Raw genomic sequence first — 57,671 nt, 5'->3', positions numbered from 1 at the left:
CTAGCCTTTCTTTTGAAATTTCTGCATTAAGTTCTACATTTTCTAAAGATTTCACTTAAACATCTCCCTTGCCATTATTCAACTGTTAAATTCTATTTCATACAGATAATCCCCTTCTAATGTAAAAAATACATTAAAAAAACAATCTGGGATGAGGAAATTATTGATAGATATAGAATATATATCAGGTGGAATACAAATAGGAGGAATAATATGCGAAAACCAAATGCACTGAAAATAGGAGATACAGTAATGATTATTGCCCCATCGAGTCCGGCAAATATTGAAAATGTGATGAAGATGAAATTAACATTAGAACAAGCAGGTCTGAATGTCCTTATCGGTAATAGCGTAACAGAAAAGCGAGGATATCTTGCAGGAAGCGATGAAACCAGAGTGTCAGACTTACATAAAGCCTTCTTAGACCCTGAAGTAAAGGCTGTGTTGTGTGCAACCGGAGGATATGGAAGCGGAAGATTGCTCCAAGACATTGACTTTGAGCACATCAAAAACCATCCGAAAATCTTTTGGGGATACAGTGACATAACAGCTTTGCATATTGCTTTACAACAAAAAGCAAACGTGGTTACGTTCCATGGGCCCATGATGTCAGAGTGCGGAGCAGATGATGTTCCAGCAGAGACAATTGGTTCTTTCAAGCAATTATTTGAACCGCTAAGTTTCACCTTTACCGCTTCAGAAGTAGACACATACCCTGCATTTTCATATTCTGTTATTGCCCCGATAACCGGTGGGAATCTAACCGTTATAACAAGCACGATTGGTACACCATATGAGGTGAATACAAAAGGGAAGATTTTATTTATTGAAGACATTCAAGAAGAACCTTACCGTATCGATCGCATGATCAATCAATTGCGATTGGCAAATAAGCTTAATGATTGTATAGGGATTATCTTAGGAGATTTTAACGAATGTGGACCGCAAAAGCGCAAAGCCTCCCTTTCTATACCAGAAATAGTGCATGATCATATCGTCCCATTGGGATTACCCGTTCTAAGCGGATTTCCTATTGGCCATTGTTCACCAAATTACGGAGTCCCTTTAGGAGTCCCTGTTACAATGAATGGGGCAGACAAAACGATATCATTTGAACCTGGAATACAACTATAGTGATAGTAAAAATATAAAAGGTGAATTTATCCTCATTTCATTACGATGTAAAAACCTCTAGTAGAATAGAAATATTGGATTCCCAAAGCATTAAGCGCCGGATATTAAACAACAAATCCTTATTTATTTCTTTATTGTTATTGGTTTAAGAAATAAGTAAAATTTGTATCAACTTATAAAAAGGTCAAGTCCTAATTGGATAATTTTACAGATCCTTATTACTAAATATAAAAAACCGGAAACACTAATCTGTTTCCGGTTCGGCAATAATTTTGACCCTATTTTATTAAAATAGAAATCTCTGAATATCCTTTATTTGTTTTATGAACTTCAATAACTGCAGGCATTGCATCCTTTACATCTTGCACATGAGAAATAACGCCAATTAAACGGCCTGTTTTTTGAAGCTGAATAAGCGTATCAATTGCTTTTGATAATAAATCCTCATCTAGCGATCCAAATCCCTCATCTATAAACAACGTATCAATTGATACGCCACCTTTATGTGCTTGAATAATGTCTGCCATACCTAGTGCTAAACAAAGTGATGCATTAAACTGCTCTCCACCAGATAATGTTTTTACATCTCTAGCCAGACCTGTATAGGAATCATATACTTCCAATCCTAAACCACTTTGTTTTCTTCCTTTTTCAACCGCATCTTTTCGTTGCAATTGAAATTGGCCATTTGATAAATGATCAAGTCGGATATTTGCCGATTCAATAATTTGTTCAAAATAATCCAATAAGACATATCGCTCAAACGAAATCATTTTATCATTATCGCCTTTTGTAACTTTATATAAATCCGTTATACCTGCTAATTTTTGTTCAGTTTTAACAAAATCCTCTTGATAGATTTGTAGGTCTATTTTCAATTGACTTAATCGCTTATTTAATTCTTGAATACGAATCATCTCGTTAACGGTCGTGTCTAAATGCTGAGTAATTTCTTGTACTTTCATTTTAAGTTCATTCTCATCAATTTTTTCCATTGATTGTACTTGTTTTTCAAGCAACTCTTTTTCAGTACTTAATCTTTGAAGATTCTCTTCAAACATTGATAAATCATTTCGATATTGCTCAATCATTTGTATATAATCAATTGCACTTATAAAATCAGATTCTCCATTAAACTCGTATTCAGCTATTTTTTCATGATAAAGAATCGTTGTTGAACGAATCTCTTCATTTAATTTTAAAACTTCTTTCTCAAGATGAGTGCGAGTAGTCTCTTTAACGGTCTTCTGTTCAGTTAGGATTCGATGTTCTTCTTCAATTTTTGAAATTTTAGCTTTTAAGATTACTATATTTTTTTCAATTTCATTTTTTTCCAATTGCCACTTTTCAAAAGTTCTTAAAGACTCCGGTAATTTTGATTCAATTTGAACGATCTGAATTTTTAATTCATTTATTTCATTTGTAAACTTATTCATTGCCTCAGTCTTCTCAGTAACTTTTAAAGTTAAATCTCTAATTAATTGTTCTTTTGTTTTTATTAAATGATTAATTTTTTCGAAAGTAGCTTTTTTCTCTGTCAAATTAGTTAAGTTTGATTCATTTTCATTAAACTCACTAGCAAGAGCTTTAAGACCTTCATTTGTAAAATCAAATTGACCGTGCTCATCAAAAAATGATTGTTCATCGATTTTTAGTGAGTTTTCTTTACTCTTAATCTCTCCTTGAATTGTTGCGAGTTCCGTTTGAGTTTGAGTTACTTGCATTTTCAATTTTTCTGCTTCTTCTTCATTGACAGTCCCTTTAAATTTAGCAAGTGCTGGGTGATGTGTACTTCCACAAACTGGACATTGCTCTTGATCCTTTAAATCTTTAGCTAAAAAAGCGGCTTTTTGCTGGTGCATTTCACTTTCAATTCTGTCCAATTCATTTTTAAGTTTAATATGGTCTGAATTTTTTATTCGATATTCATTTCGTTTTTGCTCTAATTCTTTTTTTGCAAAAAAGATTCGTTTAGCAAACCCACCTTTTAGTGAGATTTCCTTGTTTAATAAGGTGAGTTTTGCCCATTGATCATGAACACCTTCTAAATCATTTAGTTGCTGTTTTAATTGATTTAATTCCTCGTTTTCTTTCTTTAAACCATCTTGTAATGTCTTTTCTTCATTTTCGTATAATAGGATCTGTTTCGACTTATTTTGAAACGATATTTTATGATTTTGAAACTGATCTACGTCTTCTTTTAAAGCTAATAAATTACTCAGTTGGCTTTCTAAACTGCCTAATTTTTTTTGTTCTCCAGGTATCGCAGCTACTTCCGCAGAGATTTTTTCAATTTTAATGAGCGTTTCTTTTAAACTTTCTATTTCGAATAATAATTTATCGTTTGTTAATTGAAGTGAAATTTTTAATTTCTCAAGTTCAGTTTTTATAGGTAATACTTTTTCAGCATTTGTGGCTAATTTTATTTTTACTTTTTTATCTTCTATTTCTAACTCTTGACCTTTTAACATTGTTAATAATTCAATTACTTCATGTAATCGATCAATATTTTTATTATGGACTTCTGCTGAAAATAGCTTTTGCTGACTAATTTCTAATTGTGATTTTTGCATTTTCTCATTTTCTTCAAGTCTTTTTAAATCATCAATTAAACTTAATAGATGTTCAGTCAAAATCTCATTAACAATATGAAGATTAAATTGAGAATCGTCGGCAATTTGAATTCCTTTTTCGCTTAGCAATTTTTCAATCACTTCTAATTTAATAACGATTTTCTGCTTTAAATTAGTAAATTTACTTTCCATGTTTTTTCTAGCTAAATTCAAAGTTTCAGTTACTTTTTCAAATAGTTCTGTTCTAAAAATTTTCCGCAAAATTTCTTCTTTTTCTTTAGTATCCGAAACTAATAATTTTCTAAATTCGCCTTGAGGAAGTAATACGATCTGTTTAAATTGATCTGCATTAATCCCTAATAATTCTTCTACTTTTTTATTGACAATTGAAGTTTTGTTAAATTCCTGGCAATAAGGTACTTTTTCATCATTCTCAATTTTATAAAACTCGATTTTATCACCGGTAATCCCTTTATTTTGTTTCTTTTGATGACCTTTTTGTCTAAAAATATTATAATGGTTTCCTTTTAATTCAAATGTTAATTCAACGCTAGTATATAAATCATCATCTGCAAAATGACTTCTAAGCAATGTTTGGTCATTCCTATTTTCACCGCTCGCTTCTCCAAAAAGAGCAAAACAAATTCCATCAAATATTGTTGTTTTACCTGCACCAGTTGGACCTGTTATTGCAAATAATCCTTTTTCGTTTAGACGACTAAAGTCAACATGTACCTTGTCCTTGTAAGGTCCAAATGCATGAAGTACTACTTTTAATGGCTTCAAATCTATTCCTCCCTTACAAAGATTTCATTAATAATCTCTTTCATAACTTGTTCATCTTCATTTTTCAAAACTTCATTTTTCATTTCTTTATAAAAAGATTGGAACAACTCAAGTTGATTTTTTGATTGTTTTTCCACTAAACTTAGTTGATTTGTTTTTTCTGATTGTAATGTCGTTTTCTTTCGACTAACATGCATTGCATTTGGATAAACAGTTCTGATTTGCTCCATCGGATGTACTACCATATGCTCATCCGTTAATTTTACAAAAACATAATCATAATTTACCGAATGCTGTCTGATTTCTTCAATCGTTCCTTCGATTGACCTTAAATCTCTTTTTGGATGAAAATCTTTCTTTACTACTGATAACTCACCATCAGCTTTTAATTCAACAATTAAGCAGCCTTTTTTATGGTTTTCTTCAGAAAGTGAGTACTTTAAAGGTGATCCAGAATATCGAATTGATTGATTTCCTACAAAATGTGCCCGATGTAAATGTCCTAGGGCTGTATAGTTAAAATGTTTAAAATTATGATGTGATACGTATTCAGCTCCACCAATAGCGAGAGTTCGTTCACCTTCTGTCTCTTCATCTGAAGGCTCACCATTATTTGTTACAAAGGCATGTCCAACAAAGACATTTCGTGCTGATGGGTCTAATTCTTCATCTCTTATTTTATTTATTATTGCTTTCATAGCGTCATCATGTGAATGAATATCATCGTTTTGTAAAATATAACGTACAATACTTGGTTCGGCGTATGGAATTAAATAAAAATGAACTTCCCCATCATCATCATTCAAAATAACTTTCTTAAATGGAGTTTGAAATTTCCCTACTAAATATAAGCCTTCTTTTTCCATAAAACGGCTACCAAATTCAATTCGTTCAGCGCTATCATGATTTCCAGCAATCGCAAGAATAGGCGTATTACATTCAATGACAATTTGATGGAATACTTCATTTAATAGTTCAATCGCCTCAGTAGGGGATATACTTTTATCATATAAATCACCTGCTATAACAACAGCATCTGGCTTTTCTTCTTTAATGATCGAAATGAATTCATCTAGTATAAATCGTTGGTCTTCTGTCATATGTACACCATGTACAATTTTACCAAGGTGCCAATCTGCTGTATGAATAAACTTCATTAAATACACCTCATTATTTAATTTACTTTCATTGTTACTAAATTTATCTAACAACTTTTCTATTTTATATTTTACATCAACATACGAACATTTGTATGCTTTTTCATCACATTAATTCTAAAAATGAATTATTAAGTTAAAATAATTGAAATACTAATTAATATGATTCAAAATAAAGCTATTAAAGCTTTAGGAGGCAATTATGGAAAAAATAGAAGAAGTAAAAAAATATGAGGAAATAATTAAAAGTGAAAAGCCAATCGTGGTGAAGTTTTATGCAACTTGGTGTCCTGATTGTACACGTTTAGATGCTTTTATCGGAGACGTAATTGAAGAGCATCCATCATTTACTTGGTACACAATGGATCGCGATGAATTTCCAGAAATCGCTAGTGAACAACAAGTAATGGGAATTCCGAGTTTACTTGTATTTAAAGATGGGGAAAAAATTGGACACTTACATAGCGCAAATGCAAAAACACCAGAGTCAGTAGAAGAATTTTTATCAACATTTGAATAATATCAAGTTAGATAAAATCATAATGTGACTGGGATTATCCCTAAAATATAAATAAAATCAACCACAAGGTAATTGAACCTTGTGGTTTTTCGTATGTATAATGACTCTTTTATACAGTTCTTTTTCCCTCGCATACTACTCTTTAACATTTATAGGCAATTTGGACTTGATTTAGATCATATACATCTGATGAGGAGGTTTTGTGCATAATTTCATTGACGATGTTGTTCGATTTCCTTAAAGCACTAACCAGGAAACAAAAAGAAACACCTATGTCACTTTGAGTATAGGTGTATTTTTTTCATATTCAATTAAAGCTGTTTTCTTTCATGTAAATTAATAAATACATTTTTACAAATACTATACCAGGCATATCCTACTAACCAGCCAGCAATAATATCTGACAAATGATGTACATGTAGATAAATTCTGCTCATTGATATTAAAAATATCATTAAAAGAACGATAAATTGAATCATTTTTTTGTGTTTCATCATTTCAGGTTGAATGACAAGTAAAATAAATCCTACTGTTAAAAAGAAGGTTGTTGCCATAACTGCATGACCACTTGGGAAACTAAATCCACTTTCCACATAGTACATTGAGCTTGGTCGTGGTCTCTCATATAGATCTTTTAAAGATGAAACAACCACTCTAGCTGTCAATAATGTAATAAGTAACGATAAACCAGCCCAAATACGCTTACGTAAAATAGAATAAACTAAAACAATGACCGCAAATGTTAAATACATTTTTGAAGAACCGAAATCTTTTAAAAAATAACAAAATGAATCTAGTGCATCCGTTCGAATGAATTCAAAAAATTTAAACGCTGCATTGTCCAAACTCCGAATCATTTTTGAATCATAAATAAGTCCTAGAACAACAAATAGAAATATAGAAGTAAAGATTAGTATCCAATTATTTTTTTTCATATAATCCTCCAATAAAATGCTTGTACTTTGGATACACAAAAGAAAAACGACGAGAGCTCCCGTCGCCACTTTCATGACTATTCTTCTTCCTCATCAATTTCATCAATCATACATTTTTCCAGTAAGTATTCAAAAGTAATATCCGCTAGTTCCTCAATTTCCTCTTCCTCAGGAACATACCCCCGCTGAATGAGCTGTTGATAGAAAAATTCTGCTATTTCTTCCGTATCAATAACTACTTCAATTTCTTTCACTAGCATCACCCCTTACTAGTTAATATGTGAAAAATGAGAAAATATGAAAAAAACATCACCAAGCACAAAAAAATATTAATATGTAACCTTTAGCATAATACAACATTGACAAGCATATATTCAATTAAAACATGTTAAAGGAGCGAGATTACAATGATAAAAATGGACAAGCTAGCTAATTTAAAAGAAATTATGGTTAATGATGAACTGTTTGAAGAAGCTGTTGAAAAATTGACGACAATTGCATTTTTTATTTTAATAGGGTTAGGCATACCTTTTATGATTCATATCATTCTACAATTATTGTAGAATATCCTCTCTCTCAATTTGTTTTCTTCTCTGAGAATTTATTTAAATTTTTTAGAACTAGATCCATCACAATTTTATATTCTTCGTCTTGGAAGATTGAATATAAAACAGCGTAATCATTATATATATCTAATAATCCATCAATTATTTCTTGTTTTGTTGTTTTATTTCTGTTTTTATTAAAATCATTCATTGAGCGAAGTTTTTCTAAGTCTAATTTTGTAATGCCATTTTTATCATTTCTTAGTTTTTTTAGAATTGCATTTGCAGTTTGTGCTGATGCAATTAGGGTTAAATCTGTTTCATCGGCTTCTAACCATTCTCCATCAGTAATACGCGCTAATTCATAAATTGTATCTTCCCACGCGTCATTTTTATATCGCCAAACCTCTGTACGGTACCCTACAATTCGAAAAATTTCTTTTTCATAGCCATTAACTTGAACAAGATCCCCGAAAGAAAATGAATAATTGACTTCGATCCATTCTTTTTCAAGTTTTTTCCCATCATATTCGTTGAGAAGCTGAAGAGTATTCTCAACATAAAGTCCGTCATGATTATTGACTTCATAAACAAAAACGCCGTCCATCAGTTTAATATTTATTAACTTTCTATTTTTATTGGCGAAAAATCGCACTCAATAAAAATACCACTCAAGTATTAAGTGAGTGGTTTACTAGATGTGTTTATTTTTAGATCTTGATTTTTTATTTTTATCGTTAATTTTAGTAATGCTTCTGCAGCGAGTTTTGCATTTAACGTTCCAATTTCTTCATATTTAAACTTATCCATGAAGAAACACCCCTCTATAGACTATTCAAAGGTCTAGTCTATAGTTCACTGAGGGAGATATTGTAATCATTAACCTAATAAGAAAAACAGATAAGACAAAAAAACAACTCTTCCAACGTTAAGGAGTTGTTTCAAGGGCGAAGCAAAGGGATTAATTTACTTATTTACTAAAAGGTGTAAACATCTTAAAGCTTTCCTCAATACGATGGTTAAAGTTCGTATGTGCTGCTCTTAAGGATTGCAAGTAGTGATCATTTAATGATGACCATACCCGCTCTCTTTCCTTTAGATCCTCTATGTAGTATTTTGCATACGATTCATATTGCTCTTCTACCTTTTCAATTAACTCAACTGAGGCTTTGAATGGAGTGGATACTAACTCAGTAAATTTATTTACTGTTTGTTCAAATACATTAACACTTGATTGAACTTCTGAAGATTCCTCTGTTTTTGCAATTTTTATTCTTGTTGTATTTGCTTTTATATGATTATTAAAATACTTTATTTCTTCAAATAAACCATTTACTGCATTTCGATATTCTTCATTAAATTTCCTTGTTTCTTTTACCACTTTAATGAACGAATTTAGCCTTTGTTCTCTACTGTCTCTTATGTATGTCAGACTACTTTCGTATTGATCCCAGAGTGTATTAAAAAAAGAATCCATAAAATATTTTTCAACATTCTCGTCTTTAATTTTTTGAACTTCAGCTTTTGGTTTTGAAGCTTTTTGTATCGTCAAACTTCTTCCTCCTCTTTTGGATTTGAATTTTTCTCTATTTTATCCTCTCTTTGTAATGGAGGAATGTAGAGCTCAAGAAAACTACTGTACATTCTGAAAAATTGATCAAGCATTGACTGATAAAGTTCTAGCTGTCTTGCGTTACCTGTTAAGTACGCCTTTCCAGCTTCTGTAATTGAATAACAACGCTTAGCAGGTCCGCTTTTTTTCGTATCCCATTCTGATTGTACAAAATTTTCTTTCTCTAGTTGTCTTAATAATCGATATAAATTTCCTTGGTCAAGTGTTTGAAATCCGAATGCGTGCAGCTTTTGAATTAGATCATAGCCATGAAGTGTCATTCGACTTAGGAGTAGAAGAATAAAAGGCATAATAAAATTTTTTGATGGAGTAATATTTTTATCTTTATCATTGTTCATTGGTAACACCTCTATAAAAAATCTAATAGGTGTATTTTACACATAGATGAATATAGCGTCAATACAGTAAATATAATTTATTATAAATTTTCAAAAAACTTCAAACATAGCGTTTATTCGTTAAATATTTTAGTAAAAAAAGTACAAAGGAGTGATAAAGTTGTACGTTATAAAAACCGAAAGTATCAAACTGTATTATGACCGGTTAGGTACTGGTGAACCTCTCGTATTAATTCATGGTCTTGGAGAAGTAAAAGAAAGCTGGTTTAAACAATATGAACTAGCAAATGAATTCGATTTAATTATTCCTGATTTGCGTGGCCATGGAGAAAATGATTTAACTAAAGGCATCTCAATTAAGAATTTTGCAAAAGATGTACTTGATCTAATGGATGCGTTAAGTATTGAAAGCGCTCATATATTAGGCTTATCTATGGGTGGGGCTGTTGCACAAGAGATGTACCGCCAAGCACCAGAAAGATGTCGCTCATTAATCCTAGTTAGTACATTTCATTTTGCTCCAAGATTACTAGGATTATGGTTTATTCATTATAAAGAGTTTCGTTCAAAAATTTTCACACCACAGCAGATTAAGGAGATGACAGCAAGAACATGCCTTTTTTCATGGGAGAAAGAGTCTTTACAACAATTTAAACAATATTATCGCCCAAATCCAGAAGGTTACGACAGGTCAATGAGAGAATGTTTTAAGGTTGATAATAGAGAATTGTTACCAAATATAAAGGTACCAACACTTATTATTGGTGGTCAGTATGATCCGATTACGCCAGTATGGCTCCAAATCGTAATGCATAAAAGTATCCCAAATTCAAAATTAGTTATTTTCAATAATACTGGCCATGTAACCAAAATGGAAGCTGCAGAAAAATTTAATCAAACGATTCGCTCTTTTTTAACTAAACATGAACCAGTTAAGATTTAAAATTAATTTCATACAAATTCGATCAATCTATTTTCAGCTTGCTACTATCGTTTTTATTAATACCTAAAAAGCATCTAAGTGTACTATTCTAAAAAAAGCCTCCATATAGTTTAACAAAAACAGGAGGGTACCAATATGTACGAGAATTGGCTAGATACATTAACATCTAATGATTTATTTCTAACCTTTTTATCAATCGTAATTGGTGCGATCGGTGGTTATGCCAATATATTATTAGCTAATGAGGGCTACATTAGAGGTTATCGGTTTAAAGATTCTGATGGTAGAGAAAGATATTCACTTGGCTCTAAGCGTGAAATAATTCTTGGAGCTATGGCGGGTTGTATATCATACCTTATTGCTGTACTAACGACAAATGATCAAACTCCTGTATCTATTATCATTTATGCTTTTATTTGTGGAGTTAGCGGTGGCGCTTATTTAGAAAAATTAGTAGATAAAAACGTTAATAACAAAATCATTGATTTTAGTTCAACACTTGAAGAAATGGAGAAAGAAAAATATGAAAACAATAAGACAAGTGCCCCCTCGAATAACAAGGGAAATATCCACCAAACAGATACTGGGGTTGTCGATAGTATAGAACAAAATAATGAAGATGACAGCACGAATGATACTAAAAATGAAGAAGTTGATTTTCATTACAATATTTTGATGAAAAGGTTAAAATGTGCAAGAAGTACCAAGGAAGCTGAAAAATATTTTAATGAATTAGTTAGATTGATCAATAACAGATAAAATTTTAAAATTACTATTTAAAAAAAGTTCAGTTCTACCTTTTCAAAGATGGTAAACTGAACTTTTTTTCTAACTTTAAAATTCCAAAAAACCAAAGATGATTGTTTAATGTGAGATTTTCTCGATTCATCGAATAATATTGATGCATTAGACCCATTCGATTTTAATAGTGGCAATTTCTTTATTTCGAGTAGTATTATGACTTGAATCCATATTACTACTAAACCATATTTTATTAATAAAAGATTTTAAAAATTGATTACACATTTCAGGATCGATTTCTTCTAAATTATCTAGTGTTTGAATGATTTTTTTACTATTTTGAGGCTTATCGTTTTCGTTTTTTAAATTCTCAATTTGGGTCTGATAGAGTTCAATTTGCTCATTCATTTGATTCATTTGGCCGAGTAGTTCATTTTTTAGTACTTCATATTCCTTTTTTGTAATTTCTCCATCCATTCTCATTTCTCTAGCGCTCATTTGTCGTTTATTAATTTTATCCCTTTGTTTGATTAATGAAGCGAGCTCAGTCGTTAATCTTTGTTCTAGTTCAATTGTTTTCTGAGAATCTAGCATTTTTAGCGCATTCTCTAGCTCTAATTTTTTTTCTTTAATACTTTTTAAAACAAATTCTTCAACTAATTGATATTTATATCCGCGATCTTTACATTGATTGTTTGATATTTTATATGAACATGATTTTATGAAATCAATGTTTGAACTATCTTTTTGAATATATCGCTTCCGTCCACAGCAATTGCAGTAAATTAAATTTTGTAGCCTACGTACCTCTTTTCGGTTTTGAAAATAAACATTTTTATTAGTTTCTAAAATAGTTTGGACAGCAAAAAATTGCTCCTTTGTTATAATCGCCTCATGTGCATTTTCAATAAAAACTTCATCAATAACTTTATTATGAATACGTCTTTTAGCCTGTATGGCTCCATAATATACAGGATTTGTACGTAATTGACTAATATGTGATGTAGTAAGGATTTTACCTTGTCTACTCCTCCAATTTAACCGATTTAATTGACGTGCTATTTCATTTACTGAGACTCGTTCTAACGATTTATCGAATATTAGTCGAATGATCTTTGCCTCATCTTCAATGATTTCCAATTTTTTTTCCGAATTTTTACGATATCCAAGTGGGGTCTTATTACTCATTACCCATTTTCCTTGCTCCGCTGCTGCTAATCTCCCTCTTGATAACCGCTTCTTTATCTGCTTATATTCAAAATTAGCCAATACTGCCTGAAACGAAAATAACATTTCATTCGTTTCCTGGGATAAATCTATTTTACCTTGTGGGGTTAATATTTTAATATCATTTAAAATTAATACTTGCTTGATTTGTTCCGCATGTGCATTATCACGTGAAAGACGATCTATATCCATAATAATTAAATAATCAAATTCATGTATTTTCTTAAGTAATAAATTTAATTGTTCACGATCCGTATTGACACCACTGGAAATTTCCTGATAAATGATATAGTTTAAATTATGCTGATTGGCAAGCTTGATCAAGGCATTTTTATGATTAAGTAAAACTTCATCTACATCTTTTTGCTCTTCATTTCTTGAGAGTCTAAGATAGATCGCTGCTAACATGCAATCACCTTAGCATTATGCATTTTACGTAGGTGATGAATCCCCAATAAAAATAGAAAGTTTATATTTGTTATCTTACCGACAGTACCATATAACGTAATCACGACAATATCATCTACGTTATATTTTGGTTGTTTTTTCTTTGTCATACTTCTTACCTCCTTCTCAGTACGTCGTGACTAATTCGTTTTTACTGTATACTATGCAACCAATAGATAATTGTCTGTCATTTTCATAGTAAATAAAAAAAGGGATTAGCCTATTTTATTGGAAAGACATTAATAGCTAGTTTCACAAATAGTAGAATCAATAGTTTGAAAAGTTTGCAATAAAAAAAGATGCAACTTAGTTAAACTAAGTCACATCTTATTGATCTTCTAAATATAAGTTCCATGCTTCATCAAAAACGCTCATCGATTGATGGAAAGTTCCATCAAACTCTAAATACGAACTAATTTCGTCATAGCTTGAAGAATGTTTTGGAAATGAGTGATCATTAAAAAGATGATCTGCCAATATTCCAATGTCATTAGGAATTTTATAGTTTCTATGCTTCATCATATAATGGTAAAATGACTTTCTCATGATTCTCCCTCTAGTTTATTATTAATTTTGTCTCTTATTCTAAAAATAGACTTTATACTATTAAAGATTTATTTTATATTTTAAAAATACTCGTTCTATGACGAGAAGTCAAAATAATTTCTTTTTAATAATCTCGGCTGCTTCATTAATTCATCAAATGTGACTGAAACTGGAAGTAATTTTGTAGAAATGAGAAATAACTGATCTTCTATCGATTTGATCATTTCTTCCTTTTGATAGGTAAATTTACACTGATCACAATGAAATGATGGTACTCCTGTAATTGTGATTGCTCGGGAACCATCCGGCAATTCCCAATGTACAACTGCTTTTGTTTCCTGTACATTCTCCTCACCACACCAATCACATTTTAAAGTATTATTCATCTTTCTTTACACTTCCATCCATTTTTTGAATTTGTGATTGAAACTTTTTCTCTTTTAGTTCATCCCTTTTTTCACGTTTATTTTTTAATGAACTATGTGTCGGATCTGTTTGATATTGTTCTCTCTTTTTCATTCTTTCTAAATCTGAAGGAATAAGACTTTGCACCTGATCATTCATAATACTAGCAATACCAACCTTAGCTACCTTATTTAAATAATCAGGGTAAACTAGTGAAAAATACTCTTCTGCCGTATCCTCTTTATAGTTTTCAGGCTCTGGATAAGATGTGATGACACCCTCAAAATTTCTTAGCACTGTTTTTTTACTACTTTGTGAGACGATATAATTTGGTTGAAGTGAGATTTTACCTCCTCCTCCTGGTGCATCTACTACAAATGTAGGTACTAAATTTTTTAAATAATGTACTTTAAAAATGGTACTACATCAAATAAATTTATATTAACTTAACCTCCTTTACATAATCCAAAAAAGAGATCAGAAAAAAAAAAACGGACTACTTTTTTACTGTAGTACCGTTTTTAAAGGCTATCAAAACACTTTTCGCTATTAAATTGATATTTGGTTTATTTCGTAGGATAACTGTGCCAACGGGTTTTACAGGAGCTGATGTAGCACTGTTCTTCTTTGAATCATCGTTTACCATGCTACCCCGCCCTTTCCCTTTTGTATATTTCTAACTGTTGCTATGCAGGGCGGTTAAGTGCTTATGCACATACCGTATTAAATTATATGAGTCGTATGCTTGCCTGTGTGCCTATGTACATGTAAATAAAAAAATAGAATGAAACACGTTTAATGACATGTGATCAAAGTAAGTGTGTGTTACTCTGAACAGTCTTGTAATAAGAAAAAGGATTAGCATATATGCCAATCCCTTCATCTTAATTATTCTCTGCTAGCCAATGTTCAACCTTTTTGTTCATCTCTAATTGTAATTTTTCAATATTAACCTCATCATATCCCGCTTGTTTCCATACTTACGCGGAAACATTCTTTTTAAAGATACCACAGGATCACCTTCGTCTGGCTCTCTATATTCTCCAACTGAATATGAGGATCCTTGTCGCTTCAATTTAATCAATAAAGTTCCTTAATAATATATTAAGGAACCTTCTATTTATTAACTCCAAACAGTATATAAACTAGTTTTTGAGTATCTATTGCATTTTTTAATAAAAATAAAATGTTTTTATACGAGAATAATTTCATTTCATGTCGTACATTCTATACATATGAAAGTTAAATTCGGAGGTACTTTATGAACTGGAATAAAATTAAACCAATAGAAGATGAAACAGAATTTGCAATGATTCGATACCTCTCATCACAATATTGTCTTTATCCAACCATTACCCAACATTTATTCCATTTAGGGATAAATACATCTAAAAAACTGGGAGACTTTCTCATTCCTTCACTTAATTCAATGCATCATCCATTTTTGCTAGATGAAATGAGTATTGCAGTCCCCCGAATCTTACAAGCTATTACACGACATGAACAGATTCTAGTTTTTGGAGACTATGATTGCGATGGGATGAGCTCTTCGACAATTTTAAGCCAAGCTTTAATTGAATTGGGTGGTCAGGTAGACACACGATTACCTTTAAGAACTGAAGGTTACGGATTATCAAAGGAAATCGTTAACAGTCTATCAAAATCTTATTCACTGATTATTACAGTTGATAATGGGTCAAGTGCACATGACGCTTTACAGGCAGCAAAAGTAAAAGGATTTGATGTGATTGTCACTGACCATCACGAAGTATTGAATGGAAGACCAGATTGTTTGGCTTTTATTAATCCAAAACGAAAAGATAACCACTATCCGAATCCAAATTTATGTGGTGCAGGCGTTGCATTAAAATTAGTACAAGCTATTTATCATAAGTTAAATCGAGAATGGATTGGTGAATCTTTTAAATTTTTTGACCTAGCAACTTTAGGAACAATCGCAGATGTCGTGCCATTAACTGGAGAAAACCGAATTATTTGTTGGCATGGATTACGAAAAATAAAAAATCATCCTCATCCTGCTTTCAAAAAAATAATGGATAAATTAAGGATTAAAACTGTTGATAGTTCAACATTTGGCTTTACGTTGGGTCCAATTTTTAATGCGTGCGGACGAATTGGTGACCCAAATTTTGCTGCTGCCATTCTTCGCTCTACTGATCCAACTAATGAAGAAATTGATGAACTCATTGCATTAAATGACAAACGAAAAAAAGTAACAGCAGAACAATTCTTGACGATTCAGGAAAAAATAGAGAGTGAAAATTTACTAAACGATGACGTTTTAGTGATAAACGGGGATTTTCACAAAGGGATTATTGGGATTCTCGCATCCAGAGTTTCAAACTATTATAAAAAACCTACAATTGTTATCTCTAGTGACGGAACAGGCTCAGCAAGAAGTTTACAAGGAAGTCAATTTTCCATTATTAATTGTATATCTGGGTGTGAGGATTTATTGAAAAAATTCGGGGGTCATCCAATGGCAGCTGGTTTTTCGATCAATTTAACCGAAAGTCAGGTTAATTTATTCCGATCAAAAATACAAAAAGAAGCATTAAAACAGCATATCAGTTCACCACAACAGTTTTATATCAGTAACATACCCATTCACACATTTCCCAAAGAATTGATGACTGATTTGCCTATATTAGAACCTTATGGTATGGGGATGCCTAAACCAATTTTTAAAAGTAATTCAACTAAAATAGCATCATCTCAATATTTTGGCAAAGAGAAAGAACATTTAAAATTACTAATTAAAGATAAAAATGTTTTAGGATTTTCTCAAGCGCATCTATTTCATAAACTAAAGGATCTAACTGAATTAGATTTATTTTATTCAGTTAATTGTCATAAAAAAGAGGACTTCTTTTTACATGATTTAATGAAAAAAGAAGTCTGATTTGCTAGTTTATGAATAAATTATTTGTTCATTTAAACTTTTGAATTAGAAAAATAAAATATTTAAGAGTTTATTTAAATTTCTAAAACTAAAGGGGGGGATTTTTCACAGATACAAACATTTTGTACTTTAAAATTTACGAACATGTAGTAGCATCAAGTGATTATGTGAATTGGGCTATAGAAATGCTATTAAACGATTATTCAACAGACTCATTAATTAAGTTGGCATCCTTAAACGAACCACTTAATATTTTTGAAGTTGAAGAATATTTTAAAAGATCAATAAAAGAACTAAATTTATGTGAAGCTACACATCAAGAATGTGCTGAATATTATAAAAGTCATTTAATCGTTTAATTGAAGCTTAACCTACTTATCCTTAGCTACAATACGGGTTTGTTTTACATAATTAAATATGATTATTTAATAAATTACTATGGATCACATTTTTTTATATTCAGGAGAATGCATTAACTTTTCGAAAAACTTGTTTTTGCATTCCCTATAATCATCCATTCCCTTCCCTTCGAACTTCCTTTTTAAATTATCATATTCTACTCTGTACTCATCATTTAATAATAAAATATCACGGAACTTCCAAAAGAAATCAAATTCAGAATCAATAATCGTTAGTTGTACCCCTAAAGGTGGGTCAATTGAATCATTTTTAAATGCTCTAAAAGAGTCGGTTTTAATGCTACCTTCGTTAAGTTCAAAAACAGATGTAAGTGCTTTAACTGCTTTTTCGAATTGCTCAGGAATAACACGCACTTGTATATCTAAATCACCCTTTGTAAGGCTGTTAGGAATGGCTGTACTTCCAACGTGCTGGACATCGGCTTCTGGCAAAAGACCTTTAATTAATTTTCTATGAATTAAAAAAGATTTCTCTGCTTTTTCAAAAATCAATCGATTTTTCGAAAAACTAACTTGTTCCATTTAATCCTCCTAACAATGGATTTCTATGATTCAGCAGTACGATGAGGTTGTGTTCTTCTCGTAACAGCAGTAAGTGTTTTTGAAAATGTAGGATATTTTTTGAACACATGTTCCTAAATAAATTACTTTAGCTTGCTAAAAGTTTCAAGTTTTGTAATATCTTCTTTCATTTCTTCATTAGTGGGAATAAAATATCCAATTGAAAAGGATTCGTCATGAACAAAAGTTGATGCCCTAGTCATACCTTCATTAATTAAATTTAACTTTTCATCTGTAATATGAATACTGGACAAAGATTGGGTTTTAACACTTGGTTCAAATCGTTGAATAACACCTGCTAGAAGTAACTCTTCAACTGCACGCTCCCATGACTCTCTTAACAACATATACCACGTTTTTACTTCCTTAGAATATAATTCAATATCTAACTCTTTTTCTTGTTTTTTTAATTTTTGCAGTTCATTTTTTAAATATCCTATTCGAGCTTTTGTTTTTTGAGCAATCCAAGGAAAATCTGGTTTTACTATCCCTGCTCTGTTACCATCTCTTCTGATGGTACAACATTGTACAATTACATTTTTCATATTTGAATATTTTTGTAAAATATGTAGAAATACTATGTCATGAGTAAAAATAATTACCTGCCTTTTTTTAGCCTCCTCGACTAATCTTCGAGCAACGTAGTCTCTTCTACCATGGTCTAATGATGATACTGGATCATCTAAAATAATTCCACCTTTGTTTGGCATTGCGTTAATTTCAGCTAGGAAAAATGCAAGAGACAAAGCTTTTTGTTCCCCTTCGCTAAGTATTTCGTTAATATTGACTTTGATATCTGAGTCCAAATTCAACTTGATTGTAGATTTTCCTTTTACACCTCTATTATTAATCTTAAATAATATATGGTCACAGCGAAGTTCTTTTAATTCTTTTTGAATCTCATTTCTAAAATGATCAGAAAGATATTCGCTAGCTAATTCATTATATTTTCTAGTAATTTTTGTTGTATCTAAAGCTTTTATCACTCGGTCAAGAATATTAATTTTTTTCATAATTTCCATCAATTGAAAAATATCTGATTCTTGTTCGCTAGCAATTTTTTTAGCAGTTAATTCTTTTTTTTCTTTAATTAATTCTAAAGAGTTATTCTGGCTCATTAACTGATTAAGTCGCTGTACTTCAAGCATCTTTTCACTTATCCAATTATCAATTTCTATGATTGGTGGCTGACTCAATTCAGGTAATTCATCTGTCCAGAGCGATTTATTTTGTTCTGAAATAAGTAGATAATCTTTTAATTCAGAACTTGATCTAATAAACAAATCTGCATTAACTTCGAAATTTTGAATTTCATCTTTAAGCAAAGAAAGAATCGTTGCCCCTCTTATCGTTTCAAATGGCAATGATTTGAGAATTGATATGTTTTTCTGCCTTAAAATATCTAACTGTTTAGTTTCTTGACTTATTGTTTCATTAACAAAATCTTCAAACTTTTTCAAACGATTCATAGCTTCTTCATTAATATCTTGTTGGCAGAGCAAGCATTTAGACCCGCCTTCTATATTTGGAAAAGACTTTTCTGGGTAAGCAGTTTGATGATAATTTTTCGCAGCTTCCCATAACTTTTTCCAAGGATTACTACCAACACCAGGTAAAGGTTGTTCTTCAAAAGCTTCACGTGTTAATACTTTTAAAGTTTGTTTATTATCTAAATATCTTTGGTGAGTATCAATGTAAATTTGACTTTTTTCTAAAGAAAGTTCTTTTTCGATTGTTTGAAGAGATTGTTTTACAACTGTTACATCTTGAATGTTTCTCTCTAAAATTTGTACTGCTTTGCTTGGATCAACAGACTGCAAAGCTATTAAATCTTGGTTAATTTTTTCTAAACGTTCCTCGTCTCGTTTAGTAAAATTACAATTTTTATCAATATCATCTTTTGATGTTTTATAAGATATAGATGAAATAAAGCTTTTTACTTGAGTTGTTTCATCTATATTTTGAAAAACAGGTTTCTCATTAAGTAGATGATCTTTATTCATTTGAACTCTATTTTTTAATTCAGAAAGATGATTAGCTAAATTATCAAATATTCTAAGCTCATTTGGTATGAATACAACATTACTTTCACTTTCGACATAAATTTTTGAACACTCAGTATCAAATATACTAATTGAAGATAAAGCTTGTTCAGGAGTTTTGTTAATAACTCTCTTGATAACATTAGCTTCATTATTATGGTTGATTATATGTATTTCTGCTGTACTAGATTCTCCTGAGGAATTATAAATATTAGGATGGACTTTTGTTCGTTCATCAACTGCTCGACAAGCTTGTTTTAAAACTTTTGCGAAGCTCGACTTTCCAGCAGAATTATCTCCATATACTATAGTTAAACCATTTGGGGCAAATTCAATTCCATGCTGCGATTCAATGGCAGCAATATTTTTAAAATTTTTTAATCCAGTAATACGTACATTGTTTTCGTCATATTTGTTTGGGATATTATCTTTTTGTAATACTTCAAGAACCTGCTTTTTCTCATTCATTCCATTTTCGAATAATAAGTTATCAATAACTTGGTCAAGATCGTTCGCATCAAGTGCATCCTTATCATACAGTCTCTTAATAAGATCCCTTTGCCAATCAGGGAGCTTCGAAGCCCACTCCCAAATCAAATTATTAAGTTTCATAACTTTTTGCTCCTCAATATTATTAATAAAAATCAGTGATTATTGTTTTGTTTGCTATTAATTCATTATTAAAAAAGAGATTATATTAAAAGTTTATCACTTTTTCCATTTCTTGGCGAAAAAAACAAAAAAGCTAATTAATACTAAAAAGAGACCAATTAAGAAACGATATTTCGTTCTTTAATTAGTCTCTAAATTCTATTTTACTGTTTTTTTAATTACTACACGTTCTCAACTCAGTGAGCAACTTTATTGTTCAATATGAAACTTTCTTCGTTAGTTTATAACTTTGTTGTCCAGTGTAAATCTTTATTGTATCTGAGCACTAACAATTTTCAAATATTTCTAATATGTTTTCCTGATAAGAAAAATAAAAAATCTCAAACTTAGTGAACGATTACAATAGGATTCAAAAATGAAGTCGTTACCGCATAAAAAAGCTCATATAACTATGAGCTTTTTAACTAAATTCACTAAATACAATTTAATATTTAATGTTTGGGTCAATTACAGTAATCCGACCATAACCGTTAGGATAATTCTCCTGAAAATTAATGGAAAACTCGTTCTATTATAACGAGAGCGATTACCTATGCCACACGAATGATTGATATAAAAACTAAAATAATTCAAGTGGAAGCTGAGTTTTTTGTACAGCAAGAATGATGTAGAATGCTTTTTAAAAAAAAGAAGAAACTTCGTAATTATTATGTTTCTTCTTTTTGGAGACCTTTAAGTTAAATAGACAGTAATAAAAATTATTTTCCCGTGAATTTATATTATGATCAAATATATATTTTTCATCACCTACAGCCTACTAACTTAATCATTCATTATTCTTCGCCTTTCTTTTATTCATTCTAATTAACACGTCATGATAAATCCTTTCTAAGTTTAACTTCTCTTCATCATTATCTGTAATTTGAGTTATTTGATGAAATATTTTAATAATGGTCATTTTGTTGTTAATATGGCTTTCATCATATAATTCACGTGCATTTTTACGAGTATTAGAACTGAATATTCTCGTTCTTCTGTCAATCTCTCGATATACCATTTCATATAGCGTATTATCGTCCACTTCGGGATTATTAATCACGTAGTGAATTTGCTCCAAAGTTTCCTTTTTTATTTTTTCCAGGTTATTTATGTTTTCCAACTGTTTTTGAACATTTTTTAGAGAAGTACTATGATTGATTTTAAAGACATTTTCACTTGAAAAAGCTCGATAACTTTCCCCGTCCAAATCAACAAACTTATAAATTAGTTCGATTGAAAATGCTTTTTTTCCAATCTCATTGTTTGATACATATACTCCAAAGTATATGTTCCCTATATCTGGTATATTTGTTGGCGTTTCTTGCTCAATAAATATTTCAATATCAGAATCTGTCAATCTAGCGTGCGTTATTTTAAAATATACGTTTTCTTTTTTAGCATAAGCATGTAGAGAAAGTAGAGTTAAGTAAATGGCAATATGGTTATCATAGTTATTGTATTTTGTTGATGTCAATCCGCGTATATAATGCTTTTCATCTTTCATAATCAATCGATATTGACTGTCTGCTTCTTTTCTTTTTTCCATTAATTCATCAATACATGACGAAAGAAGATCCTGATATCCATGTTTAAAACAAAATTTTGAAAAATACCCCATTTGGAAAAAATGATTTAAAAAGTCATTTGTAAACGAATATTCTCCCTCAGCTACAGTATCCTGTAAAAACTCCCCATCTTCTAAAAATTTTAAAATAATATTATTTTGTTCTGTAAAACCTTCAAATTTTATATCTTTTAATTTCTTATCTGGTTGGTCATATTTATCATCATTCACGTTTTGGAACCCTTCAATTAACGCTAGTGATCCATAAATCTTTAACCGTTCATCTAATTGTCCATATTCTTTTAAAGGAAAAAATTTTTTAATTGATTGATCTACTTCTCTTTCTTCTTTAAGTAAATGTTGTAAATCTTTCATTTTTGCTTGAGTAGGTGAAAAATTGTTAAGTGAAATCTCATCTAACTTTACTTCCTTAATTGCCATAGATTTATTCCCCCCCTATTTTTGTATCTGATCAAGAAGGATTTTGATTAGTTTCACTAATAAATCTGCTGTTGAGGAGATAAGTGGTGTTATTAATTGGTTGTCAAGAATAATGAACACAGCTAAGAGGATTGCGAAAATGTAGATTATTGCTTCGGCGGAACTAGAAGTTTTATATGTAATAAAGAACTTATATCTTTGATTTAAGATTGGTTTAAAAAGAGGCACTCCTGATTTAGAAAAATAATCACCTGTAATATGGAAGAGATATCCTAAACATACTCCTAAAGTAAATGGTCCGTGAAACACAGTGTATAAACATATTGTTAAACTAAGCCACGTCAATAAGGAATGTGTAATCCCCCTATGACCAAACTTTTGATTTATTATTTTAGCAATCCCAAAAGACCTCTTACCAATATAGGAATTCGGCTCATCAATATCTGGTAATAAACTCCCAAATGAAATTCCACCTAAATACCAAATTGTAAATGGGTATGAAGTTACTGTTGCCAACCCAGCACCAAGTGCAATCGAGGTGGCGAGATGCGTTTTATATAACATGCTAAAACACCACTTTCTAGGAATAATGAACTAACAACTTGTTTTTAAATTTTTATGTGTAATTATGAAGTTTCATACCCATAAAAAAATCCAAAATTATTGTATAAGATGGTAATTCATAACAATAAAGGTGACTTTATGAACGTTTATACGATATTTGGCAATAGATCATAAATGAAGAATTAGCAAAATATGTTGGTTGGGAAACCTACACATTTCTAATACCAAAGAATTTGTTGATTTTGTGATGAATTACAAAAAGACCATTAGCTAAAGCCTCTGGTCCTTTTTCTAGAATATTTTCCATCCTATTAATCCAATTCTTATTTATGCTCGAAGTAATTAAAAAAGCACCTAACTATACGTTAGATGCTTAAAATTCAAATTGTAATTCTTTTATTTGCTTGGTTTCTCCAGCAACTGCTTCCATCCACATTTCAACAAATTGAACACCATTTATCAAATCAATGTTCAATCCTTCTGCATATTCACGAGCTTCATCCGAAAAATTACTAGTTGTTATGACCATGCCTTTTTTAACTTTATCTTTTGACATTTTCGAATTAACTAATGCAATTGGTTCATAATTAAGATCATCTTTATAACATTTCACTTGTATATATACTCTGTTATTAATATCTTCATTGATATCAATTTGAATATCAACACCAAAGTCCCCACTACGTTTTGTTACAAATGCATTACCATTTAATTTTTTTGAAAGAACATTTCCAACGAAATCCTCAAATGCAAATGGATCTTCTCGTATAAATAAATTTGTATTTTTCTCATCTATTTCTTTTGTCTTAAAACGGTAGTATAACCCCATTGCTAAAGTTCGTTTATAATCAAGGTCTGAACGCATTTTTTCAATAAACATTTCTCTAATGTAGAACTTGTTTCGTTGTAAAAATCGATAAAGAAAAAAACCAATTATTATTATTAAAGCAGATATATAAAATATCATATTAATCACCTCAGTTTTCCATTATTAACAGAAAACTATATTTTAAACTTCATAAAATCATTATCTTTTAAACTAAAATGGATTATTTTGAACTTTGTTTAAAAAAATTCAATCGTCCTCCTCCAAGATCCTTACTAGTCATTTCAGTATCTTTTTTCCCCTGATTATACGTATTTGCACGTGAATAATGAATTCTAATTGAATGACTTGCTCTTAAATAACTTTGAAGTTGGTGTGAATGTTTTGATTAACACGAACAAAAGTTCTTATAAACAACAAAAATTCAGTATACAAGAACAAATGTTTGTGTATAATAAATAGAGATGCAAATCAAATAAGAACACTCATTCTATTTTAGGGGATGTTTATTATGTACGATTATTCAACTTTTCCTGATGACTTAGTTTATTTTGTTGATATGAAGTCATTCTTCGCATCAGTTAGTTGTATATTAATGGGATTGGATCCACTTAAAGTTAAATTGGCAGTCGTTGGAGATACAAAAAGAGATGGTTCAGTAGTCTTAGCAGCTACACCTGAAATGAAGAAATTAGGCATTAAAACAGGAAATCGACTTTTTGAAATACCTAAACAAAATGACATTTATATTGTCAATCCATCTATGAGTTTGTATGTAAATATTTCAAATAAAATTACTGAACTTATGCTTACTAAATACGTCGCTCCTATCGACTTCATGCAATATTCTATTGATGAATTTGCTTTTTCTATGAAAGGTTATGAAAAACTTCATAAGCTATCCCCTCTGGATCTAGCCCATAAAATCCAACAGGATATTTACAATCATTTTGGCATTTCGAGTTCTATTGGAATTGGCAGTAATTTGTTACTCGCAAAAATCTGTATGGATATAGAAAGTAAAAAACATCCGAGTGGTATATCACAGTGGACTTATGTTGATGTTCCTACCAAAATGTGGAATATTACTCCATTAAGTAAATTCTGGGGCATTGCTAAGAAAACTGAGCATAAGTTAAACAGATTAGGCATAACTACTATTGGTGAGTTGGCACGATACCCGAAAGAAGTTTTAATTCAACAATTTGGGAATGTGATAGGTACAGAATTACATTTCCATTCTAACGGAATTGATTACTCTCAAATTGGTGAAATGAAGGACTACAAACCGAAAGATAAGTCAATTGGCAAAAGCCAAGTTCTATTAAGAGATTATCATTCACATGAAATTAAAACGTTAATACTAGAACAACTTGAGGAAGTTTGTTTTCGATTAAGAAATCAAAACAATCAATCAAGAACTATTCATTTTAGTATTGGTTATAGTTCTGGCATTAGCGGATTTTCTAAAACTGTCACCATTGAAGAACCAACAAATTTAACAAAAGACTTTTATCAAGTTTGTCTTAAAATTTTAGAAGAAAATTATAATCAAGAACCTGTAAGGACTATATCAATCGCTTTAAAAAACTTTGTTAAAACTGACACAGAACAAATTTCATTTTTTACTAATCCAATTAAAAAGCAAAAGGAGCAAAATTTATCAGGTGTGATGGATTCAATAAGACGTAAGTATGGAAAAAATAGTTTGTTGAGAGCATGCAGTTTTACAGATTTCAGCACAATTAGAGGTAATAATAAGAAAATTGGAGGTCATTTCGCATGACACAAGAACGAATGGGTCGAGGAATTATTAAATGGCAACCTTTTGCATCGATTCCACAGCAGTTTAAAGGGATTGCTGAAATTATCGATAATCAAAAAAAGGTTCCCCATCCAATATTAAATGACGATGAACAAGAACGTATCAATTATATTCTTGTTGAAGCTGTCGAAAGAAAAAATGATGTATCGTTAGTTTATTGGGTTAAGGGAAGTATTGGAACAGAAATTGGAAAAATCAAAAAAGTTGATCAGATAAACGCTACTATTATCTTAGTAGATAAATATGACTCTACTCATACTCTTTCTATGAATACAATAATTGATGTCATATCCATTATCTAGTCTAATTGAAATCCATCTGATACATTAAATCAGTTGATTAATAATTTTCTGGTCACTTGAAAAATCGGATATAACAATCAAGACTTAACTTTTAAAGTTTTTTATAAATAAAATATTTTAAAATATACCATATATTTAGATTAAAAAAGGAATTTCCACTGGTCTTATCCCTATCAAGCAGACAATAAATAAAAAGAAGCTCATTAAGCAACCATAGTCCTATATTCAGTGGGGCTATGGTTGCTTAATATCTTTTTAAAACTTTTTAGTGCACCTGTTTCAAGGATGTTATTAAGTGTATTACTTAGTTTTTATAGAATTTCCAGTATTCTAAAATCCTACAGGATATGAATGCTCTTGTTATTTAAAGTCAATCAAGTTAATGTTATGTTCTTTGAATAGATTAGGGTCTTTTTCTAGATAATACCTTTCAGCAGATCGATAAATGCACTCACATAATTTGTCGATATTTACTCTGACACTTTTTGTCATTAATATTTTTGAGTTATTAATAGGTTGGTGTCCCCAAGATGAACCAATTTTGTCTGCTCCACCTACTGCTGCTAATTCAAATTCGTATGAATAATAAAAATCTGCGTCTTCATTGTCGCCCCAGTTTTCTATATCCGTATTTCCATCATGTAAGAAAGAACAACGTAGAGAATAACACATCTTTCCTGTAAAAAATGGATTTATTGCCTTGCCATCTCCTGTCCAACCTGTATTGTCTGCATAATAATGGCTTACCCAATCATCAAACCATGCTGCATATTGTTTTCCTACAAGGCGTTTTCCTTTGTTGTTTTTAAGATCTGGATATTCGATTTGCCCACAAATATCAGGTAAAGTTAAAGATAGTGCAAGTGCTGATAAATAACTTTTATTATTAAGAGCAAGGTTAATGTCCTTTATTTTATCTAACATATAATCTCCCTATTATATTTATTTAAATTATTATGGGTGGCGACATATTTTTGCTAGTTGGTTAATTTTTTACCACCTGATAAGATTCGTAGTGTAGCAAAAAGTAATGCTAATATTTTACCATAAAATTCTAATTCCTTCTTCAAGTAAACTGCCAGTTTGTTCAATAAAAAAGAGCCACTTTTTGTGACTCGTGATCTTCAACTATCGCATTAGTTAGTTGCATAAGAAATATATTTTGCAAAGTAGTTAAATTAAGCTGAGAAATCATCAATAATTTCTACTACTTCAATTTTCCCATTAATCAAAAGCTCAGGAAGTTCATTTGTAATATTACCATTCCAATATTCTCTAGCTTGTTCAATTTTTCGAGCGAAAGGTACCCCATCCTCCTTTGGTAAAAGATTTCCATCACCTTCAAAGGAGCTACCATTTACTCGTAGTTTAACGATTTGCAAAACTTTCCGATAAACAAGACAATCTAGACGGATATTCAGGATATTCTTGTGATCTAACCATTTCCAAAATCACTTCTCTAATTGCCCTAATTGTTTGACCTACATACTTTATAGCCACTTCGGCATTTTCTCCATTTAAATTCAATCCTTCATCTGTATAATGTTGGAAAAGAATCTGTATAAAATCTTCACCTTTAGAATTCAATTGTTCCTTCTCAAAAAAGAAGCTATATAAGGTGTTTTTTTGATCCTTGTTAAAATCAATTATCTGCCCAAGGTTCATTTTTTTCCTAGTTACAATGTGATAAACATACATTTCTTTATCTTTCATAGTTCGTCTCCTAGTTAAATACATCATTATTTAAGTCTTATTTTACCAGAATAAATTAATACCTTGTTCAACTAAACTGCCATTTACTTAAATAAAAAAAGCCGCATATTAGTAGCTCTTGACCTTCAACTATTGCATGCGTTAGTTCAATAAGGAATTAATTTATATTAGTGTAAATATGATAATTTTCTTCATCAAAACATACAAAAATAACTTCTTTAATTCCTTCATTATTTTCAAGATATTCGTTTACTGTTTTTACTGCAATTTTAGCCGCAGGTATTTTCGGGTATCCATAAATACCAGTGCTGATGTTTGGAAAGGCAATGGTTTTAATTCCATTTTTACGTGCCAAATCAAGCGAATTTAAATAACATTTCTTTAGTAGTACTTTTTCGTTTTTATCTCCACCGTTCCATACGGGTCCCACGGTATGAATTACATACTTTGCAGACAAGTTCCCGCCAGTTGTAATTACAGCTTCTCCAGTTTTACAACCTCCTTTTTTGTTTCTAATAGCAACGCATTCATCGTATAGTCTCTTTCCAGCCGAACGATGAATGGCACCATCCACGCCTCCTCCACCAAGCAGACTTGAATTTGCAGCATTGACAATGGCATCTACGGTTTGTTCTGTGATATCGCCTTTAACTACTTTTATTATTCCCATTTCCATCCCCCACGTTTGTCAAGATATTCTTTAACATCCTGCAATATACCGTATTAAAAAAATCGAATTTTTGTTCAAACATACGCATGCTTTAGTTATAAAAGCACCAAAAAGATCTAAATGGGTGTGAGTCCACTCTTTTTTATCTATATTACAATGAGGTGGAATAATCTTACTTATCCCAAATTTTAGAAACTTTTCCGAAAATTTTCTCTCTTGTTATCCAACCATTAAAATAGCCATGATTATTTCCAATTTGAAATTGATTTTCACGAATTTTTAAGATTTTGTGAGTATAATACTTACCTTTTACTTTACAAAACACAATATCATCTTCGTTTAATTCAGATTCTTCAGTCACAGGAGCTAACGTGACGGGTTGATTTGATATGGTTACTCGCAGTGAAATTCAACCTGTTTCTCTGCCTTGAAAGATCGACTACTTAACCAATTGTCCCGATGTGAAATGATAATAATCAAAAAAACCGTCTTAGACGGCTTTTATTTTACTTTCAATATCGCCTCTTCTGCATTTTCATTTGATATGCCTCGAAAAGATAGACACCGAACAAAATGACTATTTAATTCACCCATATGCCATTGGTCATCTAGAATGACGAATTTTTCGATGTTTTTGTGTTTGGTTAGCCAATTCAATATTTCAATTCCGTTTTCATATTCGTATCAATAACAGGTGTGATATCTAGCAAAATATTGGTGTCTAAGTTGTACATTTCGAAATTTCTAATGATTTCTCTCCAAAGGTATCCATTGTCTTGGCGGTGAACTCTCCATGTTGAGGTAATGACAATGTTCGCTTTTGATTCATCGACGATTATCTTTAAATTTTTCATCGCAATTGGGTCGAATTTAATATTATCGATTTGTTCCAAATTGTTCAGTCTAATTTGTCTGTCCGTGTTTAAAACACCATCGATATCTAAGAAAATGATTTTCATGCTTTCCTCCAAGGAATCATAATTCACCGCTTCTTCCTATTAAAATATTCACCTTTAAATAACCTAAATCCTTTTCTCGAAATGTGGTAAAATCGTCTTTTTCTAATTTATATGCACAAAAAGAAGACCAATTCATAAGAGAATTGGTCTTCTTTTTGTATTCTATTTTTAATTCTGTAATTCCCAGTGAAACATCTCTTATATAAAACGGAGCTTTCAAATACAAATCAATTTTATGAAGGATTACTCATCAACTAACGCATCAGTTAGTTGAATAAGAATTTTAATTTCTAATTAAAAATAATATAAAACATCTTGGAAATACTACACCTATTATACGGGAAGGTAGTGAATAGCAAATTTGATTAAATCCACTTGTATTTCCATTATTTTTGCATTTACACTTTTATTTTTTAGTGGAGTAGTAAGTGCTAAAACGTCAGAGAAACCCAAACCATTTGAAGAGTTCTATCCTGAAAGTGGATACAAATCGATTGAATCAGCAGCTACTGAATTTGAGCACTATTTTAAACAGCCATTAAAGTTGCCATTAAGGGTTCCACCAATTAGCTTTACTCATTATTTTGGGAGATTTCAACTTACAAATGATGGGATGAATGATTGTTTCATCTTAGATGCATTAAACGATAAAGTACCTAAGAATCATTACAAAATTGTTATTCGACCAATCGATCAAAAGTGGGAAATCAAAGGTAGGAACATTCTTGGAACTTACAGATTAAAGAATGGGAATACCGCGACACTTATTGAATTCGATAGGATCAAAGATCCTAGAAGGAAAAATGAAAATTGTGGCTTTAATGCTTTGTTTTTCGAAAGAGAAGGTTGGCAATATGAAATAAGTATTGATTTAAGGGTAGTTGATATTGTTACCCCCGAAGTATTACTTAATATTGCGAATTCAATCGATTACCCTGCTGAGCGTCCGTTAGAGTAAAAATCAAAAGGAACTTCATTCAACGAGAAGTTCCTTTCTTCTTTGTACAACTAATGCATGCGTTAGTTGAATAAGAAGTATGTATTTTTCCATATATTTCTATTTCTTAGAGGAAGTGTTCTTTTTAAATGTACAATAGAGAAAAAGTGCAACTCCTCCTCCTAAAGCAACGGCAAAATTAGAACTTCTTAAAGTATCATTCATTATATATGCTGTCACTAAAAAGGCGATTACAAATGAAATACTCAGTAAAAAATTTATAAATAAAGATTTTCTTGGTAACATGTTTTACTCCTATCTTTTCATGCTCTTTAAATAAAATTCCCTATATTTACTACGAATCCTTCTTTAACTAACCTGCCATTTTGTTGAATAAAAAAAGCCGCATATAAGCAGAGTGCCTTTTTTCTGACTATCGAAAAAGTAAATTAACGAGAACTGCTAAGACTATAAAAAAAATTGCTCGTTTAAAGAATCTCTTCAAGTCGCCCTTTGAATCTAAAAAGAGTATGACTAAAACGTAAATACCACATATAACACCGAATACTAAATAAGAAATATTAAAAAGTTTTTGTAGAAATAGAAGTGCAACTATTATTAGGATATCAGAAGTTTTTATATCTTTACTTTTGTTTTCCACTATAAAACTCCTTTATTTTCGTAAGTTTTCTCCTTCGACTTATGCATATCCTCCATCTTTAATTCGCCATTTGCCATTTTTACTATCTCTAACCAGAGTCCAACTAAAATCATCCATAGTTTTATTCGGTTCCCAACCTCCAACAACAGAAGGACCAGTTTTAATAGTAGCAAAGACCACAATGACATTTTCATCATTCATATAATTTTCGGTCGTTCTAATCGCTATCGCTTCTTTCTCTGAATAACGTATATCCGTTATTGTGCATCCTTTGTTGTCTTCATTCTTCTTGAATTCTTTCTCGACAGTATCAAACGCTGTGTTAATATCTTTGTTAGTGAACTTTTTAGATTGTCCTATTTTTTCCTTTACCGTTTCAGCATTCGTATTAGTATTCGTTTGTTGCTGATAGATTAAAACTGAGATTCCTACAACTAGCAATAGAAAAAAAGCGAAAAAACGTTTCTTATTTTTCATAAATTGTACCCCTATTTTTATTTTTTTGTTGAACGAAGCTTCCAGTAACTTCCACAAAGTTAATTATAAAGTATTGTTCCACTATTCTGACTTGGGGGATTTTCGCTGTTTTCCACAAAAATTAAATTATTCTTATGTATCTAAACTGCCATTTTGTTGAATAAAAAATGGACTGCCGAAGCAGCCCAGCGTTTTACAACTAATGCACGCGTTAGTTGGATTAAGTTTGTTGCTTAATAACCCTTCTATTTACTTACCAACCTTTAACTCTAGCTAGATCATACTCTAGGTACTTCGCCGAGAAGATGAATCCTTTCTGATACACGATAAAATCTTTGATTTCTAGTGATGATGGCGGATTACTAATCTGATAAGCCTTCGCGCGGTGGTTATGTAAATACGGTTGATAACCTTTGTTTTCCATTGCTTGTAGCGAAATCTTCGATGTTAACGCACTCTTTGGGTGAAACGTGAAAAACAACTTCGTTCGAATTGCAAGGGATGGGGTTGCGTGCAATGCGGTGTAGAGAATGCAGCAACAAAGAACAATAAGTAACCAGGTTTTACGGGTCAATGAAACCCCTCCATCTATTTGGTTTGATGAAGCCTTTAGAAAATTATCCTATTATACTGGATATTTGTAACTTGGGGGAATTTCGTCTTTTTTCAATAAATAAATCAATTCTTATGCAACTAATCTGCCATTTTGTTGAATAAAAAAATCGACTAAAGAGTCGATTATGTTATTGAACTAAAGCATCATTTAGTTGTATAAGCTTAGGTAGATTTTTTTTCGAAATCTTCAATTAATTTATCTAATTTATATTCTATAGTTTTTAGTAATTGTCTGTCTTTAGCTTGATTTCTAATTCTTTTTTTATAAAGCAATCCTAATGCAGTAATAATACCAATAATAATTATCCAAAAAACGATTGAGGCAAAAGCAAGTACAGGATCGTGAATTTCTTTTGTTTCTGTTATCGTGTTCGTAACATTTCCCAATAAGAAATACATATTTTCCTCCTAATAGTTTTTCTTGTTAATGGGATAATTCGATAGAAACTTATTAACTCCTGTATTCAACTAAAGCATGTTTTAGTTGAATAAGGTTTTGAATCTCAAAAATGGAAAAATGAATAATTAGTAGCAAAAGCTATGTATGAAACAACACACAAACTTAACAGTGTTAAAGTCTTGCGATTTAGAAAACAGATATAAATATAAATTAAAGTAAAACTTACAAATGACATTATTTCTGGAATTCCTTTGAAATGTTCGCTATATTGTGCACCAACAATAATTGATGCCAATAGAAGATAAAATGCTGTGAAATTAGTTTTTTGTTTCATAACAACCACCCTGCTATCTTCAATATACTCTTATATAACTACTATTCGTCGTAAAATCAATTAAACCTTGTTCAACTAATGCATGCGTTAGTTGCTTAAGAAATGATTGTAGATAATTATAGATATTAGTGAATGCTAAGTTTTTCTTCGCAATACTCTACGATATATTCATAAATACCCTTATTACCAGTGCTTAGGGGACCTGTATCACCTTTACTTATTAAATCATTAGCACTGTTTAAAGCAGTAATGAATTTTCCACCTTGCATATAGGCTAACATTTTCATCAAATCTAAATGGTAGAAATCTGATTGTTGTAAAACGAAATTATTGAAATTATCTACACTTTGTTCTATTGAATTTATAAACGTCTCGTATGTATAAATAAATTCTACTACGGTTTGACGAATATCATCTTCAATATTCTCTAAACTGTTTTCAACAATTTCAATAACTTGGATAGAGTAGGTTGGTGCTACAAATGCTCCTATTGCTCTTAAGCTCATAGGTTCTTTTGCATTTTCCTTTATATCAAATACTTCCCAAAATAAATCATCATAAATATATGGTTTTATATTACAATCCATACTAATTGAAATTACATTATCATCTGTAAAATTTGTTGAATAGACTCCTGTTACAAAAAAATCTCCTACTTTATTAAATAAACAGTACGACCTCTTTTTTAAACCAAATTCTTTAGCTAACTCTCTCATAGCTCTTTCTTGAATTTTTTCAATTTCTTTAAATAGAGCTTTTTGTTCTTTTTTCAAAAAAATCTCACCTTTTCAATTCAATTCTTTAAATATAGTCTATATAAATCCTAATATAAGTAATAATATTTTAACAAAAATTCGCATCATTATCACATGTCTTACCAAGAATTCTTATTCAACTAAACTGCCATTATGTTTAATAAGAAAAAGCGATCTTCTATTGAAGTATCGCATGCGTTAGTTGAATAACTATTCATCTTCATTAATATAATCATTGAATGGTTTGTAATCTCCACAACCCACTATTAGTTCGCAACTATCAGGGTGAAGCATTACACCCAGAGATTGAATTACATATTCTTTTTCTATTGGCTCAATATGAAAGTGTTTACCATCTTTATAATTATGAGCTAAACGAATTAGCTCAGTACCCAATCCAATTAAAGCATTCTGACTTAGAGAGATCATTACTCTACAACCATTTGTTATATTATTTCCATTATTATCAAGAACTGTTACTTCAGCAATATTATTTCCTTCAATTTCAAATACTTCTTCTTCATCAGAATCATTTATCAAATTAATATTATAAAGAGACATAACACACCTCGCACATACATTTTTTGTATTATTTTACCATACGTTATGCAACTAAACTGCCATTTTGTTGAATAAGAAAAGGTAAATTTTCAGTTCAAATGTTAGCTCAAATTAAAACTATTAATCTACAAATATTTGAAGGGAAATATAAGTTTTTATCGAAATTATGTTTAACAAAGCTTGATTCGGAGGGAAATTATGTTACTCGACCTGGGTGAAAAAATGCGAGAATTACGGCTTCAAAAAGGGTATGGTTTAAATGAATTTGCTAAAATACTAAGTATTTCACCGAGTTACCTAAGTCAATTAGAAACAGGAAAAACGGAGAATATCTCCTTCTCCTTACTTCAGAGATTGCAAGAAGAACTTGCATTACTGCCATTAAATTTAGATGAAAACTCTAGAATGAGACGTTTATTTCAGCAAATGGACTTACTAAAAGAAGTGGATGAAGAGTCATATGAGTTTGTTCTTTTTAGTCTAGAGTCGAATATAAAATGGTTTATTGAAAAGAAAGTTAGGTAAAATGACCTAATGGCGAAGAAAAATAGCTGATTATAGGCTATTTTTCTTCAGTATTATTGGAATCCCCTCCTAGATCTGCAAGATCGGTATCTCCTTCTTTATCTTCCTTATCTAGTTTTGGTGACACAGGATTTACCTCCATATCTATCAATTGTTTAAGTTCTGGATAAAACACCTCGTTGAAATAACTCTTCATTAATTCCCCTCTAGTTTCACCCTTTAAAGTTTCAGACTTTCCTTTAATTTTCATTTCATAATCATTTTGATCAACATCAAAATATTTTTTTTCTAAAAAATTGTTTTGGTCATCATAAAAAAGTTTATACCGTTTTTCAGCTAAACTTTCAAAAATTGCTTTATTAGGTGCATTATCAACTATAATATCAGTTTTCTTTATGAGTCTTTTAAAGAAAGCTTTAAAGTCATATTTTTTTAATATTTTTTGATTCTCCTCTTTACTTTTAGGCAAAATTTTATCTTTTTTATTCTCATTCTTATTAATTTCTTTCCATTCTTCCTTTAGCGTCCCGAATTCACTTATCAATTTATTGCATTTTTCTTCACTTTGACTATCAAGGTTCTCAATTTTTTTTAATATAGTTCTTTGCTCCTCTTCATACTTATCTAGTTTTTCAAATTTACTATTAACATGTTGTTTTAAATCTTCCATACTCTTTAGTAAATCTGCTATATTACCTTCTTCTATTTGTGAATTAGACTGTATTTCATTTTTCACAACTACTTCAGACGCGCTTTGATGACTATTAGCCTTGATTTCCTTTTCTTCATTGTTTTCCGTCTTTATCGCCTTATTCGAATATTCATCTTTGAAAATATGTTGTTTTAAATCTTCTACATCCTTAAGTAATACTGACAAACTTACCTCTTCCATTTTTAAATTAGACTGTATTTCATTCTTCGCAGCTATTTCAGACGAGTATAGTTGTGTATCGTTTTTGATTTCTAAATCTTCATTAAGTTCTTCCTTAAAATATTCAATTTTTTTTACATGATCTTTGAATAATGTCATTGCACTTAATGGAAGTTCTTCAACTGTTTTTTTGTATACCCTAATCAGATCTAATAAGCCTGGTCTTTCTTCTTCAATAAACGATATTAAGTCTGGTTCCATAATTTTATATCCACCTTGACGATAGCTTGTTACAGTAGCGTTTATTTTTCCTTCACGAATCCATTTGCGAAGAGTTTGTATTGAATCAGTTAGGTAACAATCCATCAGGATTTTCAATGCTTCTTCCAAATTGTATTCTCTCTCCATTTTGCCACCTCCTAAAGAAACTCGTTCATATCAAGATACGATGGTTTTATCTATTTATGAACTATTTAAATAACTTTTGATCCGAAATAAGCTCCCCATAGAAAAAGAATGGAAAACCAAAAAAACTATAATATTCCCCTTATAATGTTGTATTCTTAACATTGTTAATGTAATATTTAGCAGCCAATGTTGTTGATGCAATGTTATTTGATCACTATACCTTATGTAATATTGCATCGTTAATATTCTAATAACAATATTGGACCATCACAAAAAACCGCTTTATCACTGTTGGTTTTACGAAAAACCGCCCTATGATGAAAAAACAAAATAACCGAATATACGGAATTCTACAACAATTGTCGAATCACGCGCAGCGCTAAGGTTCAGTCATACCAAGGCGGTTATTCATAACAATTGCTATAGCTACTGTTATGAATAACCGCCTGTGTAGATAGGCTTGTACAAATAACCGCCATTAAGCCATTTCGAATTTCATCATTTCGCTTTTTTGTATAGAAAAATAATCTGATTATTTTCTATTTGTCGAAATGAAATTTTTTCATTTTTATAGAATTACAGCTTATCCAAAAACTAGGACAATTGTTCTTGAATTGAAAATGAAAAACTTGCGTACTTTCTTCATTATAAAATAGAAAATAAAAGAAACGGAAAAAAAGCAGTATAGAGTAATCACTCCATACTGCTTTTTTTATAAGCTGAAATATTGTTTAAACGGGGAATTCAGAACGAAACTGAATTGACCTTCCGAATCTTCATTTGGTGTTACATAACATTCTTTTACAGTGAGTAAAACCAATGATCTCTTTTGTGTGTGGGATAAATTGTCTAGGTTACTTGAAGGAAGGATTTTCATCAATTTATCATATTCGTACGAGGTTTTTCCTGCTATGTTTTCTACTATCATCTTTTCATTTGAAAGTTTTTTACGATTTTGCTCTAAAACTTCAATTTTTTTTCGAACAGCATCTTCCGTAATCATTAAACTAATTGTTAGAGGATCGAACGAATCAATAAATTCTTCCATAGGAAGCTCTTCTTTCACAACTATTTCATCAAGAACTTTCATTAGTTCCTTTAATAAATTTTGTTGTTCAGTCAACAAATAATAATTATCTGATAACTCATTGTTTATTTTTGTTAATTCCAACTGTATTAGCTTATTTACGTCTTCTTCAAAAAACTTAAAACTCTTTTTACACAAATCTTCCCAGTATTGATAAAAAAATTTGTTAATCATCTCATCTGTCACTTTCAATTCGCACTGACTAATGTATAAACGTTTTCCTTTTTTGTTTTTCCTCCGATCTTTTGTTAGAAAATCGGCTCCTTTACAAATTTCACACTTACACTTTAGTATCCCTCTAAAATAAAATGGTGTATTTGAATACTTAGGGGAACTTTGACTTAGCATTTCATATTTACGCCAACAAATTTCCCAAATTTCAGTTGAAATCGGTGGGTCACTCACTAGAATTGAATCATTTGCTTCAATCCATTCTTCTCGCTTCTTTAATGCATATCCATGTTCATTTAGAAAACGATGATAAGCATACTTCCCCATATAAATTGGATTTGTGATAATGTATTTTACCTTATTCGGGGTCCATTTTAGTTGTTTTTCAAAACATCTCTTTTCTTTTGAAATAAAACCTATTTTTCTTTCATTAAGTATTCGTGCAATACTATTAAAGTTTTCACTGGTTTGGTACAATGAAAAAATATCTTTAACAATTTTAATTTCATCACGATTTTGAATAAATGTCTTTTGGTCAGGATCAAAACGAAATCCATACGGAACTTTTCCTCCTCGGTAGTTTCCCTTACTCATTTTTTCTTTCAACGAGGCTTTAATTCTTGTTGAAAGATTATCTACTTCTAGTTTGCTTAAACCATCTTCGAGTGCATTTCGAACAATATCATCACTTGTATAGAGCTGATTTCTTGAGGCAAGAATTACTGGTACATTATACGTCTTAAAAATTCTTCGAAGTTCAGCATGTTCTTTCGGGTCACGAGCCAATCGGTCTACATCTGATACAACCAGGGTATCTATTTCTCCTTCTTTGATGGCAAAGAGTAATTCATTCAACTTTTCACGCTTTGAAAATGATTTCTTTGTTGCTGATTCTTTTTCATCAAAAAGGATTGGTTCATCCACGGTTCGATGATCCATTAAATTTGCAATGATTTCGATTTGACGTTCAAATTTTTGATCATCTGATGAAACGCGTGTATAAGTAGCGATATTTTTTGCTGCTTTTAAGATTTCTGATACACTCTTATCATTTTTTTTCACCATCGATCCTCCTACTTCTTATCTTGCTTATAAAAAATTTCTGCTTTTAACTTTTCATTAACAACTATTTTTGAAATAAAAAATTCGAGTAATCTTTTTTGTTGAAAATTATTTAACGCGTTGATTTTTGGTAGGGGCAAGTTATCGATTAGAGAAATTTTTATATTATCTAAAACTTTCACATGTTTTTCTTTCTCAATCTTTAGTTGATGGTATATAGTCTTATATTCCTTAACTAAGTTCTCAAGCCCAGTCATTTTTTCATCACTTGACTCAGTTGGATCTTGAAGTAATTGAACCGTTTTCCTTTGAATTCTTTCCTTTACTTCTTTGAGATTTCTCTCTAATCGTTCAATTCTAACAGCTCTTGGTTTTAGTAAAGTATTTACTGCATATTGAATAATTTTTTGTTGATTTTTTGCAATATGATTGTAGAACCGATCTGTTAACTTCTCTAAAATAACTTGATCTGCAAGTTTAATCTGTATCTTCACGTAGCCCTTGTTCGTATTGCAAACATAAAAAGAGTCTTTTACAACTAATTTCTCCCCACATTTTGAACAAATAAGAAGATTAGTTAATTTCGGATGAATGACTTCTGTTACACTTTTAAGCGCAGTTCCTTTTAACTTCATTAATTTTTCATTTGCAGTGTTCCATATTTTTTCATCAACAGCCTTTAAGTCTTTATTTACCTTTTCAGATCGAATTACTTCCCCATCATAAATACCTGAAACTATCCCTTTATGTAACTCTCTAGCTATAAATTTTGAAAAATCCGTTCCTATTATTTCTTTATATTTCTTAAAATGCTTATTTGCATCCGACATACTTTTAAATTTCTCATTTAAAAATTCATCATAAATCAATTTAATCTTTTCTTTATCATCTTGTGAAATCATGATGATTTTTTTCTCTTTGCGATCTTCATCGGTGCTTGAATCCGCTAGATCCGTTTCTTTTTCTTTTACTTCTAAACTAGACTCTAGTCCCATGAAATATGGTTTTGGCGGTTTCCCTCCTCCCCATCCCCCTGCTCGAATCTTTGCAATTCTTGAGACAATTAATCGCTGAATAATGTTATTCCCTTCGTACTCAGAAATTGCTCCAAGTAATAACTCAATAAATTCACCTACAATTCCTTCAAACATCTGAGGTTCATTATCTCCAGCAAAAAACATTTTTACTTTGTGTTGTCGAAGGATCTCTACAAATTCGATATACTGTTCTGTTCTTCGTGAAATTCGATCTCGCTTAAACACAATTACCCGCTCAATGATGCCACTTTTAATTTCAGTTATTAATTGGTAAAGCATTTTCCGCTCTTCTATTTCAGTACTCCTAGCAGATTTTGTCTGTTCATTGAATACTTGATGCACAATCCAACCTTGATTACGAGCGTAGTCTAAACAAGCTTTAATCTGATAATCTATTGAACTTTTTTGCTTATCTTCATTCAAAGACCTACGTACATAAATCACTGTCTTCTTCATGCTGCGCTTGCTCCCCCGTCAACAAATGATTTAGTTCGTTCTTTACTAAACTTAAATAATAGGACTTCCACTCTTTTTCAAACACTGAATCATAAACATATTGAACTGTTTCAATTTGTAGTTCATTCAAAATCTTTCCTTTCAATCTAATCACCCTTTCTACTAATACAGATAGTTTGACCAGACGAAAGTATTTTATTCTTGAATAAAAACAAATTGTTTTTATGTAAAAATATTATAGGCATTTGTAACTTGTTCATTATATGAAAAAATCTATGCAGGACAACACTCTAAAAATAAAACAGAACGTGAAATGGATTTAGAGATTTTAAAAAAAAGCATTGCTCAAGGGCAATGCTTCAAACTTTTGTTTCTAATTCATTTGGTTATGTTGAAAATTTGATTAATGAACTCTATTAAAGCGGAATATCTTTATATTCTTTAAAGACTTCTAATTCATGTGCTAAGGTTTCTTTCATTTTTTTTACACATTTTTCATTACATAAAGCAAATATACCATCGGTTCCACTTAACTTGGCTTCAGAATCTTTCCCTGTTACAATCATTGGAACACTTGTATTTCGAGTTCGGAGCCCTATTTGAATTATTTTCCCTTCACTCGCGGTATATTCTTCTCCTTCTACAAATTTAACACTTACCCCAAATACTGGCTTGTCATTCCTAATTTTTTTCATACACCAGGAACATCTTAGCATTAAGTCACCTTCCAACACTTATATTAAAAGAGCCTTTTTAATGTTATTTAACTAAATGATCGATTCCCTTGTAAAATCAATTAAATCTGGATCAATTTCCTCTAATAAATCTTCAAATCTTGACCAGCCATTTTTTAAAACAAATTCAGCTTCTAGGTCGGTGATGGGTACCATCCAAACTTGTACAATTGGGGCTTCTCCATCACCTACTTCATATTCATGAAATGAATCAGGGAAATAAACTGGAACAGTTGCGTACATTGCTTCTAATTTAGTACCTTTAAACAATTTGCCTCTTGGTCCAATAACTTGTCCTCTTAAAAAGGGGATATGACTTTCAATTACTTCAAGTCCTAATTGTTGAAGTAAGTTAGGAATATTTTGATCACTAAACTTTGAATCTGCCACAATAAATAATTCTTGTCTGATGATTTTACCAGATTCAGAACTTTTCAAAGTATGATGACTTAATCCCAATGTGGAATAAGTTACAGTATCAGGAAATGGTCCTTTAGTATACTTAACTACATTAAACGGTAGCTTTATCCCATTTTTATCGTAACTCCAGCCAAATTCAATCATTCCCAAATGATTTTCTAAAAAATTCACATAATTATTATTCATATGATATTTTCTCCCTAAATATCTATAAATTCTGTTACAAGCTTGACATTCTAATCTAGCCAATTAAATCAATCAGTTTATTTTCTTTTTATCCTTACTGTATACGATAATTTTAACTTTTTCACCCTCAAGTATGGTCAAAATATCATCTGATTTTAGGTACTCATTGATGTCTTTATCAATTTTCATTCCTAATTCTTTTGCTGTTGGATCATAACTTTGTATGGAAGTGCTTATCATAATTATAAATGGTTTACTTTTATAACCGACTCCAGTAACCTTGTACTCTTTTTTTGACAGTAGTCCTTCAGCTATAGCAGGAATAATCTGACTTCCTTTATCAGCTGCTCTAACTTCTACCATTACTCTAGTTACTTTAATGTTATATCCAGGATAATGATTTGATTCAGCAATTTCCTTCGCTACCTGTTCAACATCACGTTTCACTTCGTTATAATACTTTTTTGACCCCTCCATATTAATAAAGATGGTATCTTCCGTCGGGTCAGCTTGAACCATGTTAAATGTATAATTTAAAGTTGTTAATCTTTTCGTAATTTCACTTTCAAGTATTGTTTTTTCTTTCTTTTCTGCTTCATTTAATTCATAGTCGATCCGTTCTTGAAATTTGGAAATTTTCACGGAATAAGAATCGTAGCCCTTTGATTGAAGTATGTCGTTTACAGTCTTATTGATTCCGCCTTTTACCTCATTATAATATTTCTCTGATCCATCTACCCAAATGTGGATTGTTTTCTTAGGTGAATAAGTGATACCGAAACTACCTATTTTGTATCCTCTCTCTTTCAGCTCTTCCCAAATCACTTTCTCTAAAGGTTTCGATTTAAAAATAAGATTAAGATACGGTATTTTGGAAATGACTTCTGCCATCGTAGGTGAAATAAAAGCAGCGCTGATGAACAAACTGAACAATAATACAGCTACACTACCACCGTAAAGTATCTTCCGTCCAAGTGTTCTTTGCTTCCTCTTTCCATTCTTGATTGCAGCTTCTATGGCATGATTTAATTTTTCTTCTGGAATCTGTATGTTCTGAATTTCTTGTTTCAATTTAGTTGAGAAATTATTCATAAGATATACTCCTCTCGTAGATCCATTTTCAACTGATTAATCGCTCTATGTAAGTTTGTTTTTACAGTTCCTTCTGGACATTTCATTGTTTGTGCAATCTGTTTAATCGTGAAATCGTTGAAATATCGAAGAATGATTACCGTTTTATATTTTGAATCCAGTTGGTCAATTGCATGAAGAAGATCCATGTTTTCTTCAAGTTGCTCACATCCTAATTGTTTGGATTCTTCTATTCTTTCCATTGGAATCATTCTACTTTTTTTCTTCATCCAATCTAACGCATTATTAATTAAGATTCGAGTCAACCAGGTTGAAAAGTACTGTTCTTCTTTCACATTTTTTATTGCAATAAATGCTTTATAAACCGTTTCTTGTACTATTTCCAATGCATCATTTTCATCTTTTACGTACAAATAAGCTGTTCTATACAGTTTCTCTTTCTCAACTTCAATTAGCTCCTGAAATGCTTTACTATCACCTTTTTTGGCTTGATTGATTTTTTCCTCCATCAACAATGTCACCCCTCCAATCTTTACAATTATTAGACTGAAAACTTTCTCAAAACGTTTCAAATTTAGCCATTAAAATAAAGAAAATAATTATACAACTTAATAAGCTTTGTATTCAGCAAGTTAAATTCTTTAAAATATATACTATTTTCGCCTGATTTTACTAAAGGTCCTTCTACGATAAATTTTATTTGAACATTTACAGCGAACTTTTTTAACACTAAGTCCATTTGGTTCTAGTTCTTTTCATACATTCCCCCTAATAACTTAGACTAAGATTAGGATGGAATGTATAAAGATAAAGCTAATTAATAAAAGTGGGGATTACAATGAATTGGGAAGAGTCATATATCGGGAAGCTTAGAAATTTTGTAGGTCATCAAAAGTTAATAGTTCCATCAATTAGAGCAATTATAGAAGATACGAATGGAAACATCCTCTTTATTGAGAGAAAAGGTGAGGGTAGATGGAGTATGCCTGCGGTTCAATTGAATTAGATGAATCTATTTTTGAGTGTTTGGTTCGAGAAGTAAAAGAAGAAACAGGCTTAGATGTAATTTCTGCAAAAGTAATTGCAATCTATTCCAATCCAAAATATGGTCAAAAAAATAAGTTTCGTGATGCGTACCAATTATTTGAATTCTTGTTTTTGGTTGAAACATGGAAGGGATCATTGATAAAATGTACGGAAGAAACAATTGATGCAAAATTTTTTATTTTAGACGAAATTCCTCAAAGTACGAATGAATTTTGGACATTATTTAAAAAGGCAGTATTTGAGGACTATATACAATTCAAAAACATGAAAGTTTAATATTAAAATAAACTTTTCAGCCAATCGTGATTTTCAATTAATGCAAGAGTTAGTTGTACATGCCATATTTCTTTTCTTCCAATCTGTCACTTAACTTATTAAAAATCTGAACTACCTCAGGCAATGATAATTTTTTTGCTAACAAACTCCCTTTTTCAATTGATTTAGAAGCCTCTTCGAATAAGTTTGATTTAATTTGAGCATCTGCAAGGCAATACCAGTAATACCACGCATCCATTTTTGAAATTTTATCATTATAAAACTTTTCAATAACAGGATAGTATTTAGAATATAATTCTTTTTCATAAACTAATTTTTCACCATTCCAATTTAATACATCCACTAAATAACTATCAGCAATATACGCTCGCCAAACTGCCAAACCTTCTTTTTGATTTCCTTTCAAAAGGTCGATTTCATGATAAGGAACTTCTGCGATATTCTTAAATGAGTTATCAATCCACTGAAAAATTTCAAGGTTGTTTCCTGCTGCTGCACCAATGGTAACACCAAATAAATATTCTATTATACCATCACCAGTAAAATCAGCTAATCCTGAAAAATCTAAATCTACACCTTGAGTTTTTGTCTCCCATACTTTTCCCCACTCGTTATTAATCTTCATTAATACTATTACTCCATACTGGGAAGGAAAAGGTTGCTCTTTTGCTTTAATTTTATATGTTGCGATTAATTCTTTCTGCCCATCCTGATTAAAGTCATAAAGTTGAATTGGAGGCGTGGACAAAGGTTTTTCAGGACTTACAAGTAAAGCATTTGACGGAGTAAACTCTTTAACAATTTTCATTAGCCCTTCATTTAGTTTTTCGTCAGCCTGAACAAATATCGGTGATAGATTCAATGTCACAAATAGTAAGGTAAATCGCATAATATTCTTCATCAAATATGTCCCCTTTTACTGGTATAGGACTATATTTCCTACTATCAATTTGGATATTATGGTCTTTTTTTGAAAACTCTTATTGAACTAATCTACGAAATCCATAAAAAAAACAGCCAAGTACTGCTCTTGATCTTCAACTAATGCATGAGATAGTTGAATAGAGTATATGAAGAATTAAAATAAAAACTTACTAATTAAAAAAGCGATTAATGCAAGAAAAATATACTTTAGTATAGTATGCAACTTCCATTTTTCTAAGAAATAATAAGCTGCAATATAATAGAGTGAGGTTGCTATAAAAAAGAATGTGAATGACAAATGGAAATATTCTCGAATAAATGCAATACCAAAAAAAGTTAATAAATGAACATCATCGTATTTCTCTTTTGGTTTTTTCTCTTTATTTTCCATTTCCTGTGACATTGCAACTTTCCCTTATAAGATCGGCTAGATATATTATATTCCTTAATATATATTTAAATCATTGCTCAATAAATGAATGCCTTGTTACACTTATTCATTTAAATATTTAGATCAATAAAAAAAATCGACTAAACAGTCGATCATTATATTCAACTATTGTATAAGATAGTCGAACAACAAATTATTTTTTCAAATAGAAAAACTTACTTAAATTTCTAATTGAATCGTTGTTATTTTTTTCTCTCTATTTACCCATAAATACATATTCTTACATTTGTGAGCAAAATATCTAATCGCTACGGAATCTTTTAAAGATTCATCTAAAACCAGACTTACCCATGAAAATGATAATAAGTGTTTACCTTTTATTGTCCTAATTAGATATTCGAATACCATATCAAAGTCTTGATCTTCGTATTTTTCTAATTTCTCTGTAATTACCTTGTAACCTAAAGATGGACTCCATTTTGGTTCAATTTCACTAACCTTACCATAAAGATCGCTAATAATAGGATTTATTCCTTTTTTAAGAATCTCATCTAAAGACACCTTTTTAGGATTAGATAATCTTACTTCAGTAGGTAAATCATTTTCATAAACAACTCTACAATTTTTAAAATGTAAAATAACTTCTGTTATCAGCCAGTTATCCAACTTTTTATTAACAAAAACGGAAATTTCACCGTTTTCAAATTGATTACCTAACATTAAATAAAATTCTGTTATTAATGAAAAGTGAGGATCATGGTTTTTACTTGGTATAAATTCTCTAATTCTAAAATCCATGCTGACCTCATCATAATCTCCGACTACTTCAAGATTTTCATAAAGTTCTAGCCATTCCATATTTTCGAAACTTAAATTTTCTAAGTCAACCATATATTCTGGTTCAATCGTTAACGTAGCATATGAAGTCCATCCTACATTTTTAGGCGTAAATCCAAACAATCTAAATAACTTTTCCTTGTAATAATCATTAAGTTTTCCCATCTATACCTCCTAAACTTATTCATTTCAATATTCAAGATACTCCTAGTATTCCCCTTCTTATTCAATTAAACTTCCATATAAGAGAAACAGAGGATGATCGATTAATGATCATCCTCTATTGTTATTGAACTAAAGCATGCGTTAGCCATCCATGAATCCTCAGATTCACAACAGTGAATGGAAGCTTATATCGTACTCCCATGGTAGTTCAATAAGATTTGATATTTAATTTCTGTTTATTTTACAATATCAATCTGTTGTAACGTTGCTTTTCCTTCACTGAATATAGGAGTATACATTTTACTTGATTTAAAGCTCAATACCATAAAATATTCGCGTTTTTTTTCAATTAAATTCCAGACATTTTCTTCTTTTACAATTACTTTTCCTGTTATATTTTTGTCATTAACACCAACAACTTCAATGATGTATTTATCTTTTGAACGCATTTTATCTATTACTTTCATAGAGGTAGTTGTACTATTATTTACGGGTTTATTTGTAGAAGAATAAGCTCTATATCCTGTAAATATTAAAATCAATGCAATTACCGTTAAAAGAATACCACGTAATTTCATTATCAGTTTACTCCCTTTTTATCTGTTAGAGAAGATTTTCATTAAACTTCCTTCCATCATCTTTTTCTATAACGCTCCCTTAAATACCTGTTTTCTAATTCAACTATCCTGCCATTTTGTTGAATAAAAAAAGCCGCATATTAGCAGCTCTTGATGTTCAACTATTGCATGCGTTAGTTACATAAGCTTTATTACACTACACATTCGTTTGAACCTCTGGATGTTCTATATTTTTCTTTTCTAAAACAGTTATAAGTATATATCCAAAAATCAGGGCAGCAACGAGATATATTTCACTAGACAAAAGCACAGTGCTTATATAGTTTGGTAGTAACATCAAGATACGTGCTTTGGCATAAATCAAAGGATACAATGCAATATATAGTGCTGGTACACCAACAAATACCAATTTTTCTAATTTGAAAGCCCATCTTCCACTTTTACTGTTCTCTTTAAGAATCGTTGGTAATCCGAGGAGTATCCCAATGATGATGTATAACAAAGGGGCATAAATTATCATTGGGATGAAATTATAAGTTTCAGCTGTATGTTGTTTCAACAATCGATGGAGTTGTAATACTATGAAAATTGTAATAAAGAAAACAACCGAATATAAGAAGTATCGAAATGCTACCTTCAACGAAATAAGAATCACTCCTTTTCAAGGTTTACATTTATATATTCTTCAGATTACAGATTATACCTTTTGCTTGAGAATACAGAACGCCTGCTAATTAGTACAATTGGTTTAGATCAATACTAAAGGGATTTGACTACATTTGTTATAAAGGATCAAAAAAGTCGACTTCCGTCTTCGAAAATCGACTTTTTAATATACTCTTGTTCAACTAACGCACTGCGTTAGTTCAATTACCATGCCAACTATTCCATACACTTTTGAAATACCCCGACAATAAACCTTTTCCCTGGAATCTATCCTCGAGAACAGCTCGAACCTGCTGAAATTCATATTTATGTTTTCCGTATGTATTAGGAATGGAACCCATATAAGAATATTTATACACTGGATCATTTGGACAAAGATCGTATGCACGTTTTAGCATAGTTTTACCTTTTTCTTCCCAATACTCAAAGTCACCAAAATAATATGGAAAAAGTGAAATCATATAACCAAAACACCACAGAAAATCCTCGTTCGCCATAAAATTTTCCAAGCCAAAATCAGTGATCTGACGTAGTACAGACTCTAATTCATCAAAATCTACACCTTTAATACCTAAAGGTCCTTCTTCTACTAGAACAAACCAGCAAAAGAATCCAAGGCGAATAACAGTTTTTATGTCATTACGATTTTGGTTCCAATGTTTAACCAAGATAGTTTTTGCTTCATTCCACTTGCCTTGACTTTCTAGGGCATCTACTTCAGCCCATTTCCAATTAATCACAGCGATTTCACCTTCTATCTTGAATATTTGTTAAAATGACTTCTAATGGATCTTAAACTACTATGGGAGTGCGAAATAAACTTCCATTCACTGTTGTGAATCTGAGGATTCATGGATGACTAACGCATGCGTTAGTTGTACAACAATTCTAAAACCATGCCTTATGCATTCCTTTTAGAAACAGTTCTGTGATAGGTAATCCAGAACTTTCTCCAATAACGGAATCTATTCCACAATATGGACATATTGCAGTTTTTTCGCTATCACACCATTCTTCAATTTCTGAAGGACTATATATTTTTAAACAGTAAAAACAACCACATAACTTGTCTTTTTCTAATTCATTTCTATGATGACTAGTAAATCGGTGTGCTTTATCGAACTGTGTATCCATAATGAATTCTCCTTAAATATAATATAAAACTACAATTAATTAATTAAACTAAAGCATGCGTTAGTTGAATTACAAACCAATTCTTTTTCGCTCTTGTTCCATAAGTTGAGTGTACATTTGTAACTTCTCTTTTTCATTTAAGTGTTCAGCAAAATACCTTGCTTTATAGAATTTATTATAGGAATCATGTCCTTTTTCAATTTCAGTAAATGCTGTATTTACATTTGTTAATTCCCTTAACCATTCTAAACCATTCTTTAAAAAAGATTGCTTTATATCTACTATAACTTCTTCAACATTCAAACCGTCTGTTTCAATCCACCAAATATCTTTTCTTTCCCTTTCAGCAGGATTATCTAAATGATTTGTATAGTTAGATTGATTCAGGTTGCAATTTAAAGACTTTTGAAAGTGACATTGATAATATTTCGGGAGTAATTCGCCATTATTACCAATATTAATTTCACTATTTAAAGGTGGAACAAAATCATAATATATCCCCATTTCTACATGAATTGACATAGGAGTCCAACCTGTAACATTGGAAAAATAACTACCGACTCCCTCAATATTGAGTACCCAAATACTATGATTATGCCATCCCCAATTATTTCTTGTATTGGTCTTTGTAAATCCATGTTCTTTTAATGATGGAGTTAATATTTTTCTGATTATCTTATTAATTTCAGGAGAACTAATCATTGTGAATCCACCTCTTAGAATATTTGCTCATTACTATTATAAATGGAATCCTTATTGAATGAATCCTTATTGAACTAAACTGCCATTTTGTTCAATAAAAAAAGAGCCGATCATGTTGTTCATCTTATTCAGTGCGTTAGTTGAATATCATGTGTTATTTAGTAGTTCTTTTTCTTATTCGATAACTGCTGTTAAGGTAAATAATAAATTAAAAAAAATTTACGAAATAAAAGGACCTCTCACCTGGTCCTTTTGTTAAGAAATAATGATTTTAATTATTTTTGTTTAAATACAAATGATTGCTTGTATTTTCTTGCTGGGTACTTTTCCCCCGTTGTCATTTTTTCATAAGGTTGTTCTCTCCATGTAATAACTACCTCGATGTTTTTAGCATTGGAAGATACAGGCATGTTTTGATGATGTAATTCTTGTTTTAGAGGAGATACTCCACTAGTAAATAACCAATACATAGTGCGTGTATTTGGTTCATCCCTGTAAACTTCAATTTGTGGGTCATAAACTTTATCTCCAATGTTTTTTATGTCTAAACTATAAACGTTGAATACGTCTTTTTTTGGCTTTACGTCATTAATATCTGGCTTATCAAAGGTAACCTTCCACTGGTCAGAGTTTTTTGCTGTGGGAAGTTGATTTAACGATAAAGCACTTGCGGAATTAGAACCAAAAATTGTTAGAGTTATTGAAGTAAGTTAAAAACTTCCATTCACTGTGGTGAATTATTGATTCATGGTTGGCTAACGCATTAGTTAGTCATAATGAACGAAACGGCTCCTTTTGCTTAGCGTAGGTTGCACTTGGCAATAATGGGAGTTAAGTAAAAGCCTACCCATTCCAAATGTAGAGCTACAAACAAAAAGGAGCCGTTTATAATATGAAGGATAGTCAAAAATTTATTGGTTTAGACGTTTCAAAGGACATTATTTCTGTTGGTATTGCTGAAGAAGGACGTGGAGAACCACGTTTTCACGGTAATATTCAAAACACACCTGAAAGCATTCGTAAACTTTTCAAGAAGTTAGGCGACCCAGAAAAGCTACTAGTTTGCTATGAAGCAGGTTCATGCGGGTATTGTATTTACCGTCAGCTTTTATCAATGGATATAGAATGTATTGTAGTTGCACCTACTCTAATTCCGAAAAGAGCTGGTGATCGAGTAAAAACAGACCGTCGTGATGCACTAAGACTAGCTCAGCTTCTTCGAGCTGGAGAGCTAACTTCTGTTTGGGTACCTGATGAAAACCATGAAGCTTTAAGAGATTTAATTCGTGCTCGATTTGATACTCGTGAAGATTTACAAAGAGTACGTCAAAGACTTGTTCACTTCTTACTACGTCATGAAATTCGCCCACCTCAAGGTGTAAAAAATTGGACAGTAAAATATCGTGCTTGGTTGAACATTCTTACTTTCGAAAAAACTTCCTTACGAATTGTATTCCAAGAGTATCTTCATTCAATTTATGAAGTTGAAGAAAGAATGAAGAGAATTGAAGCACAGATTCATGAAGAAGCAATAAAAAGCGAACATGCGCCTGTCATTCAAGCACTTCAGACATTAAGAGGAATAGCTGAGATTACGGCTGTAACATTAGTCGCTGAAGTTGGGCAATTTTCTCGTTTCTCAAATCCAAGGCAACTAATGTCCTATGCAGGACTTGTTCCGAAAGAATATTCCAGTGGATCAAATCGTTGGCAAGGTTCGATTACCAAAGTTGGAAATTCACATATCCGCCGTGCTTTAGTGGAAGTTTCCTGGTCTTATCGCCATCGTCCATCACTAAAAGGTGAATTAAAAAAGAGACAAATTGGTCAACCACTCGAAGCACAAAGAATTGCCTGGAAAGCTCAACACCGTCTTAATTTAAAATATTGCCGAATCACTGCTAGAGGGAAAACTGGTAAATTCGCAGTAGTCGCAGTCGCTCGAGAATTAATTATTTATATGGGCAATTGGTTGTAGTATCGAAGATTCACAACTATCCAAATCAAAAGTCGCTTAAAAACTTAAACCAGTAGTTAAAAGATTGAATTAATAGAGTAATAAATATTGAAATCTTGGCTCGGAGGCAAATTCGGTAAGGAGAACCCTCTTGTTCAACTATGCATTAGGTTTTAATAACTGAACATGCGCCGTTAGATCGAGGCAGCTCCGTAACGGATAAAATGAAATGTGGTAACCAACCCACGCATATCAGACTGTAAATCACTGTTAATTTATTTGCCTTCGTGCCAAGCTTTTAAGACATTATCTTTTCTTTAAAAACAAAAAAATCTACTATTTATAGAGTTGTCATTCACAGACTTAGAAAATCTAATTTTTAAATTCTAGGTTGGTAGTCTTAATTTAAGTCTGTCTAAAAAATGAAAAATCCCTAAATTAAAACCTTTTTGGTTTGGTGGTTTGACAGTTTCGTTCATATCAGTTGAATAAGATTTTTTAATAAAACTACCAGCATTTATTCTATTAAACCAATAAAATTGGTTCAAATTCCAAGTTTCTGTCCAATTTATTTTTCTTAATAAATCGGAAAAATTCTTGAGAAACTAAAATTATTCTTGCACACATATGACCGTCTCCAAAGGTTTCAGCAGTCTTGATAATATCTACATTTACATTATCAAATAAATTTTTTTGGAATATCAAACTCCTTCCACTTAAAATATATTTGGTTCCTCCACATTTTTGACAAAATAATGTGATAGCTATTGCATTACTTTCTTTTATCATTCCAGGTTTAAGTTGATCACTAATATAAAGTTGGTGTACGTCATCAAGTATTACATTATCTTTAGCATTTTTTTTAACTTCATAAAAATCAAAACCTTTTAGCGTACTCTTTTGCAATTCATCCTTCGCTTTGCTACTAATAAATAATTCATCTTCAATCCAGTTAAGCATTAGAAAATTCTTACTAGACCATTTCGGTGACTTTTTCATTCTAAAACTGTCTTTCTGAACTAGTCCACTCCCACAACCATCACATAAATTTTCATCGTTATAGGTGATGTGTTCATACGCCATATTTCCCTCTGGTTGAGGGTATGCCCATCTCCATTTACTTCTTACGCTTAGCCATTTAGCATTATTAAACTCATTAGTTGAATAAACAGTTTCCCCTAATGATGGTATGTCGTACTGATCGGCAATTCTTTTTACTTCCTCCCAATGTTCATTATCTTCAAATATTTCAAAAACGATGATGCCGTACGAACTTTTATAGGGAATTTCATTTGAAATTAAAAAGTCTTTGAGCCTTATATCCCCTTTATCAAACGCATACCTGTGTTTATATCTCATTTTCTCCTCCAATGACTTTACTTTACTCCAATGTTACCATATTATTTTTAAGATTTTTATTAAATAATTTTCAAAGTCTTGTTCAACTAAACTGCCATTTACTTAAATAAGAAAAAAGCTACCGAAGTAGCTTTAGGTTGTTCAACTAATGCATGGGTTAGTTCAATAAAAGTTTACTTTTTATTTTTTATTAATTTACGAATGTAATAGCCCATCAATAATGAGAAAATAATTGCAGTATCTAAATAATCTGGTAAAAATTTTAACATCCATAAACTTAATATAAAAGTAGATCCTGTTAAGTGTTCGATATACTTTGCGTGACTTAATTTATTTTTATTAGTAAAAATAATTATATAAGCAATTGGTGGAACTATAAAACAAATTGTAGTAATAAATTTATCTCGAAGATACCAGGGAATTGAAGGATTCATAAAATTAACCTCAACATTTCTTTTTTGTTTTACATTATCAGTGAAGACATGCTTTTTATACACTACCATCTAAAATGAAAATTTACTTAATAATTATTAAATTACATTATTTTAACAATTTCTTGCTAACATTGATACCTATTAATACAACAAAAAAAGATCGACTTAAATGTCGATCATGTTATGCAACTAAAGCATGCTTTAGTTGAATAAGAAATTAAAATATAACCGTTTTCAAAAGAAAGATATATTAAATTTACCGATTTTCTTTCTTCTCTCCAACAATAAAATAATATATTAACCAAATTACAATCAAGAAACAAAGTCCAGCTGAAACATAATCTTTAGAATTGAAATTAAGTATTGTTAAAATAATCATTATCAATAGGGGTATCATGCGTGATAAAATTTTTCCCATAAATTTATTCCTTTCCTTACCTAAAGCAATAGTTAGATACATAAATTAACTCAATTGATTCTAAAAACAATGGAAAAACATTTATAGAATTAAAAACTTTTAAGATTGGATAATAACTGTTTTAGGGGTTAATTTTTATTTAAAAATCTGAAAAAAAGATATAAATAATAAAACAAGCAAACGTAATAGCGCTCATCCATTTTGGAATTTTCGCATTAAATTTACCTAATATTCCTCTCAATAAGTCATAACCTAATTGAAAAAGATTTATTGCTAAAAATAGAATTAACAAATTAACCCACATAGAATAATTGTGAAGAAATTTAGTTCCATACATAATCAATGGAAAGAAGATTACCCAAGATAGTAATTCAGCTAAATCATACCGTCTTGCATTGTTTTTAAAAAGCCACCTTCCATATTTCTTTAATAAAGACATTTTTCCAACACCTCTAATATTACTATTCGTTCTACTAAACTAAATTTTACCACTTATTTATCCAATTTTAATTAGCAAAAAAATCCATTTCTTATTCCACTAAACTGCCATTTACTTGAATAAAAAAACTATCCTTCGATATCGAAGAATCGCATGCGTTAGTTGAATAAGCCCCAGTTAGTAAATGTATCCCAATATTCGAACCTTTCAATACAAATTCCTAAATTAAATGTCGATTCAAATACTACAAAATCAAAATAACCCTTGGAATACCCACTAAAGTTAACAATCCAATTAATATCACTAAAAATATCTTTTAACCTTAAGACAATCGCGCCTGTTTCAAGATAATTCAAATGAAACAAAATAACTTCCTTTTCTTGAAGTTGCTTAGGTATTTTCTTAAATAACAAATCAAGTTCTTTAACTGCCTTAGAGTTACTATGGTCAAACTTAAACTCTTTTTTATTTTCACCTAACTTATCTATTTCGTTGTATAAATTACTAAGTAATTCTCTGGAATATTGAGGTTCTATGAAAGAATTTAGAGTTAGGTGAATGTCTTTAGTCTTCATTTCTTTAATTATGTTATTTCGGTTATTTTTCATTTGAAGTAATTTAAACTTTTCCATTCGATCATCAATCTCCACTTAAACATTCTCCTCAAACGAACATATTTATTAGTTCTATTTTAACAAAAAATTATATTCCTAATTGAACTAATCTGCCATTTACTTCAATAAAAAAACTGCATTTAAGCAGTTTGTGATCTTCAACTCAAGCATGCGTTAGTTGAAGAAGGAAAAGGTTAAATTAAAATTAACGTGAAATTATATATAGTTGATTAACTGCCTTTTCTTTTTGATTTGAATTATAAACAGTTACTTGATAAGTCTCGTTATTATTTACACTTACTCCTGAAATAACAAAGTGATTTTCATCTGATTTAGGAAGTTCAATTACCTTATCTGACATAATGTCTTTATAACTATTACTATCTTTGTAGCATATGTAGCACTCGAATACATTATCTAAATCTATAACAGCCCATCCATTAAAATTTTCTCCGACAAATCTAATTAAATAATTTTTAGAGTTTATTTTTATTGGAGTCGAAATTGTGTAAAAGAAACTTTTTGGTCCTAACTCTATTAATTTTTTCCTAATCACATCTCCATTAGGTGTAAAAGAGATTCTAAAAAGTAAATTGTTATCAAATCCAATTAAGTCAGTATTATTCTCAAAACTTAATCTTAATACTTCTACATCATTTAATTCCTCTACCTCAAGAAATCTCTCATCAAGAATTTCTCCTTTTTGATTAATATTTCGATGCAACAATTTTCCATCATGCCAAGCAAGTAATTGAAAACTATCTTGATGATCAATATGAACTTTGTTCATTTTAGGTTGCCGTATTTTAACAATTTCACGTTTCAAAATTGTATTTTCTCTAAATTCCAATTTACAAAGTTGATCAGGTTTTTTCCCGAATAAATCATTATTAAAAAAAATTACAGTATTTTTTATGTTACCTATCCATTCACCTACAAAAGAACGGTATTTATACTCCTTTTTAACTTCAGAACGATTAAGTAACGGTATAATAATTTCCATGTTCTTCCTATCGTCCAAACATGTATTAATACTCCAAACTGAATCATTTGGAGAAATAAATATTTCAGGCATAGTTCCTTCAGTTTCTTTTAAAATATTTAAGATATTTCCTGAACTATCAATTTCTACAAATAAATTAATAGGAATAGTATCCTCATAGACTTTTAAGGTGAATAGTAAGTTATTATTTGGTAATGAAATTTGGTTCCCAAAACTAATTCCTTCTTTTGCTGAAATACTAATTAAATTACCAAAATCTTTATCTACACTACTAAATTCCAAATGTCCAAAAGCTTCTTGAAGTTCTTTAAACATAGCTATACCTCTTTCAATAAATATTAATTTTATCTTCTGCTCGTTCATATTTATATAAATTTTTGCAAATAAATACTAAATTCCTTGTTCAACTAATCTGCCATTTACTTCAATAAAAAAACTGCATTTAAGCAGTTTGTGATCTTCAACTAAAGCATGCATTAGTTCAATACCTACTAACTGTAAAAGAAAGTCAGCTAATTGAAATTAAAGGTAATTTTCTTTTACATTTTCGGTTTAATTTTATCAATGTACTTTAAATTACTAACACGGTATTTTTTAAAGTTTTCCTTTGCCTGTCTTAAAGATAAATCATTAGCTCCACCTACAAAGTCTTCGTCTTCATTTTGAATTATATCATCTTCCCAAAAACATACTTGGCATATTTCATAACTTCCACGATCCTCTTCTTCTAGAGTTTTATAACCACAACATGGGCAAGGATACAATTTTATCATTTGAAATCTCCCTAACATTATTGATATATCTTATTATACCTTATTAAACTAAGCTGCCATTTTGTTGAATAAAAAAAATCGACTAAACAGCCGATCTTGTTGTTCTACTAATGCATGCGTTAGTTGTATAAAAGTTATGTTGTCCTCTGTTATTCCTCTAAAGAATCATTTAATAAATCTAAAAGAAAATCTCCAAAGTTCTTCGAAACAATTTCAAATGGTTGTTCACTTAATGGAAGTCCACTGACATAAGAAACAACAGGGGCGTTATCATCATTAATACCTTGAACTTTTGAACAATCGAGGCAGAAATATTCTCCATCATCGGCAAAGTAAAAACAAATTAAATTATTAGGCAAATTTTCTTTATCCCTAAATTTATTGGTAATCCAAACCATATTTGGGATCCCTGTTTCCTCTGTTCCTAGACCATATATTTCTTCTCCAAAAATATCTCCCAAACCATAGTGTTTTAAAAACTCTCTATAACTTTTAGGAAATTTCACCTTTAATTTATTTTCTGCATCAATTATAGTTTGTTCATCAATTTTACCAATAAAGTCAGATTCTTCTATATTAGCTTCTATAATTTCTAGTGCTTTATCTATCGACATGTATTCTCCTCCATTTTAATTCATTTTTAAACAATTTTAACATGATTTTAAAGCAATTTATCCTATTTTTTCATAATCTTTATTGAACTAAAATGCCATTTAGTTGCATAAGAAAACGATCCTTCGTTATTGAAGAATCGCATGCGTTAGTTCTATAAGAACCAAATATTATAAACTACATCCATCCTATAATTGCAAAGGCAATTAACATAATCCCAATAAAAACGTACATTATTCGTAATATCTAAACGGGAATAAATTTTACAATATACGAAAAAAGACCGCTGCTTAGTTTTTCTTCATTTTTTCTATCTTCTTTAGAATAAGTAACTCCTAAAATGATTGCAAATACTCCAAGTATAAAAGGAAATAGGGGGACTAAAATATCAGTATTCATTGTTCAGACCTCACTGTACCGTTGGTAAGTAAATTATATAGGAAAAGATATTTGTAAACTATACTGCCGATAATAAAAAAGGGGCTGATCATCAATCAGCTCCTAATTTTTTATTGAACTAATGCATGCTTTAGTTGCATAAGGAACTTTTATTTTTACCATCCAATAAAATAAAAAACAAGTCCTAATGCTACACCTACTAATATAACTCGTTTGTATATAATTTTTTTTTGATGTTTTTCAAATTTAATACCAGCTAAACCTTCTTGTATTTTTATCATTGATAAAACTATAAACCAACAAAATATAATGCTACCTATAATGTTAAACGTTAAATCAAATATTAATTCCATTTTTATCGCTCCTAAAATCTTGTTCTACTATTGCATCAGTTAGTTCAATAAGAAAATGAATATTTCTTAAATTTGTTTTAATGTTAGTTTCATATTTACTAGAAAAAAATGACTATAAATAGTAAGCCAATGCCTATCAAGACTCCACCTATCGCATCTGAATTTTCCCATAAAAATAATAATGTACTTTTATTTTTAAAATCGTATGATCTTATCCTTTTAAATAACCATAGTCCAAAAATAATAAGAAAAATAAGTCCAAATAAAAGTAATATTGGTGTGTCTTTTATATATTTTTCGTTTCCCACTATATCCCTACTTTGTCATTGATCTATTTAGTCATTTAATTTAAAAATAACAGAGCTACTGTAATCTTTCTCTAACGTAATTTGAAGTATTTTAACAAACTAA

At 30.6% G+C, this 57,671-nt stretch carries 67 protein-coding genes and 3 pseudogenes (1 of these 70 running past the window's edge); 14 read left to right on the top strand and 56 right to left on the bottom strand.

The annotated features are described in order from the left end of the window. Positions 1 to 19, bottom strand: the start of a protein-coding gene (locus RAH41_RS19175; RefSeq protein ID WP_331224843.1) for an amidohydrolase. Its footprint begins 1,130 nt before the window's first position; 19 of the gene's 1,149 nt are visible here — the first part of the coding sequence; it begins with the start codon at positions 17 to 19; its stop codon lies beyond the left edge, outside the window. A 194-nt stretch (positions 20 to 213) separates the two neighbouring features. Between RAH41_RS19175 and RAH41_RS19170 the strand changes: the two genes are divergently transcribed. Beyond that, the gene (locus RAH41_RS19170) at positions 214 to 1,134 is read left to right on the top strand and encodes an LD-carboxypeptidase (protein WP_331224795.1); all 921 of its coding nucleotides are present in this window, start codon (positions 214 to 216) and stop codon (positions 1,132 to 1,134) included. 278 nt (positions 1,135 to 1,412) lie between these two features. Here RAH41_RS19170 and RAH41_RS19165 read toward each other — a convergent pair whose 3' ends face one another. After that, entirely contained in the window at positions 1,413 to 4,493 is a 3,081-nt protein-coding gene (locus RAH41_RS19165) for an AAA family ATPase (RefSeq protein WP_331224794.1), read from the bottom strand. A 2-nt stretch (positions 4,494 to 4,495) separates the two neighbouring features. Then, entirely contained in the window at positions 4,496 to 5,650 is a 1,155-nt protein-coding gene (locus RAH41_RS19160; protein WP_331224793.1) for an exonuclease SbcCD subunit D, read from the bottom strand. A gap of 202 nt (positions 5,651 to 5,852) precedes the next feature. On the opposite strand from RAH41_RS19160, the gene RAH41_RS19155 reads away from it, so the two are divergent. Further along, positions 5,853 to 6,170, top strand: coding sequence for a thioredoxin family protein (locus RAH41_RS19155; RefSeq protein WP_098428926.1), 318 nt, complete (start codon positions 5,853 to 5,855; stop codon positions 6,168 to 6,170). Between the two features lie 311 nt (positions 6,171 to 6,481). Here RAH41_RS19155 and RAH41_RS19150 read toward each other — a convergent pair whose 3' ends face one another. Both RAH41_RS19150 and RAH41_RS19145 read right to left on the bottom strand, forming a co-directional pair. Continuing rightward, on the bottom strand, positions 6,482 to 7,105 hold the full coding sequence (locus RAH41_RS19150; RefSeq protein WP_331224788.1) for a phosphatase PAP2 family protein: 624 nt from the start codon (positions 7,103 to 7,105) through the stop codon (positions 6,482 to 6,484). A 77-nt stretch (positions 7,106 to 7,182) separates the two neighbouring features. Further along, the gene (locus tag RAH41_RS19145) at positions 7,183 to 7,359 is read right to left on the bottom strand and encodes a YozD family protein (RefSeq protein WP_069032035.1); all 177 of its coding nucleotides are present in this window, start codon (positions 7,357 to 7,359) and stop codon (positions 7,183 to 7,185) included. Positions 7,360 to 7,512: 153 nt separating this feature from the next. Between RAH41_RS19145 and RAH41_RS19140 the strand changes: the two genes are divergently transcribed. Beyond that, positions 7,513 to 7,668 carry a hypothetical protein gene (locus RAH41_RS19140; protein WP_331224785.1) on the top strand — a complete coding sequence of 52 codons (156 nt, stop codon included), beginning with the start codon at positions 7,513 to 7,515 and terminating at the stop codon, positions 7,666 to 7,668. A gap of 13 nt (positions 7,669 to 7,681) precedes the next feature. Here RAH41_RS19140 and RAH41_RS19135 read toward each other — a convergent pair whose 3' ends face one another. The 4 genes from RAH41_RS19135 to phaQ form a co-directional block, all read right to left on the bottom strand. After that, positions 7,682 to 8,257, bottom strand: a complete 576-nt coding sequence (locus RAH41_RS19135) for a hypothetical protein (protein ID WP_069032034.1) — start codon at positions 8,255 to 8,257, stop codon at positions 7,682 to 7,684. Positions 8,258 to 8,328: 71 nt separating this feature from the next. Then, complete coding sequence (locus RAH41_RS19130) at positions 8,329 to 8,460, bottom strand: hypothetical protein (protein WP_331224784.1); 132 nt, start codon at positions 8,458 to 8,460, stop codon at positions 8,329 to 8,331. 160 nt (positions 8,461 to 8,620) lie between these two features. Further along, a complete protein-coding gene (locus tag RAH41_RS19125; protein ID WP_331224783.1) occupies positions 8,621 to 9,202 on the bottom strand; it encodes a hypothetical protein in 582 nt (193 codons plus the stop codon). Continuing rightward, positions 9,199 to 9,621, bottom strand: a complete 423-nt coding sequence (gene phaQ / locus RAH41_RS19120; RefSeq protein WP_331224781.1) for a poly-beta-hydroxybutyrate-responsive repressor — start codon at positions 9,619 to 9,621, stop codon at positions 9,199 to 9,201. Before phaQ ends, RAH41_RS19125 begins: the two co-directional genes overlap by 4 nt. 160 nt (positions 9,622 to 9,781) lie before the next feature. Between phaQ and RAH41_RS19115 the strand changes: the two genes are divergently transcribed. Together RAH41_RS19115 and RAH41_RS19110 are read left to right on the top strand one after the other, a co-directional pair. Next, positions 9,782 to 10,564: an alpha/beta hydrolase gene (locus RAH41_RS19115; protein ID WP_331224779.1), complete on the top strand. Its 783-nt coding sequence runs from the start codon at positions 9,782 to 9,784 to the stop codon at positions 10,562 to 10,564. A 135-nt stretch (positions 10,565 to 10,699) separates the two neighbouring features. Further along, the gene (locus tag RAH41_RS19110; protein ID WP_331224777.1) at positions 10,700 to 11,323 is read left to right on the top strand and encodes a hypothetical protein; all 624 of its coding nucleotides are present in this window, start codon (positions 10,700 to 10,702) and stop codon (positions 11,321 to 11,323) included. Between the two features lie 147 nt (positions 11,324 to 11,470). Here RAH41_RS19110 and RAH41_RS19105 read toward each other — a convergent pair whose 3' ends face one another. From RAH41_RS19105 to RAH41_RS19085, 5 genes and pseudogenes are all read right to left on the bottom strand, one after another. Beyond that, positions 11,471 to 12,940 (bottom strand): recombinase family protein, encoded by a 1,470-nt coding sequence (locus RAH41_RS19105; protein ID WP_331224775.1) that lies wholly within the window; start codon positions 12,938 to 12,940, stop codon positions 11,471 to 11,473. Continuing rightward, positions 12,934 to 13,089 carry a hypothetical protein gene (locus tag RAH41_RS19100; RefSeq protein WP_331224847.1) on the bottom strand — a complete coding sequence of 52 codons (156 nt, stop codon included), beginning with the start codon at positions 13,087 to 13,089 and terminating at the stop codon, positions 12,934 to 12,936. The genes RAH41_RS19105 and RAH41_RS19100 overlap by 7 nt, the downstream gene beginning before the upstream one ends. Positions 13,090 to 13,306: 217 nt before the next feature. Next, positions 13,307 to 13,525: a YozE family protein gene (locus RAH41_RS19095; RefSeq protein WP_331224774.1), complete on the bottom strand. Its 219-nt coding sequence runs from the start codon at positions 13,523 to 13,525 to the stop codon at positions 13,307 to 13,309. Positions 13,526 to 13,620: 95 nt separating this feature from the next. Then, positions 13,621 to 13,911, bottom strand: a complete 291-nt coding sequence (locus RAH41_RS19090; RefSeq protein WP_331224772.1) for a YokU family protein — start codon at positions 13,909 to 13,911, stop codon at positions 13,621 to 13,623. Beyond that, positions 13,904 to 14,317 (bottom strand): annotated as a pseudogene (locus RAH41_RS19085) (lysine 2,3-aminomutase); the annotation flags it as partial. The pseudogene RAH41_RS19085 and the gene RAH41_RS19090, both read right to left, overlap by 8 nt. An 874-nt stretch (positions 14,318 to 15,191) precedes the next feature. On the opposite strand from RAH41_RS19085, the gene recJ reads away from it, so the two are divergent. Both recJ and RAH41_RS19075 read left to right on the top strand, forming a co-directional pair. Continuing rightward, positions 15,192 to 16,853, top strand: a complete 1,662-nt coding sequence (recJ, locus tag RAH41_RS19080; RefSeq protein WP_331224770.1) for a single-stranded-DNA-specific exonuclease RecJ — start codon at positions 15,192 to 15,194, stop codon at positions 16,851 to 16,853. Between the two features lie 122 nt (positions 16,854 to 16,975). Next, complete coding sequence (locus RAH41_RS19075) at positions 16,976 to 17,212, top strand: hypothetical protein (protein WP_331224768.1); 237 nt, start codon at positions 16,976 to 16,978, stop codon at positions 17,210 to 17,212. 84 nt (positions 17,213 to 17,296) lie between these two features. Here the strand turns inward: RAH41_RS19075 and RAH41_RS19070 are convergent, their stop codons facing one another. From RAH41_RS19070 to RAH41_RS19050, 5 genes are all read right to left on the bottom strand, one after another. Then, positions 17,297 to 17,794, bottom strand: a complete 498-nt coding sequence (locus tag RAH41_RS19070) for a GrpB family protein (protein ID WP_331224766.1) — start codon at positions 17,792 to 17,794, stop codon at positions 17,297 to 17,299. A gap of 122 nt (positions 17,795 to 17,916) precedes the next feature. After that, a complete protein-coding gene (locus RAH41_RS19065; RefSeq protein ID WP_331224764.1) occupies positions 17,917 to 20,487 on the bottom strand; it encodes an AAA family ATPase in 2,571 nt (856 codons plus the stop codon). An 826-nt stretch (positions 20,488 to 21,313) separates the two neighbouring features. Beyond that, the gene (locus RAH41_RS19060) at positions 21,314 to 22,531 is read right to left on the bottom strand and encodes a hypothetical protein (RefSeq protein WP_331224762.1); all 1,218 of its coding nucleotides are present in this window, start codon (positions 22,529 to 22,531) and stop codon (positions 21,314 to 21,316) included. 15 nt (positions 22,532 to 22,546) lie between these two features. Beyond that, entirely contained in the window at positions 22,547 to 23,095 is a 549-nt protein-coding gene (locus tag RAH41_RS19055) for a metal-dependent hydrolase (RefSeq protein WP_331224761.1), read from the bottom strand. A 373-nt stretch (positions 23,096 to 23,468) separates the two neighbouring features. Then, a complete protein-coding gene (locus RAH41_RS19050; RefSeq protein ID WP_331224759.1) occupies positions 23,469 to 24,062 on the bottom strand; it encodes a restriction endonuclease in 594 nt (197 codons plus the stop codon). Between the two features lie 370 nt (positions 24,063 to 24,432). On the opposite strand from RAH41_RS19050, the gene RAH41_RS19045 reads away from it, so the two are divergent. Further along, positions 24,433 to 25,707, top strand: a complete 1,275-nt coding sequence (locus tag RAH41_RS19045; RefSeq protein WP_331224757.1) for a DNA polymerase thumb domain-containing protein — start codon at positions 24,433 to 24,435, stop codon at positions 25,705 to 25,707. After that, entirely contained in the window at positions 25,704 to 26,048 is a 345-nt protein-coding gene (locus RAH41_RS19040; protein WP_331224756.1) for a YolD-like family protein, read from the top strand. The genes RAH41_RS19045 and RAH41_RS19040 overlap by 4 nt, the downstream gene beginning before the upstream one ends. Before the next feature lie 360 nt (positions 26,049 to 26,408). On the opposite strand, the gene RAH41_RS19035 is transcribed toward RAH41_RS19040, so the two are convergent. The 6 genes and pseudogenes from RAH41_RS19035 to RAH41_RS19020 form a co-directional block, all read right to left on the bottom strand. Further along, positions 26,409 to 26,972, bottom strand: a complete 564-nt coding sequence (locus RAH41_RS19035) for a hypothetical protein (RefSeq protein WP_331224754.1) — start codon at positions 26,970 to 26,972, stop codon at positions 26,409 to 26,411. 254 nt (positions 26,973 to 27,226) lie between these two features. Further along, positions 27,227 to 27,761, bottom strand: a pseudogene (locus tag RAH41_RS19030) (DUF2441 domain-containing protein). Positions 27,762 to 27,918: 157 nt separating this feature from the next. After that, a complete protein-coding gene (locus RAH41_RS19025) occupies positions 27,919 to 28,431 on the bottom strand; it encodes an O-acetyl-ADP-ribose deacetylase (protein WP_419471632.1) in 513 nt (170 codons plus the stop codon). Positions 28,432 to 28,603: 172 nt separating this feature from the next. Then, positions 28,604 to 28,819: pseudogene (locus RAH41_RS22700) on the bottom strand (phage repressor protein); the annotation flags it as partial. Between the two features lie 113 nt (positions 28,820 to 28,932). Continuing rightward, the gene (locus RAH41_RS22695) at positions 28,933 to 29,088 is read right to left on the bottom strand and encodes an HAD domain-containing protein (protein WP_419471631.1); all 156 of its coding nucleotides are present in this window, start codon (positions 29,086 to 29,088) and stop codon (positions 28,933 to 28,935) included. After that, complete coding sequence (locus RAH41_RS19020; protein WP_331224752.1) at positions 29,085 to 29,390, bottom strand: HAD domain-containing protein; 306 nt, start codon at positions 29,388 to 29,390, stop codon at positions 29,085 to 29,087. Before RAH41_RS19020 ends, RAH41_RS22695 begins: the two co-directional genes overlap by 4 nt. A gap of 361 nt (positions 29,391 to 29,751) precedes the next feature. Between RAH41_RS19020 and RAH41_RS19015 the strand changes: the two genes are divergently transcribed. Next, entirely contained in the window at positions 29,752 to 30,348 is a 597-nt protein-coding gene (locus tag RAH41_RS19015) for a hypothetical protein (protein WP_331224750.1), read from the top strand. Positions 30,349 to 30,447: 99 nt separating this feature from the next. Here the strand turns inward: RAH41_RS19015 and RAH41_RS19010 are convergent, their stop codons facing one another. From RAH41_RS19010 to RAH41_RS18985, 6 genes are all read right to left on the bottom strand, one after another. Then, positions 30,448 to 30,633 carry a hypothetical protein gene (locus RAH41_RS19010; protein WP_331224748.1) on the bottom strand — a complete coding sequence of 62 codons (186 nt, stop codon included), beginning with the start codon at positions 30,631 to 30,633 and terminating at the stop codon, positions 30,448 to 30,450. A 394-nt stretch (positions 30,634 to 31,027) separates the two neighbouring features. After that, on the bottom strand, positions 31,028 to 31,465 hold the full coding sequence (locus tag RAH41_RS19005; RefSeq protein WP_331224746.1) for a hypothetical protein: 438 nt from the start codon (positions 31,463 to 31,465) through the stop codon (positions 31,028 to 31,030). 777 nt (positions 31,466 to 32,242) lie between these two features. Then, positions 32,243 to 32,479: a hypothetical protein gene (locus RAH41_RS19000; protein WP_331224745.1), complete on the bottom strand. Its 237-nt coding sequence runs from the start codon at positions 32,477 to 32,479 to the stop codon at positions 32,243 to 32,245. A gap of 104 nt (positions 32,480 to 32,583) precedes the next feature. Beyond that, positions 32,584 to 32,814, bottom strand: coding sequence for a hypothetical protein (locus RAH41_RS18995; RefSeq protein WP_331224743.1), 231 nt, complete (start codon positions 32,812 to 32,814; stop codon positions 32,584 to 32,586). 125 nt (positions 32,815 to 32,939) lie between these two features. Further along, positions 32,940 to 33,587, bottom strand: coding sequence for a hypothetical protein (locus tag RAH41_RS18990; protein WP_331224742.1), 648 nt, complete (start codon positions 33,585 to 33,587; stop codon positions 32,940 to 32,942). A 192-nt stretch (positions 33,588 to 33,779) separates the two neighbouring features. Continuing rightward, positions 33,780 to 34,130: an Imm32 family immunity protein gene (locus RAH41_RS18985; protein ID WP_331224740.1), complete on the bottom strand. Its 351-nt coding sequence runs from the start codon at positions 34,128 to 34,130 to the stop codon at positions 33,780 to 33,782. A gap of 198 nt (positions 34,131 to 34,328) precedes the next feature. On the opposite strand from RAH41_RS18985, the gene RAH41_RS18980 reads away from it, so the two are divergent. Beyond that, complete coding sequence (locus tag RAH41_RS18980; RefSeq protein WP_331224737.1) at positions 34,329 to 34,655, top strand: helix-turn-helix domain-containing protein; 327 nt, start codon at positions 34,329 to 34,331, stop codon at positions 34,653 to 34,655. A 37-nt stretch (positions 34,656 to 34,692) separates the two neighbouring features. Here RAH41_RS18980 and RAH41_RS18975 read toward each other — a convergent pair whose 3' ends face one another. From RAH41_RS18975 to RAH41_RS18940, 8 genes are all read right to left on the bottom strand, one after another. Next, positions 34,693 to 35,934, bottom strand: coding sequence for a hypothetical protein (locus RAH41_RS18975; RefSeq protein WP_331224736.1), 1,242 nt, complete (start codon positions 35,932 to 35,934; stop codon positions 34,693 to 34,695). Positions 35,935 to 36,646: 712 nt separating this feature from the next. Further along, positions 36,647 to 38,254: a recombinase family protein gene (locus RAH41_RS18970; protein WP_331224734.1), complete on the bottom strand. Its 1,608-nt coding sequence runs from the start codon at positions 38,252 to 38,254 to the stop codon at positions 36,647 to 36,649. An 11-nt stretch (positions 38,255 to 38,265) separates the two neighbouring features. Then, positions 38,266 to 39,747: a recombinase family protein gene (locus RAH41_RS18965; RefSeq protein ID WP_331224732.1), complete on the bottom strand. Its 1,482-nt coding sequence runs from the start codon at positions 39,745 to 39,747 to the stop codon at positions 38,266 to 38,268. Beyond that, positions 39,719 to 39,892 carry a hypothetical protein gene (locus RAH41_RS18960; protein ID WP_165347271.1) on the bottom strand — a complete coding sequence of 58 codons (174 nt, stop codon included), beginning with the start codon at positions 39,890 to 39,892 and terminating at the stop codon, positions 39,719 to 39,721. The genes RAH41_RS18965 and RAH41_RS18960 overlap by 29 nt, the downstream gene beginning before the upstream one ends. Before the next feature lie 271 nt (positions 39,893 to 40,163). Next, entirely contained in the window at positions 40,164 to 40,442 is a 279-nt protein-coding gene (locus RAH41_RS18955) for a hypothetical protein (protein ID WP_331224728.1), read from the bottom strand. A gap of 72 nt (positions 40,443 to 40,514) precedes the next feature. Further along, positions 40,515 to 41,087: a suppressor of fused domain protein gene (locus tag RAH41_RS18950; protein ID WP_331224726.1), complete on the bottom strand. Its 573-nt coding sequence runs from the start codon at positions 41,085 to 41,087 to the stop codon at positions 40,515 to 40,517. Between the two features lie 72 nt (positions 41,088 to 41,159). Then, positions 41,160 to 42,179, bottom strand: a complete 1,020-nt coding sequence (locus RAH41_RS18945) for a DUF4030 domain-containing protein (RefSeq protein WP_331224724.1) — start codon at positions 42,177 to 42,179, stop codon at positions 41,160 to 41,162. Beyond that, positions 42,176 to 42,688, bottom strand: a complete 513-nt coding sequence (locus RAH41_RS18940) for a sigma-70 family RNA polymerase sigma factor (RefSeq protein WP_331224841.1) — start codon at positions 42,686 to 42,688, stop codon at positions 42,176 to 42,178. The genes RAH41_RS18945 and RAH41_RS18940 overlap by 4 nt, the downstream gene beginning before the upstream one ends. A gap of 329 nt (positions 42,689 to 43,017) precedes the next feature. Here RAH41_RS18940 and RAH41_RS18935 point away from each other — a divergent pair, with 329 nt between their 5' ends. Then, positions 43,018 to 43,185: a hypothetical protein gene (locus tag RAH41_RS18935; RefSeq protein WP_331224722.1), complete on the top strand. Its 168-nt coding sequence runs from the start codon at positions 43,018 to 43,020 to the stop codon at positions 43,183 to 43,185. Then, positions 43,155 to 43,502: an NUDIX domain-containing protein gene (locus RAH41_RS18930; protein WP_331224720.1), complete on the top strand. Its 348-nt coding sequence runs from the start codon at positions 43,155 to 43,157 to the stop codon at positions 43,500 to 43,502. Before RAH41_RS18935 ends, RAH41_RS18930 begins: the two co-directional genes overlap by 31 nt. Positions 43,503 to 43,551: 49 nt before the next feature. Here RAH41_RS18930 and RAH41_RS18925 read toward each other — a convergent pair whose 3' ends face one another. The 8 genes from RAH41_RS18925 to RAH41_RS18890 form a co-directional block, all read right to left on the bottom strand. Continuing rightward, a complete protein-coding gene (locus RAH41_RS18925) occupies positions 43,552 to 44,403 on the bottom strand; it encodes a hypothetical protein (protein ID WP_331224718.1) in 852 nt (283 codons plus the stop codon). 177 nt (positions 44,404 to 44,580) lie between these two features. Continuing rightward, positions 44,581 to 44,829 carry a hypothetical protein gene (locus tag RAH41_RS18920; RefSeq protein ID WP_331224716.1) on the bottom strand — a complete coding sequence of 83 codons (249 nt, stop codon included), beginning with the start codon at positions 44,827 to 44,829 and terminating at the stop codon, positions 44,581 to 44,583. 207 nt (positions 44,830 to 45,036) lie between these two features. Continuing rightward, the gene (locus RAH41_RS18915) at positions 45,037 to 45,819 is read right to left on the bottom strand and encodes a hypothetical protein (RefSeq protein WP_331224714.1); all 783 of its coding nucleotides are present in this window, start codon (positions 45,817 to 45,819) and stop codon (positions 45,037 to 45,039) included. Positions 45,820 to 46,055: 236 nt separating this feature from the next. Beyond that, positions 46,056 to 46,397, bottom strand: a complete 342-nt coding sequence (locus tag RAH41_RS18910) for a hypothetical protein (RefSeq protein WP_331224713.1) — start codon at positions 46,395 to 46,397, stop codon at positions 46,056 to 46,058. Between the two features lie 196 nt (positions 46,398 to 46,593). After that, positions 46,594 to 47,037 carry a hypothetical protein gene (locus RAH41_RS18905; RefSeq protein ID WP_331224712.1) on the bottom strand — a complete coding sequence of 148 codons (444 nt, stop codon included), beginning with the start codon at positions 47,035 to 47,037 and terminating at the stop codon, positions 46,594 to 46,596. Between the two features lie 226 nt (positions 47,038 to 47,263). After that, entirely contained in the window at positions 47,264 to 47,803 is a 540-nt protein-coding gene (locus tag RAH41_RS18900) for a hypothetical protein (RefSeq protein WP_331224710.1), read from the bottom strand. Between the two features lie 148 nt (positions 47,804 to 47,951). Further along, positions 47,952 to 48,197: a cytoplasmic protein gene (locus tag RAH41_RS18895; RefSeq protein WP_331224708.1), complete on the bottom strand. Its 246-nt coding sequence runs from the start codon at positions 48,195 to 48,197 to the stop codon at positions 47,952 to 47,954. Between the two features lie 69 nt (positions 48,198 to 48,266). After that, positions 48,267 to 48,899 (bottom strand): DUF4304 domain-containing protein, encoded by a 633-nt coding sequence (locus tag RAH41_RS18890; RefSeq protein WP_331224707.1) that lies wholly within the window; start codon positions 48,897 to 48,899, stop codon positions 48,267 to 48,269. Positions 48,900 to 49,791: 892 nt separating this feature from the next. On the opposite strand from RAH41_RS18890, the gene RAH41_RS18885 reads away from it, so the two are divergent. Next, positions 49,792 to 50,877, top strand: coding sequence for an IS110 family transposase (locus RAH41_RS18885; protein ID WP_331224706.1), 1,086 nt, complete (start codon positions 49,792 to 49,794; stop codon positions 50,875 to 50,877). A gap of 504 nt (positions 50,878 to 51,381) precedes the next feature. Here RAH41_RS18885 and RAH41_RS18880 read toward each other — a convergent pair. The 9 genes from RAH41_RS18880 to RAH41_RS18840 all read right to left on the bottom strand — a co-directional run bounded on the left by RAH41_RS18880 (position 51,382) and on the right by RAH41_RS18840 (position 57,260). Further along, positions 51,382 to 52,227, bottom strand: coding sequence for a hypothetical protein (locus RAH41_RS18880; RefSeq protein ID WP_331224705.1), 846 nt, complete (start codon positions 52,225 to 52,227; stop codon positions 51,382 to 51,384). Between the two features lie 161 nt (positions 52,228 to 52,388). Next, positions 52,389 to 52,649: a hypothetical protein gene (locus tag RAH41_RS18875; protein ID WP_331224703.1), complete on the bottom strand. Its 261-nt coding sequence runs from the start codon at positions 52,647 to 52,649 to the stop codon at positions 52,389 to 52,391. A 557-nt stretch (positions 52,650 to 53,206) separates the two neighbouring features. Then, entirely contained in the window at positions 53,207 to 53,506 is a 300-nt protein-coding gene (locus tag RAH41_RS18870) for a hypothetical protein (protein ID WP_331224701.1), read from the bottom strand. Positions 53,507 to 53,664: 158 nt separating this feature from the next. Beyond that, complete coding sequence (locus tag RAH41_RS18865; RefSeq protein ID WP_331224699.1) at positions 53,665 to 54,138, bottom strand: YxiF family protein; 474 nt, start codon at positions 54,136 to 54,138, stop codon at positions 53,665 to 53,667. A gap of 187 nt (positions 54,139 to 54,325) precedes the next feature. Continuing rightward, complete coding sequence (locus RAH41_RS18860; RefSeq protein WP_331224698.1) at positions 54,326 to 55,438, bottom strand: hypothetical protein; 1,113 nt, start codon at positions 55,436 to 55,438, stop codon at positions 54,326 to 54,328. A 224-nt stretch (positions 55,439 to 55,662) separates the two neighbouring features. After that, complete coding sequence (locus tag RAH41_RS18855; protein WP_331224696.1) at positions 55,663 to 55,896, bottom strand: CPCC family cysteine-rich protein; 234 nt, start codon at positions 55,894 to 55,896, stop codon at positions 55,663 to 55,665. A 149-nt stretch (positions 55,897 to 56,045) separates the two neighbouring features. Beyond that, entirely contained in the window at positions 56,046 to 56,510 is a 465-nt protein-coding gene (locus RAH41_RS18850) for an SMI1/KNR4 family protein (protein ID WP_331224694.1), read from the bottom strand. Between the two features lie 244 nt (positions 56,511 to 56,754). After that, positions 56,755 to 56,907 (bottom strand): hypothetical protein, encoded by a 153-nt coding sequence (locus RAH41_RS18845; protein ID WP_331224692.1) that lies wholly within the window; start codon positions 56,905 to 56,907, stop codon positions 56,755 to 56,757. A gap of 155 nt (positions 56,908 to 57,062) precedes the next feature. Then, the gene (locus tag RAH41_RS18840; protein ID WP_331224691.1) at positions 57,063 to 57,260 is read right to left on the bottom strand and encodes a hypothetical protein; all 198 of its coding nucleotides are present in this window, start codon (positions 57,258 to 57,260) and stop codon (positions 57,063 to 57,065) included. Positions 57,261 to 57,671 lie beyond the last annotated feature (411 nt).

This window comes from Gottfriedia acidiceleris, assembly GCF_036421055.1.
GTDB lineage: Bacteria > Bacillota > Bacilli > Bacillales > Bacillaceae_G > Gottfriedia > Gottfriedia acidiceleris_C.
Note: the sequence above shows the minus strand (reverse complement) of the source record. Positions and strands in the feature narration are given on the sequence as shown.

Bases quoted from the DNA above. Each gene is read 5' to 3' on its own strand.
- RAH41_RS19170 (WP_331224795.1), top strand. From the start codon at position 214: ATGCGAAAACCAAATGCACTGAAAATAGGAGATACAGTAATGATTATT.
- RAH41_RS19160 (WP_331224793.1), bottom strand. From the start codon at position 5,650: ATGAAGTTTATTCATACAGCAGATTGGCACCTTGGTAAAATTGTACAT.
- RAH41_RS19155 (WP_098428926.1), top strand. From the start codon at position 5,853: ATGGAAAAAATAGAAGAAGTAAAAAAATATGAGGAAATAATTAAAAGT.
- RAH41_RS19150 (WP_331224788.1), bottom strand. From the start codon at position 7,105: ATGAAAAAAAATAATTGGATACTAATCTTTACTTCTATATTTCTATTT.
- RAH41_RS19140 (WP_331224785.1), top strand. From the start codon at position 7,513: ATGATAAAAATGGACAAGCTAGCTAATTTAAAAGAAATTATGGTTAAT.
- RAH41_RS19135 (WP_069032034.1), bottom strand. From the start codon at position 8,257: ATGGACGGCGTTTTTGTTTATGAAGTCAATAATCATGACGGACTTTAT.
- RAH41_RS19130 (WP_331224784.1), bottom strand. From the start codon at position 8,460: ATGGATAAGTTTAAATATGAAGAAATTGGAACGTTAAATGCAAAACTC.
- phaQ (WP_331224781.1), bottom strand. From the start codon at position 9,621: ATGAACAATGATAAAGATAAAAATATTACTCCATCAAAAAATTTTATT.
- RAH41_RS19110 (WP_331224777.1), top strand. From the start codon at position 10,700: ATGTACGAGAATTGGCTAGATACATTAACATCTAATGATTTATTTCTA.
- RAH41_RS19105 (WP_331224775.1), bottom strand. From the start codon at position 12,940: ATGTTAGCAGCGATCTATCTTAGACTCTCAAGAAATGAAGAGCAAAAA.
- RAH41_RS19100 (WP_331224847.1), bottom strand. From the start codon at position 13,089: ATGACAAAGAAAAAACAACCAAAATATAACGTAGATGATATTGTCGTG.
- RAH41_RS19095 (WP_331224774.1), bottom strand. From the start codon at position 13,525: ATGAGAAAGTCATTTTACCATTATATGATGAAGCATAGAAACTATAAA.
- RAH41_RS19090 (WP_331224772.1), bottom strand. From the start codon at position 13,911: ATGAATAATACTTTAAAATGTGATTGGTGTGGTGAGGAGAATGTACAG.
- recJ (WP_331224770.1), top strand. From the start codon at position 15,192: ATGAACTGGAATAAAATTAAACCAATAGAAGATGAAACAGAATTTGCA.
- RAH41_RS19070 (WP_331224766.1), bottom strand. From the start codon at position 17,794: ATGGAACAAGTTAGTTTTTCGAAAAATCGATTGATTTTTGAAAAAGCA.
- RAH41_RS19065 (WP_331224764.1), bottom strand. From the start codon at position 20,487: ATGAAACTTAATAATTTGATTTGGGAGTGGGCTTCGAAGCTCCCTGAT.
- RAH41_RS19060 (WP_331224762.1), bottom strand. From the start codon at position 22,531: ATGGCAATTAAGGAAGTAAAGTTAGATGAGATTTCACTTAACAATTTT.
- RAH41_RS19055 (WP_331224761.1), bottom strand. From the start codon at position 23,095: ATGTTATATAAAACGCATCTCGCCACCTCGATTGCACTTGGTGCTGGG.
- RAH41_RS19050 (WP_331224759.1), bottom strand. From the start codon at position 24,062: ATGATATTTTATATATCTGCTTTAATAATAATAATTGGTTTTTTTCTT.
- RAH41_RS19045 (WP_331224757.1), top strand. From the start codon at position 24,433: ATGTACGATTATTCAACTTTTCCTGATGACTTAGTTTATTTTGTTGAT.
- RAH41_RS19040 (WP_331224756.1), top strand. From the start codon at position 25,704: ATGACACAAGAACGAATGGGTCGAGGAATTATTAAATGGCAACCTTTT.
- RAH41_RS19035 (WP_331224754.1), bottom strand. From the start codon at position 26,972: ATGTTAGATAAAATAAAGGACATTAACCTTGCTCTTAATAATAAAAGT.
- RAH41_RS19025 (WP_419471632.1), bottom strand. From the start codon at position 28,431: ATGGGAATAATAAAAGTAGTTAAAGGCGATATCACAGAACAAACCGTA.
- RAH41_RS19020 (WP_331224752.1), bottom strand. From the start codon at position 29,390: ATGAAAATCATTTTCTTAGATATCGATGGTGTTTTAAACACGGACAGA.
- RAH41_RS19010 (WP_331224748.1), bottom strand. From the start codon at position 30,633: ATGTTACCAAGAAAATCTTTATTTATAAATTTTTTACTGAGTATTTCA.
- RAH41_RS19005 (WP_331224746.1), bottom strand. From the start codon at position 31,465: ATGAAAAATAAGAAACGTTTTTTCGCTTTTTTTCTATTGCTAGTTGTA.
- RAH41_RS19000 (WP_331224745.1), bottom strand. From the start codon at position 32,479: ATGTATTTCTTATTGGGAAATGTTACGAACACGATAACAGAAACAAAA.
- RAH41_RS18995 (WP_331224743.1), bottom strand. From the start codon at position 32,814: ATGAAACAAAAAACTAATTTCACAGCATTTTATCTTCTATTGGCATCA.
- RAH41_RS18985 (WP_331224740.1), bottom strand. From the start codon at position 34,130: ATGTCTCTTTATAATATTAATTTGATAAATGATTCTGATGAAGAAGAA.
- RAH41_RS18980 (WP_331224737.1), top strand. From the start codon at position 34,329: ATGTTACTCGACCTGGGTGAAAAAATGCGAGAATTACGGCTTCAAAAA.
- RAH41_RS18975 (WP_331224736.1), bottom strand. From the start codon at position 35,934: ATGGAGAGAGAATACAATTTGGAAGAAGCATTGAAAATCCTGATGGAT.
- RAH41_RS18965 (WP_331224732.1), bottom strand. From the start codon at position 39,747: ATGAAGAAGACAGTGATTTATGTACGTAGGTCTTTGAATGAAGATAAG.
- RAH41_RS18955 (WP_331224728.1), bottom strand. From the start codon at position 40,442: ATGAAAAAAATTAGGAATGACAAGCCAGTATTTGGGGTAAGTGTTAAA.
- RAH41_RS18950 (WP_331224726.1), bottom strand. From the start codon at position 41,087: ATGAATAATAATTATGTGAATTTTTTAGAAAATCATTTGGGAATGATT.
- RAH41_RS18945 (WP_331224724.1), bottom strand. From the start codon at position 42,179: ATGAATAATTTCTCAACTAAATTGAAACAAGAAATTCAGAACATACAG.
- RAH41_RS18940 (WP_331224841.1), bottom strand. From the start codon at position 42,688: ATGGAGGAAAAAATCAATCAAGCCAAAAAAGGTGATAGTAAAGCATTT.
- RAH41_RS18935 (WP_331224722.1), top strand. From the start codon at position 43,018: ATGAATTGGGAAGAGTCATATATCGGGAAGCTTAGAAATTTTGTAGGT.
- RAH41_RS18930 (WP_331224720.1), top strand. From the start codon at position 43,155: ATGGAGTATGCCTGCGGTTCAATTGAATTAGATGAATCTATTTTTGAG.
- RAH41_RS18925 (WP_331224718.1), bottom strand. From the start codon at position 44,403: ATGAAGAATATTATGCGATTTACCTTACTATTTGTGACATTGAATCTA.
- RAH41_RS18920 (WP_331224716.1), bottom strand. From the start codon at position 44,829: ATGTCACAGGAAATGGAAAATAAAGAGAAAAAACCAAAAGAGAAATAC.
- RAH41_RS18915 (WP_331224714.1), bottom strand. From the start codon at position 45,819: ATGGGAAAACTTAATGATTATTACAAGGAAAAGTTATTTAGATTGTTT.
- RAH41_RS18910 (WP_331224713.1), bottom strand. From the start codon at position 46,397: ATGAAATTACGTGGTATTCTTTTAACGGTAATTGCATTGATTTTAATA.
- RAH41_RS18895 (WP_331224708.1), bottom strand. From the start codon at position 48,197: ATGGATACACAGTTCGATAAAGCACACCGATTTACTAGTCATCATAGA.
- RAH41_RS18890 (WP_331224707.1), bottom strand. From the start codon at position 48,899: ATGATTAGTTCTCCTGAAATTAATAAGATAATCAGAAAAATATTAACT.
- RAH41_RS18885 (WP_331224706.1), top strand. From the start codon at position 49,792: ATGAAGGATAGTCAAAAATTTATTGGTTTAGACGTTTCAAAGGACATT.
- RAH41_RS18875 (WP_331224703.1), bottom strand. From the start codon at position 52,649: ATGAATCCTTCAATTCCCTGGTATCTTCGAGATAAATTTATTACTACA.
- RAH41_RS18870 (WP_331224701.1), bottom strand. From the start codon at position 53,506: ATGTCTTTATTAAAGAAATATGGAAGGTGGCTTTTTAAAAACAATGCA.
- RAH41_RS18865 (WP_331224699.1), bottom strand. From the start codon at position 54,138: ATGGAAAAGTTTAAATTACTTCAAATGAAAAATAACCGAAATAACATA.
- RAH41_RS18860 (WP_331224698.1), bottom strand. From the start codon at position 55,438: ATGTTTAAAGAACTTCAAGAAGCTTTTGGACATTTGGAATTTAGTAGT.
- RAH41_RS18855 (WP_331224696.1), bottom strand. From the start codon at position 55,896: ATGATAAAATTGTATCCTTGCCCATGTTGTGGTTATAAAACTCTAGAA.
- RAH41_RS18850 (WP_331224694.1), bottom strand. From the start codon at position 56,510: ATGTCGATAGATAAAGCACTAGAAATTATAGAAGCTAATATAGAAGAA.
- RAH41_RS18845 (WP_331224692.1), bottom strand. From the start codon at position 56,907: ATGAATACTGATATTTTAGTCCCCCTATTTCCTTTTATACTTGGAGTA.
- RAH41_RS18840 (WP_331224691.1), bottom strand. From the start codon at position 57,260: ATGGAATTAATATTTGATTTAACGTTTAACATTATAGGTAGCATTATA.